The organism is Catellatospora sichuanensis, assembly GCF_007483665.1.
In the GTDB taxonomy this organism is placed as follows: Bacteria; Actinomycetota; Actinomycetes; order Mycobacteriales; family Micromonosporaceae; genus Catellatospora; species Catellatospora sichuanensis.
On record NZ_VIQO01000026.1, the window covers coordinates 113,158 to 168,650 of the forward strand.

Here is a 55,493-nt window from a genome sequence, read left to right on the forward strand (position 1 = left end):
TCCGCCTCCAGCCGCGCGATGTGCTGCGACACCGCCGACGGGGTCAGGTGCAGCACGGATGCGGCGGCGAGCACGCCGCCCGCGTCGGCGACGGCGCGCAGCACGGCGAGGCGGCGCGGGTCGATCTGCATTCAGTCAGGCTACATGCCGCATGAAGAGATCGTCGCTTGTGCTGTATGCCAAGCACGGCGGACCATGGAGGCATGACCGAGTACCGGGCGTCGTTCGACGCGGACGTGACCTTCCTCAACGGCGGCGGGATGCAGGCCCAGGGCTTCCGCCTCGATGTGCCCGGCCCGGACGTCACCGCCGACGACCTGGCCGGACTGTTCGTCGGCCACCTCGGCCTGCTGATGGTGGACCAGGTGCGGCTGTCCGGCGTCGAGGTCTTCGCCGAGGCGCACAAGGGCTCCCGCGGCGGCCCGGCCGCGGACGCCGCCACCGGGCAGGGCACCCGGCTGGTCGACCTGAGCCACGTCATCGAGGCCGGCATGACCACCTACCCCGGGCTGCCCGGGCCGGAGATCCTCCCGCACCTGACCCGCGCCGACTCGCGCAGCGTCTACGCCGAGGGCACCGAGTTCACCATCGACCGCATCACCATGGTCAGCAACACCGGCACCTACGTGGACAGCCCGTTCCACCGGTACGAGGGCGGCGTCGACCTGGCCGGGCTGCCCCTGGAATCGCTGGCCGACCTACCCGTCGTCGTGGTCCGGCTGACCGGCTCGACCGAGCGGGCGATCACCGCGCAGACCCTCGCGCCCTACGACGTGGCCGGGCGGGCGGTGCTGCTGCACACGGGCTGGGACCGGCACTGGCGCACCGCCGGGTACGGGGCTGCCGCGCCGTACCTGGCCGAGGACGGCGCGAAGCACCTGGCCGACGCCGGGGCCAAGCTGGTCGGCATCGACAGCGTCAACATCGACTGCACCGACGGCAAGACCCGGCCCGCGCACTCGATCCTGCTGCACGCGGGCATTCCGGTGCTGGAACACCTGACCGGCCTCGGCGAGCTGCCCGTGCACGGCGCCCGCCTGCACGCGGTGCCCGCCCCGGTGCGCGACTTCGGCACGTTCCCCGTGCGGGCGTACGCGCTGGTGCCGCGATGAGCACCCGCGACTGTGGGACCCGGCCGTGAGCGTCGACGTGCTCGTCGAGGTCTTCGGTTGGCTGGGCGCGGCCGCGCTGCTGCTCGCGTACGGGCTGCTGTCCAGCGGGCGCATCGCCGCCGGGACGACGTACCAGTTGCTGAACCTGGCGGGCGCGGTCGCGCTCGCGGTCAACGGCATCGTGCATCGCGCCCTGCCGTCCGTGGCCGTCAACGTCGTCTGGCTCGTCATCGGCCTCGCCGCGCTGCGCGGCCTCGCCGGCCGCCGACACGCCCACCGCCGCACGGAAGCCCACGACGAGCCTGCTCAACCGGGCCGCTGAGTTTGGAAGGGCACCTTCTATAACGCGGAGCGTTAAGAAGGTGCCCTTCCTTCGTTCAGGGTGGCGCGGGTGGTGAGGTGGCGGCGTTCGGGGAGGTTGGTGGCCAGGGCGGCGGCGGCGCGGTAGGCCGTGGCGGCCGCCTGGTGGTCGCCGGCCTGTTCGAGCAGGTGGGCTCGGGTGGCCAGGAGGCGGTGGTGGTTGGTCATGCGGGAGTCGGTCTCGAGGGTGGCGAGCAGATCCAGGCCGGCTCGGGGGCCGTGGACGTGGCCTACGGCGACGGCGCGGTTGAGGGTGACGGCGGGGCTGGGGGCGACCTGTTCGAGTAGGCCGTACAGGGCGAGGATCTGGGGCCAGTCGGTGTCGGTCATGGTGGGGGCCTCGTCGTGGACGGCGGCGATGGCGGCCTGGAGCTGGTAGGGGCCGACCGCGCCGCGCGGCAGGGCCTCGGTGAGCAGGGCCACGCCCTCGGCGATGCGGGCCTGATCCCAGCGGGTGCGGTCCTGGTCGGCCAGGGGCACCAGGCTGCCGTCGGGCATCGTGCGGGCGGGGCGGCGGGCGTCGGTGAGCAGCATCAGGGCGAGCAGGCCGGCCACCTCGGCGTCGTCGGGCAGCAGCCGGTGCAGCCAGCGGGTCAGCCGGATCGCCTCGTCGGACAGCTGCGGCGCGGTGAGGTCGGGGCCGGCCGTGGTGGCGTACCCCTCGTTGAAGATCAGGTAGAGCACCTGGAGCACGGCGCGCAGCCGGTCGGCGCGGTCGGCGGCGGCGGGCATCGCGAACGACGCACCCGCCGCCTTCACGCTCGCCTTCGCCCGGCTGATCCGCTGCGCCATGGTCGCCGTCGGCACCAGGAACGCCGTGGCGATCTGCTCGGTGCTCAGACCGCCGACCGCGCGCAGGGTCAGCGCGACCTGGCTCGGCGCGGCCAGCGCCGGATGGCAGCACAGGAACAGCAGAGTCAGCGAGTCGTCGCGGTCGGGCACGGCGTCGGCGGGCGCACCGAGCAGCGCCGACTGCGGCGTCGCCAGCGCGATCGCGTCCTCGCGGCGGCGGCGCGCCGACTCGCTGCGCACCTCGTCCAGCAGGCGGTGCGAGCCGACGGTGATCAGCCAGCCGCGCGGGTTGTCCGGCAGTCCGTCGACCGGCCACTTCTGGGCCGCGACCAGCAGCGCCTCCTGCACCGCGTCCTCGCAGGCGTCGAACATGCCGTAGCGGCGCACCAGCGCGCCGAGGACCTGCGGCGCGAGTTCGCGCAGCAGCTCCTCGACGCGCCGGTCGGCGATCACAGGTCGTTGCCCGGTGCCTCGTGCAGCACCGGCCACAGCTCGACCGGGTCCTGGTCAGCCCACGGCATGTCTGCCGCGATCTCCTCCGCGCGCTGCTGGCTGGCGCAGTCGAGCAGGTAGAAGCTCGCGACGTACTCCTTGGTCTCCAGGTAGGGGCCGTCGGTCACCGCGGGCAGCCCGTCGGCGCGGCGCACCAGCTTCGCCGCGGCGGCGTCGGCCAGCCCGTACGCGCCCAGCAGCTCGCCGGTCTCCTTGTACTTGACGTTCCAGGCATCCTGCTTGGCGATCTCCGCCGGGAAGATCTCCGGCGGGATCGAGGCCCACTTCTCCTGGTTGCCGTAGATCATCAGCAGGTACTTCATCGTGGTCTTCCCTCCGGTCCGGCAGGCCCCGTCGGCCTGCCCTCACCTCACGGACGGAGCCGGCGCGCCGGTCTCGACATCCGCCCCGGAATTCTTCCAAGATTTTTTGCCGCGCTCCGGCCGATCAGGGTTTCCGCAGGTCGTAGCGCCAGTCGTTGCTGACCATCGCGCGGCCCGGCGGGAACTCGAAGTCGTACGGCCCGACCAGCTCGAACCCGGCCTTGCGGCAGATCGCGTTCGACGGCAGGTTGTCCACCCCCGGGTACGCGTGCAGCCAGCGATGCCGCCCGTCAGCCCGCGCCGCCTCGATCAGCGCCCGCGCCGCCGCGACGGCCAGGCCCCGGCCCTGGAACTCCGGCAGCACGCTCCAGCCCGTCTCGTACACCTGCTCGCCCTGCCACTCCCGGTCCCAGTGGCCGATGGTGCCGACCGGCTCCCCGGTCGCCGCCAGCGCGACCCGGAACATGCGGCCGTTCGGCAGCGCCAGGTAGCGCTGGTGGCGCGACAGCACCTTCTCCTCGGTCTCCGGGCCGCCGAGGTGCTTCTTCATGTCGGGCGTGTTGATCCGGCGCAGCAGTTCGAGATCGTCGGCGGACCAGGCGACGAGGCGTACCAGTTGATCAGTCACGCCGTCCACCCTGCCTCAACCCTGCGACATCGGCTACATGGCCGCCTTTGCCAGCGCCGCCGCAGAGCTGACCACGAGCGCGCCGAGCACCATGCGCCGGAACGTGCCCGCGTCGAACCGGGCGAACAGCCGGTTGCCCGCCCACCCGCCCAGCGCCGCCGCCGGCAGGCCGACCGCGGCGACCAGCACGGCCCGCGTGCCGAGCAGGCCCGCCAGCAGGAAACCGGCCACCGCGACCGGCGACACCGCGGCGAAGATCAGCGCCAGTGTGGCCCGGAACGCCCGCGGCTCGAGCCGCATCGCCTGCAGGGCTGCCACCAGCGGCGGGCCGTTGGTGGCGGTGGCCGTGGTGAGCACCCCGGACAGCAGGCCCGCGCCGCGCAGGGTCCAGCCGCCCGGCGCGATGTGCCAGCCCCGCCAGACCACCACCGTGCAGCCCAGCGTCACCAGCGCGATCACGGCGACCAGCGCGCCAGAGGGCAGCAGCCGCAGCGCCAGCACGCCCAGCGGCAGCCCCGCCAGGACCCACAGCAGCAGCCGCCGCGACGCACCGACGTCGATGTGGCGGCGGTGCCCGTACGCGTTGACGGCGTTGAGGCAGAAGCTCACCATCGTGGCGGCGACCACGGCCGGCTGCGGATCGACGATCATCGCCAGCAGCGGCACGGCGACCAGGGAGAAGCCGAAGCCCGAGATGGCCTGGGCGAATGCCGCCAGGGTGATCACCGCGAAGGCGAGCAGGTACAGGGTCACGGGCGGCACCGTACCCGCAGCGTCACCCCGCCCACGCACCCCGTGAACAGAATGTGAACCAGTCCCCAGCCCCCGACCTGGCCGGCAGCGGCCGCGGCGGGCCGAAAACTCGGAGGACGTCGACCGTGATCACTGTTACCGTCGCCGCCATGACAACGCTGGTTCAGGTCGACCTGAGATCCGGAGACCGGATGCTGACGTGCTGGGTGGAGCCCAAGGTCAGAGTCGGTGACCGGATCACGCTGAAGAGCTCCGAGGAGCCGCACCGCCACTGGGACGTGCTCCGCGTCGGAGCACCGCACGCCTCCACCGACATCAAGCGCGGCTGGAACGGCGACCTCAAGCGCGGCTGGCGGGCAGCCTCGGCTTGACGAGCACTGTTCTGGTGCCATGACCTGCGGTCGGACCGCAGGTCATGGCACCAGACGACGATCAAGCCGGTCGCTCAGGGCCGCTTGGCGGGCATCGTGTGCGCGGGGTCGGGTGCGGACGAGGGCTGCGGGTCGGCGGGGTTGGCGCGCTGGTTGCGGGCCCGCTTGCGGCGCGACTTGTTCGAGCCGTTGTGGAACATCTCCACCGGCTCCTCGATGACCGGGTACTCGTCCTCCAGCACCTCCGGCACGGCATGCACGGCGGCCCCGGCTTCCTCCCGCTGCACCCCCACCACTACCTGCTCATGATCCACGGCCGCGACCTCCGCCGCGACGGCATCGCCGCAGGCGGCGTCCACCGGCACGGCAGCCCGGCCGTCCGCGGGCACGGGACCGGCGGTTTGGGCATCCGCTGACGCGGGAACGGGCGCTTCGGGCTCGACGTCGCGTTCGGCTTCGAGATCCGGCGTGAAGTCCAGGTCCGAGCCGGCCTCGACCACGGCCGGCACCTGCTCGACGGCGCCCTTGCGGGTCGCCCCGGCCACCGGCCGGCGCTTCGTCGCGGACGCGACCGCGAACAGCTCCCGCATCCCGGCGGTCTCGCGCGGCTCGGGCTCCGGCTCGGCGCCCGCGGCGACCTCGGCCAGGACGGTCGCGACGAGTTCGTCCTTGTCGTGCTTGCGGCGGTGGGCCAGCGCCAGCTCGTAGTCCCGCTTGGCCTGGTACGCCTCGTCCTCGGTCTTCTGCCGGACCTCGCGCGCCTCCTCGTACGCCTTGCGCAGCACCTCGAAGGCGGTCCGGCGCAGCGTCTCGGCCTCCCGCTCGGCCATTCGCAGGATCGCCTGCACGCGGGGGCCGACGCCGGCCAGCGGCCGCGCCTCGGCGAGTTCGGAGGTCAGTTTGGAGATCTCGATCCGGGCGGCACCGAGCTGGTTCTCCGCGACGGACAGCCGTTGGATCTCGGCGGCGAGCCGGCGCATGCGCCTGGCGGTGTCCTCGACGTAGGCGTCCACCTCGTCCATGGAGTATCCCCACAGCGCGGTCGTGAACAAGTCCTCACTGCGCACCTGGTCAGCGGCGGTACGAGCCATGACGTAAGCCTAGGCAACGACCCCTGCTCCGCCGGACCGAATCCGGTGATTCGCGCATTCCGGTCAGGACCAGTTTGAAGATCGTCCGACTTGCCGGGCACACGGGCGAAACCGAGCTCAAGATACGCACACCTGCCAGGCAAATCGGGCGACCTGCGCGTCGCAGGTCAGGCGCGCCAGTGGGCGCGCATCGTCTGCACGGCGGACGTGAACTTCGGCCGGTCCAGCACCGCGCCGCGGTGCGCACCGACAGCCACCGGCTCGTCGAAGAACCTGGCAGGCAGGCTCCCGGCGGGCACGCCGAGCCGGTCGTTGATCTCCTGCTGGGCACGCAGCCGGTCCCGGCCGAGGGCGAACACCTGCTCCGGGGTGATAGGACGGCCGGAGGTGGCCCGCACCAGTTCGCAGACGCGGTCGAGGGTGAGCGGGCGGGTGGGGGTGCTGGCGAACGGGCAGATCAGCAGCGCGTCCAGGCCGCTCCACAGGTCGGCCAGGCGCAGCGTGCGCGCGACGTCCAGGGTGGAGGCAGGCGCGGGCACGGACACCCCGATCCGCTCGGCCTCGTCGAAGCAGTGCGGCAGGCCGTACACCGGGTCGAAGTCGAGGTCGTGCTCGACAGCGTCGTAGCGCGGGCCGATCGGCGCGGCCGCGTACATCAGGCCCAGGCCGGGCTGGCTGCGCGGGTCGAACGGCGGCAGCTCGACGCCGCGGCTGGTCATGGCCAGCTCCGGCGCACCGATCCGGGCGGCCAGCGCGGCCGCGCCCTCCCCCAGCGGGTGCCCCGGACGGGCGGCCAGCTCGACCAGCTCGACCAGCAGTTCCGCGGCCCCGAACCCGGCTCCGGCGGGCAGCTCGGCGGCCGGCCAGGACGGCAAGCCCCGCTGGGCGGCCTCGAACACGCAGGCCAGGGTGCCGCCGAGGGACACCGGATCGAGGCCCAGATCCTGGCAGCGGGCATTGGCGGCGAGGATCGCGCCAAGGTCGCCGATGCCGAGGTTCGGGCCGAGCATCGCCACGGCCTCCTGGTGCAGGCCCGCGCCGGCATACCCCTTGACGCAGTCGTTGGGGCAGCCGGGGCAGCCGCCACCGGACCAGCTCAGGAACTCCGCGTAGCGGTCAGGGTGCAGGCCGGGCCAGGACGCGGGCGCGGTGGCGGTGTCGGCGAAGTTGCGCACCGCGGCCGCGCCGGGTTCGGTCGAGGTGCCCGGCCAGGCCCCGAATCCCGGGGCCGCGAGCTGCCAGCCCGCCAGCGGGTGGTCCGGCATCTCCTTGCGGTACGCGGTGAACAGCGCCTGCGCCGCGAGCACATCGTGCGGCCACGGAGCGCGCCCCTCGGCACGGCCGTCGGACGGCACGCAGACCACGGCCTTGATCCGGCGGGCCCCGAGCACCGCCCCGAACCCGAGCCGGGGCAGCGGGAACGACCGGCAGGTGACCACAGCGGCGTAGCGCACACCGGCCTCCCCCGCCGGCCCGATCACGGCGACGGCGGCACCACGCCCGTGCCGGGCCAGCAGCGTGTCGGTGGCCTGCCCGGTCTCCATCCCCCACAGCTCGCCCGCCGGGAGCACGGTGGCGCGTCCGGTCTCGACGACCACATACGACGGCTGATCCGCGGCCCCGGTCAGGCTGATGCCGGTGATGCCCGCCGCGCGCATGCCCGCCGCGTACGGGCCCTCGGCCCGGGTCTCGGCGACCGCACCGGACAGCGGCGAGACGCCTACGGCTGCGCAACGGGCCGTGCCGACCGCGCCCAACCCGGCGACGGTGCTGGTGACCAGCGCGACGGGCAGCCGAGGATCGGCCGGGTCGGCCGGGCCGTCCAGCGCCTTGCGCAACGTGGACAGTGCCTGCAGCGGCCCGCCCCAGCCGAGTTCGGGCTCGCGGTACTGGCCGCCGCTGCTCAGGTCGACATGCAGGTAAGTCATGCCGGCAGCGGGGCGTCGGGGCGCAGCAGGCCCTCGTCGACCAGTTCGGCCCACAGCCGGGCGGGCGGCGACGGCAGGGCGAACCACTCGGCGCTGCGTTCGACGTGCCCGGGTCTGCCCGCGCCGACCACGATCGACGCGACGGCGGGGTGCGCGGCGGCGAACGCGAGCGCGGCCTGCGGCAGGGTCACGCCGTGGCGGCGGCAGGCGGTGGCGATGCCCTGCGCGCGGGCGAGGATCTCGGCGGGGGCGGTGCCGTACTCGTACGGCCGGGTCTCGTCGGGCCACTCGACCGCCAGCAGGCCGCTGTTGAACACGCCGACGTTGAGCACCGAGATGCCGCGCTTGACGCACGCGGGCAGGATGTCGTCGAGTGCGGGCTGCTCCAGCAGCGTGTACCGCCCGGCGACCATCAGGGCGTCCACATCGGTCTCGGCGGCGAACCGGGCCAGGATCGCGGGATCCTTGGAGCCGACGCCGATCGCGCCGACGACACCCTCGCGGCGCAGCCCGTCCAGCACCGGGTACGCCTCCCGCAGCGCCTGCTCCGGCTCCGGGCTCTCCTCCGGGTCGTGCATCAGCACGATGTCGACGTGGTCGTGGCCGAGCCGGGCCAGGCTCTCCTCGATGCTGCGGCGCACCCCGGCGGCGCTGTAGTCCCACACCCGCCGCCGGGTCGCGGGCACCGCGAAGCCGTTGGCCATGTCGTCGCCCGCGCCGTCGGGGTCGTCGACGAGGATCCGGCCGACCTTCGTCGAGATCGCGTACTCGGCGCGCGGGTACCCGGCCAGGGCCCGGCCCAGCCGCTGCTCCGACAGGCCCAGCCCGTAGTGCGGGGCGGTGTCGAAGTAGCGGATGCCCGCCTGCCAGGCCGCGTCGACGGTGGCCGCGGCCTGCTCGTCCGGGACGGCCCGGTAGAGGTTGCCGATGGAGGCCGCGCCGAAGCCGAGCGCGCTGACCGCGACCATGGAGCTGCCGACCGGGTTGGTCATGGTGGATCGCCCTTCCGATGTTCAGGGATGTACGCAGACGATGTCGAGGCGGCGCGGCCCGTGCACGCCCTCGACCCGGTTGAGCTCGATGTCGCTGGTCGCCGACGGCCCGGAGATCATCGTCAGGGGACGCGTCGGATCGGCCAGCGCGGGGATCATGTCGGGCACGTCGGCGACGATCTGCTCGTCGCGCACCACGCAGACGTGGTGGTCCGGGACCAGCGTCAGCAACCGCCGGCCCTGCCCCGGCCCGGCGTCGAGCACGATCGTGCCGGTCTCCGCGATCGCCACCGCGCACCCGGTGAGCACCGACAGCCCGGCCTCGTCCAGCTCGGCCGGGGTCAGCAGGTGCACCAGGCCCGATCCCAGACCGTCATCGCCGACGGGCGCACCGGCCGCCGAACTCGTTCCGGTCCGGCCGACCGTGCCTGCGGGACCGTCCGCCAGCACCGGCACCGGCAGCGCAGTGGTCCACGCTGCGGGCACACCCGGTGGCAGCACCACCTTGGACGCTCCGGCCAGCAGCCCGGCCAGCACCTCGGGCAGTTCGTCCTCGGTGCAGTGATGCATGCCGGCGCGGTAGTCGCCCGCCCGCTCGGCGAACAGTTCGGCAAGGCTCATGCCCGCTCCTCCGGCGGCACGGCCGGGCTGGTCAGGACTGCTCATGGGTACGCCTCCACCAGTCGCGGAAGGACTCGGCCGCGGGCAGCGGCGCGTCGCGGTGCGCGGTCCACGCCGACAGCGGCCACGGCGCGCGCCGCAGCGTGCCGCCGTGGCGGCGGGCGATCAGGCGCAGCGGGGCGCTGCCCGAGCGGGCTGCCCGCAGCGCGGCGCGCCACCGCCGCCGGTCGCGCATCACCCAGCTCAGCGTCGACATCGCGGCCCGCTCGGCGACCGGCTTCGGGCCGGTCTGGCGCAGGTGCACCAGGATCTCCGGAATATTGATCTTCACCGGGCAGACGTCGTAACACGCACCGCACAGCGTCGAGGCGTACGGCAGGGTCTTGTTGAAGCCCGCGTCCTGCCCGGTGAGCTGCGGCGACAGGATCGCGCCGATCGGTCCGGGGTAGACCGAGCCGTACGCGTGCCCGCCCGCGCGCTCGTACACCGGGCAAACGTTCAGGCAGGCCGAACAGCGGATGCAGCGCAGCGCCGCCCGGCCGACCGGATCCTGCGCGACCTGCGTACGGCCGTTGTCCAGCAGCACGATGTGCAGCCGCTGCGGCCCGTCGCCGGGCGTCACCCCGGTGAAGATCGAGGTGTACGGGTTCATCCGCTCGCCGGTCGACGAGCGCGGCAGCAGCCGCAGGAAGTCGCCGAGGTCGGCGAAGCGCGGCAGCAGCTTCTCCACGCCGACCACCGCGATCAGCGTCTCCGGCAGGGTCAGGCACATCCGCCCGTTGCCCTCCGACTCGACGATGACCAGCGACCCGGTCTCCGCGATCGCGAAGTTGGCCCCGCACACCGCGACCTTCGCCGCCAGGAACGTCCGCCGCAGATACTCCCGCGCCGCACCCGCCAGCACCGCCGGCTCGTCCGACGTCGCGGTGAACCCCGGCATCCGCCGCGCGAACAGCTCACGGATCTGGCTGCGGTTGTAATGGATCGCCGGGACCAGGATGTGCGAGGGGGTGTCGTCGGCGAGCTGCACGATGAGCTCGGCGAGGTCCGTCTCGATCGGCGTGATGCCCGCCGCTTCGAGAGCCTCGTTGAGCCCGATCTCCTGCGTCGCCATCGACTTGATCTTCACAACGCTCTCGGCCCGCTGCCCCTGCACCAGCCCGGTCACGATCGCGTTGGCGTGGGCCGCGTCCTGCGCGTGATGCACCACCGCCCCGGCCGCCACCGCCGCCGCCTCGAACCGCGCCAGCAGCTCGGCCAGATTGTCCAGCACCTCGTCCTTGACCGCAGCGGCCCGATCCCGCATCGGCTCCCAGTCGGCGACCTCGGCCACCACCCGAGCCCGCTTGTCACGAATGGTCCGCGTGGCCCGGCCCAGATTCGCCCGCAACTGCCCGTCGGCGAGCTCCCGCTCCGCCGCCACCGCAAACGGCATGACCGCCACGATCGGCAACTCCCTGCTCACCACAGACCCCCCGCCATGATCGCGACGATCTTGCGCGAACTGTTGCCTATTTGTCCGGTCGGCGCGTGTCGCACCCACGGTTCGCGCAAGATCGTCGGGGTGGTGGGTGGGAGCGTCGTCATGAGAGGGCTCCGGTGGCGGCGAGGATTTCGGCGTAGTGGATCGGTTTGGGGGCGCGGGGGTGGCGGGCGAGGCCGCCGCCGATGTGGGCCAGGCAGGAGTTGTCGGCGGCGGCGAGGTATTCGGCGCCGGTGGACTCCGCGTTGGCGATTTTGTCGGCGAGCATGGCGCCGGAGACGGCGGCGTTCTTGAGGGCGAAGGTGCCGCCGAAGCCGCAGCACTGTTCGGGTTCGGGTAGGTCGATCAGGTCCAGGCCCTTGACTGCGCGCAGCAGGGTCGCGGGGCGGTCGCCCAGGCGCAGTGCTCTCAGGCCGTGGCAGGTGGGGTGGTAGGTGACGCGGTGCGGGAAGGTCGCGCCCACGTCGGTCACGCCGAGCACGTCCACGAGCAGTTCGGACAGCTCGTAGGCGGGTAGGGCGGTGTGCGCGCGCAGGTGTGCGACGCAGGAGCCCGACGGCGAGACGATGACGTCGTGGCCGGCGAACGCGGCCTCGGTGAGGCGTTCGAGCTGCCGGGCGGGCGCGGCGTAGCCGGTGTTGGCGTGCATCTGACCACAGCAGGACTGCGCGGCCGGGAACGCGACCGTGTGGCCGAGCCGTTCCAGCAGCGCCACCGTCGCAATCCCGGCCTGCGGGAACAGCGCGTCGTTAAGGCATGTGACGAACAGTGCGATCCGCACGGGGCGGGTCCTCCTCCCTTGACGGTGTCTTGCTCTTAAGGCTAGATCCTATAGGATCCAGGATGTAGCCGGAAGGAGCCAACCACATGCCGACCCACCACTCCCCACTCCGGGGCGCGGCGCGATGAAGGTCATTGATCTGCGCGTGCGCGACATCCGCTTCCCCACCTCCCGCCACCTCGACGGCTCCGACGCGATGAACCCGGACCCCGACTATTCGGCCGCGTACGTCGAGCTCATCACCGATGGCGACGCCGTCGGACACGGCTTCACCTTCACCATCGGACGGGGCAACGACATCTGCGCCGCGGCGATCGAAGCGCTTCGACCGTACGTGGTGGGCCAGGATCTGGACACCCTCGACCTCGGCGAGTTCGGCCGCCGGCTCACCCACGACTCGCAACTGCGCTGGCTCGGCCCGGAGAAGGGCGTCATGCACCTGGCCGCCGGCGCCGTCGTCAACGCCGCCTGGGACCTGGCCTCCCGCCGGGCCGGGCTGCCACTGTGGCGCTACCTGACCGACCTGTCCCCCGACGCCGTCGTGGACTGCGTGGACTGGCGCTACCTCACCGACGCGCTGACCCCCGAAGCCGCCCGCGACCTGCTCACCGAGCGGGCACCGGGCCGGGCTGCGCGGGCCGAGCAGATCAGCGCCGACGGCTTTCCGGCGTACACCACCTCGGCGGGCTGGCTCGGTTACGACGACGCGAAGGTGACCCGGCGCGCGCTGCGCGCGGTGGCCGACGGGTTCGCCATGGTGAAACTGAAGGTCGGCGCGGACCTGCACGACGACCTGCGCCGGTTCACCGCCGCCCGCGAGGCGCTGGGACCGGACTTCCCGATCGGCATCGACGCCAACCAGCGGTGGGGCGTCGGCGAGGCGATCGGCTGGGTGAGCGCCCTGGGCCACCTGAACCCGTACTGGATCGAGGAGCCGACCAGCCCCGACGAGATCCTCGGCCACGCCGCGATCCGCACCGGGCTGGCCCAGGCCGGCCCCGGCGGCACGCCGATCCGGGTGGCCACCGGCGAGCACGTGCACAACCGCATCATGTTCAAGCAGCTGCTGCAGGCCGACGCGGTGGACGTGGTGCAGATCGACTCCGCCCGGGTCGCCGGCGTCAACGAGAACCTGGCGATCCTGCTGCTGGCGGCGGCGTACGGCAAGCCGGTCTGCCCGCACGCGGGCGGGGTGGGTCTGTGCGAGCTGGTGCAGCACCTGTCCTTCTTCGACTACACCTCGGTCGCGGCGTCCCTCGACGGTCGGATGATCGAATATGTGGACCACCTCCACGAGCACTTCGCCGACCCGGTCCGCATCGTGAACGGCCGGTACGCCGCCCCCGAAGCGCCCGGCTTCTCGGCCAGAATGCACGAGGAGTCCCTGGTCCGCTACAGCTTCCCCGACGGTCCGGAGTGGAAAGAAGATGTCTGAGTTCGCAGGCCTGGTCGCCGCGATCACCGGTGGCGCGTCCGGCATCGGCGCCGCCGTCGCCGACCTGCTCGCCGACCGTGGCGCGGCGGTGGCCGTGCTCGACCGCACGCCCGCCGAGGGCGGCCGGCACCTGGCCGTCACGGCCGATGTGACCGCGCCGATGGACGAGGCGATGGCCCGGGTGGTGGGCGCCCTGGGCAGCCTCGACATCCTCGTCAACTGCGCCGGGATCAGCGCCGTCGGCACGGTCGAGCAGGCCGCTGACGACGACTGGCAGCGCTGCCTGGACGTCAACGTCGTCGGCATCGCCCGCGCCAGCCGCGCCGCGCTGCCGTTCCTGCGCGGCTCGAAGAGCGGCGTGATCGTCAACATCTCCTCGATCGCCGCCACGGCCGGCCTGGTGAACCGGGCCGTCTACTCGGCGACCAAGGGCGCGGTGCACGCGCTGACCCTGGCCATGGCCGCCGACCTGGTCGGCGAGGGCATCCGCGTGGTCAGCGTCGCCCCCGGCACGGTGGACACCCCGTGGGTGGCCCGGCTGCTGGCCGGTGCCGACGATCCGGCCGAGGAGAAGCGAAAGCTCGCCGCCCGCCAGCCCACCGGCCGCCTGGTCACCGCCGACCAGGTCGCCGAGGCCGTCGCCTACCTCGCTTCCCCGCGCTCCGGCGCGACCACCGGCACCTCGCTCGCCGTAGACGGCGGCATGAGCGGCCTCCGCCTGATCCGCTGACCCCGCCACCCGCCCAGCCCCACCCCACCCGACCCCACCCACCCAGCCCCACCCGCCCGACCCCACCCGACCCGACCCGACCCGAATAGACGCTGGCCTATCTCATCGAGAAATTCGAGATCATTCTCGATGAGATAGGCCAGCGTCGTTGAAAAGTGGGCCGCGGAGGCAGGTGGCCGGAGGCGGTGCACCGTGTCGGCGGTGGCACCGCTTCCGGGGCCGGTGACCGGTCGGCCTCAGGCCTGGCCCATGATCGAGCGCTGGCGACCGAGCCCGTCGATCTCCACTTCGACCACGTCCCCGGCGGCCAGGTACGGGAACCGGCCGGACAGTGCCACGCCCTGCGGGGTGCCCGTGTTCACGACGTCGCCCGGGTCCAGCACGGTGTACTGCGACAGGTGCCAGATCAGGTACGCCACATCGAAGATCATGTCCTTGGTGTTCGAGTCCTGCCGGACCTCGCCGTTGACCCACGAGCGCAGCCCGAGCCCCTGCACGTCGGCGATCTCGTCGGGCGTGACCAGCCACGGGCCGAGCGGCTGGAAGGTCTCGCAGGACTTGCCCTTGGACCACTGCCCACCGGACTGCTGCAGCTGGAAGTCGCGCTCGGACACGTCGTCGGACAGCACGTACCCGGCGATGTGGTCGAGTGCCTGCGCGGGCGACTCCAGGTAGCGGGCCCGCCGCCCGATGACGACGGCCAGCTCCACCTCCCAGTCCGTGGTGGTCGAGCCGCGCGGGATCAGCACCTCGTCGTACGGGCCGACCACGCTGTTCGGGGCCTTGTAGAAGACGATCGGCGTGGTCGGCGGCGTCGCGCCGGACTCGGCGGCGTGCGCCGCGTAGTTCTGGCCCACGCACAGCACCACACCCGGCCGGGCCACCGGCGCGCCCACGCGCAGGCCGGTGACGTCGATCTCGGGCAGGTCCCCGGCGGCCGCCCGGACCCGGCGGACGCCGTCCGAGGCAAGGAACGCGCCGTCGATGTCGGGCGTGATCCCGGACAGGTCGTAGTGCCGGCCGCCGGACAGCAGCACCGGCTTCTCCGCGCCCGGGGCGCCGACGCGCATGAACTTCATAGGTTGATCTCCAGACCGTAGGTGCGAATCGCGGTGCCGCCGGCCACGGCGGCCCGCTCCGAGGGCGACAGCCCCGACAGGCAGGAACCGACCGCGGCCAGCGCGTCGGCGTACGAGGCGACCAGCTCGCAGACGGGCCAGTCCGAGCCGATCAGCAGCCGGTCGGGGCCGAACAGCTCCAGCGCGGTCTCCACAAACGGCGCGATCGCCTCGACCGTCCAGTCCGGACCGGCCTCGGTGAGCAGCCCGGACAGTTTGGCGGCGGCGTTGTCGCAGGCTGCCAGCGGGCCGACCGCGTCCCGCCATTCGCGCAGCCCGTCCGGCGTGATCCGGGGCTTGCCCAGGTGGTCCAGCACGAACATGGTGTTCGGCACCGCCGCTACGGCCGCGGCACAGGCCGGCAGCTGGTCGGCGCGCACCACGAGGTCGAAGGTGAGCCCGGCGGAGCCGATCGCGCGCAGCGCGCCGCGTACGTCGGGGCGGGCCAGGTAGCCGGGGTCGGTCACCCCCTGGACCTGGTCGCGCAGGCCGACGAGCAGGTCGCCGCCGCGCCCGGACAGCAACGCGGCGATGGTGCCGGGCAGGTCGGGATCGGTCAGCGAGGCCCAGCCCACCACCCCGGCGATCTCGGGCGTGTCCGCGGCGAGCGCCAGGAAGCGTACGGTCTCGTCGGTGTGGCACATCCCGGCCTCCACCAGCACGGTCGCGTCCACCTTGCCGGTCGGCAGCTCGCGGCGCAGATCGTCGACGGTGTAGTCGCGGCGCAGCGGCTCGAGGCCGGGTTCGGCCAGCCAGGCGTAGTCGGCGGTCCACAGGTGGTGGTGCGCGTCGATCCGCACGTGTCGGCCCCCTGTCAGGTCCAGTTGAATCATAGATCCTATATCATCGTCGTATCGGTAAGGTGTACTCGCTCACGACGGTGACAGTCAAGGGGTGTCCGATGGCCACAACGCCCATCCACGGCCGGGTCCGGCCCGCGCAGCGGCTCACGCTGACCGACGACGTCTACGAGTCGTTGAAGACACTCATCATGGAACATGCCATCGCGCCCGGCGAGCGGGTGAGCATCGACGGCCTGGCCCGTACCCTCGAAGTCTCCCCCACCCCCGTCCGGGAGGCGCTCGCCCGCCTGGAGTCCGACGGCCTGGTGCGCAAGCGGGCCATGTCCGGCTACACCACCACGCCGCTGCTCACCCGCACCGAGTTCGACGAGCTGTTCGAGATGCGACTGCTGTTGGAGACCGCCGCCGCCCGCCGCGCCGCCGCGCACGCCGACGCCGAGCAGCGCCGCCGGGTACGCGAGGAGGCCGCCGCGACCGTCGCCGTCGAGGCCGGCGACGGCTACCGCCGCCACGCCGCGTTCACCGCGCTCGACGCCCGCTTCCACGACCTCGTCGCCGAGGTGTCCGGCAGCGGCCTGCTGCGCGAGTCCATCATCCGGCTGCACTCCCACCTGCACCTGCACCGGCTCTACTTCCCCTCGGCGGGCACCGGCGACACCGTCGGCGAGCACAAGCGCATCGCCACCGCCATCGCCAAGGGCGACGCCGACGCCGCCGCCGACGCCATGCACCAGCACCTCACCTCCGCCCGCGACCGCCACCTCCCCGCCTTCCCCGCCTGATCGCCCCGCCCTTCTGGCGCAACTCCTAAAGAGTCGCGCTCTCTGGTCCGGCCTGATGCCGCGACTCTTTAAAAGAGCTGCGGCATACGGCGGGCGGGCAGGTCAGGGGGTGATGAGGTGGAGGGTGTTCAGGTGGGTTGGGCCGCGGTCGGCGAGGAGGTCGGCGAGGTCGATGCCGAAGTCGCCGTTGGCCAGCAGGTCCGGGCGGTCGAGGGCGGGGATCGCGGCGACGGCGACCCGGTCGGGCAGGAACTCGCGCAGCCGGTGCCGCATATCCCCCGGCCAGTCCATGACCGCGCAGTACGCATGCTCCGGGCCGAGCCCCCAGTCCTCGGCGACGTCCGCCTCGTCCACCCCGAAGATCACCATGTGGTCGCGTTCGACGGGACTGCCGAGCTGTGGCACCCCGCCGGTGTGGCAGTCCACGGCGGGCACCACGATCCGGTCCGGATCGCTCGGCTCGTACCAGAGCAGCAGCGGTTTCGCCCGGCGCGCGTCGCGGTTGTCGAAGCAGCACAGCACGATCGCGTGGGCCGGGAAGGCGGTCGCGTAGAACTCGAACAGCTCCGGGCTGACCTGCGGCCGCCGGTGCGGCGGCACCCGTTCGAGTGCCGCGTACACCGCCATCGGGTCCTCGGCCAGCACCACCGTGTAGACGTCGTGGTCGAACACGTGCGCCTGCGGCGCCGGGAACTCCATCCAGTCCATGCCGTCGGCCGCGGCGGCGCCGCCCCCGACCGCGTCCACCATCCTGGTCAGCACGTCGGAGTGCCGGCCGACGTCGATGAAGTTGTCCGGGGTGACCCCGGTCGCGGGCAGGTGCAGCAGCATCGCGTTCGGGCCGGACGCCAGGTTGACCGCCGTGTTCTGGTAGCCGAACACCTCGATCCGCCCGTGCACCGGATGGTGACGGCGGCCCGCGTAGACGGTCGTGCCGCGGAAGTCCGCGTGGTCAGCCGAGACGCACATCGGGCGAGGATACGCCGGACGCGAGCTGCTCGCGTGCCTCCATCAGGGCGAACCCGAGCAGGTTCAGGCCGCGCCAGCGCTGCGGATACCACGCGTCGCCGTCACGGGCCGACAGACCGATCCCCCAGATCGCGTCGACCGGGCTCGCCTCCACCAGCACCCGCTCACCGGTCGACAGCAGGTATGCCCGCAGCGCCTCGTCCTGGCCGAACTTCGCGACGCTGCCCGCCAGCACGATGGCGTACCGTTCCCGCTCCCAGACGGCCTGGCTGAAGCCGCGGACCTCGCGCCCCAGGCCCTTGGCCTGCTGCGGGTGGTCCACCGCCAGGATCCGCCGGGCGACCTCGGCATCGCCGAACAGCGTCGCCTTGCGCCACATCATGTAGTGCTCGGCGGTCGTGAAGGTCAGCCCGTCCACCGTGAACGGGGCCTCCCACCACTGGCTCAGGCAGCTCGGGCCGATGCTCCCGTCCGCGGACGGCTGGTGCCCCCAGAACATCAGGTACTTCACCCGCCGCCCGTGCTCGGCGAGGGTGACGAGTTCGGCGACGCTGCGAGGTGACATGCCCGCCAGTGTCGCGCAGCACGGCCCCGCCGCGCGTCACGATTTCGGTCGACCGGCGTCACACCGTGGCGGCACGATGCCCACCGTGACCACGCTGACGATCATCAAGGGCGACGCGACCAGCCCGCAGGCCAAAGGCCCGAAGGTGATCGCGCACGTCTGCAACGACGTCGGCGGCTGGGGCAAGGGTTTCGTGCTGGCGATCTCCCGGCGGTGGCCGGAGCCGGAACGCGACTTCCGGCGCCGGCATCGCGAGCGGGCCCGCAACGACTTCGCGCTCGGCGCGGTGCGCCTGGTGCAGGACACGCTGCTCGCCGCGGGTGTGCCCACCACGGTGTACGACGTCTAGAGACCGCTGCCGCCTGCGGCGTCGCCGTAGGCGGAGTTCTCCATGATCGCGTTGCTGTAACGGTCGTCAGGCCGGTCCCCGTCTTGGAAGTGGCCCCGGTCCGGGCGGCGCGCCGACGACTCCCGGCGCAGGCCGCGCGTGGCCTGCCGGGCCGCGGCGAGCCGCTGCGCCGCGGTCGCCGGCCCCGCCCGCCGCCCGCGCCGCCACAGCAGCAGCGCGGCGACCGCCACGGCCACGTTCACCAGCACCGCCAGCACCCCGAGATATGGCGACATGAGCTCACGGTACGACAGCGGATCAAGGCACGCCGAGGCGTCAGGACTCCGGCCCGAGGGCGTACGGCCGCTCGTCGGGCAGCAGGCGCCGAGCTCCGTCCAGGGCACGGGCGGTGACCAGCGCGTGGACCTCGTGGGCGAGCGCGGTCACGTCGGCGATGCCGACGGTCCACTCGTCGACGTAGCCGTCGACGGCCGTGCCGGACAGCCCGATCTGGATCGCGCGGTGCGCCAACGGCCGCAGGTTCAGGTCGCGTTCGGGGTCCCACTGCACGCGCACCGGGGAACGTTTCAGGGCCAGCTGCCATTGCGCCTGGTCGGCGTACACGTCGCGGTCGTGGTGGCTCGGCACGGCCTGGCGCACCGCGGCGTCGAACCCGGCGCGGCGCAGGCGCACGGCGAGCACCCGCTCCTGGCCCTCCTTGGTGGCCCAGCCACAGCGGTACATCATCCACAGGAAGGACGGCTTGATCCAGGTCATCCGATCGCGGCGATACCAGTCCGGAAACCGTCCCAGCGCGGCCGCGGCCTCGCCGATCTCCGGCCGGTACGCCTGGTAGACGGTGATCGTCTCGTCGTCGTGCAGCGCCCGGATCTGTCGTGTCGGCACTGTCATGCCCTGGATGATCCATCGTCGGCCCGCGCCGGTCGACCGGGTTTACGCCTACCCGCGTCAGGCGGGTCGGGCAGGTGGCATCCGGCCGGAGACGTGGTGCGGGCAACCGCACGGTAATCCGCTTGTCCGGCCGCGGCGGCAAGGGAACCCTGGCAGCCATGCACGATGATCCCGTGGCCGCCGCGCGGCGCCTCGTCGAGGACCGGTTCCCTGACGCGCGGTGGGCGATGCTCACCGGCAGTGTGCTGACGTCGGCGCGTACGCCCGGATCCGATCTCGACATCCTGGTCTTCTTCGACGAGGGTGGCGGGCTGCCGTTCCGCGAGTGGCAGCGGTGGGACGGGTTCAACGTGGACCTGTTCGCCTACGACCAGGCCGGACTGGACCATTACCTGGAAATGGACCTGCGCGGCGGGCGGCCCGCGCTGCACCGCATGCTCGGCGGCGGACGACTGCTCACCGGCCCGGACGAGCACGCGACCCACCTGCAGGCGCACTGTGCGGGCATGCTCGCGGCCGGGCCCCGGCCGCTCACCGCCGACCAGCTGAACATGGTGCGCTACGGCCTCGCGGACCTGACCGACGACCTGGTGCACGCGGCCGACCCGATCGAGGCGGCGGCCACCGCGGCGCTGCTGTGGCAAGCGGTGGCCGACGCTGCCTGCGCGACGGCACGACCGCCGCACTGGCGCGGCACCGGCAAGTGGCGGGCGCGGGAACTGCTCGACCTGGACGCGGCCTTCGCGTCGCGGTGGCTGGCCGCGCGGCACGACCCGCAGGCGCTGCTGGCGATGGCGGCGGAGCGGATCGCGGCGACCGGTGGCCCGCTCGTCGACCGCTTCCGCGTCGCCGGCGAGCGCGGATGAGGCTGCGTACGCTCGTCGACGAGGTGCGGCTGGGGCCGGCGGTCTACCGGGTGCTGCGGCCCTACCGGCCGTTGCCCCGGGCGGCCCTGTTCCCGGCGGGTGGCGAGCCCCGGCCGCACTGCCTGCTGATGTACGCCGACCGGACGGCCGCCGCGGTGCTGCACGCGGCATGGGCGCTGGCCACGATCTCGCCGCGTTCGCTGGTGTGCCTGCCGATGCGCGCCGCCCGGCCGCCCGCGCACACGCCGTTCGCGGGAAGCGAGGCGATGTCGTACGACCTGGTGTTGCTGCACCATCGGCTGCAGTTCCCGCTGTCGCGGTGGAAGCAGGTGCGGGCGCGGCTGCGGGGCGGCACGCCGCACACGGCGGTGCTCCCGCCGGGGGTCCTGCCCGGCTACGAGGAGATCGACCACGACGCACGCGGGTACGCCGGGCAGCGCGACCACCTGCGCATCGAGCTGTCCGGGCGGACGGCGTTCGTCGTCGGCAGCACGGTCGCGTTCCGCCAATGGGGACACTGCCTGCGGCGGCTGGCCACGGGGCCGGGTCCCGACGAGGCAAGCAGCTGCGGCGCGCCGCACCACTGCGTATCGGTCGACGACTGGCGGCCTCGCCAGGATCGCGACTGGACCGACCTGCACATCGAGGTCGTCGCCGACTGGCGGCCTGGCGCGGTGCTACCGGCGGCGAACGCGGTCAGGCGGTGACCTTCGAGGTCAGGGCGGCGGCGAAGGCGGCGACGACCCCGTCGAGCAGGGTGCGGGCGGGCTCGGCGATGACGATGTCGCCGTCGGCGCCGTCGCTGATCAGCTGGTCGTGCACGAAGTATCCGGGCAGCACATGGGTCGCGCCCATGGTGGTGAGCACGGGCCGCAGCGCGTAGTCGATGGCCAGCACGTGCGCCACGGTGCCGCCGGTGGCCAGGGGCAGCACCGTCTTTCCCTGGAGGGCGTACTGCGGCAGCAGGTCGAGCAGCGCCTTGAGGATGCCGCTGTAGGCGGCCTTGTAGACCGGCGTCGCGACGATCACGCCGTCGGCGGCCCTGAGGCGTTCGGCGATGTCGAGGATCACCGGATGCGACGGGTCACACCCGAGGAGCACGTCGGCGGGCAGGTCGCGCACGGCGATGGTGTCGATCTCGGCGTCCAGCGCACCGGCCACGTTGGCCAGCACCCGGGCGGTCCGCGAGGTCGGTGACGGCGAGCCGCTGATCGCGACCACAACAGCCACATCGACCTCCCCTGTTTTCACACTGCCGCAGCCACCGTATCGCGCCGTTTCCCGCCGCGCACGGACGCAACCGGCGCATCCCGGTCATGATCGTCCGCTTTGTCCGGCACACGGGACTACGTGTTTCAAGATACGCACACATGCCAGGCAAAACGGGCGACCGTCGAAGTGAATGCAGAACTTTCTTTGCAAAGAGAATTCTGCATGCGTATTGTGCAAGGCATGAGCCAAAGTGACGGCGTGCGCCGAGTCGGCGAGATCGAAGAATTCAAGGCGCTCGCGCATCCCCTGCGGGCGCGCCTGCTGGGGGCACTGCGTGAGCACGGGCCCGCAACGGCCACCGAGCTCGCCCACCGGTTCGCTACCGACACCGGATCAACCAGTTACCACCTGCGCAAACTCGAGCAGTACGGGTTCATCGCGGAGGCCGGCGACCCGGGCCACCCGCGCGCCCGGCGCTGGCAGGCCGTGCACCACGTCAACGACTGGAGCGCCGTCGACATGGCCGCCACCGCGGAGGGCCGCGAGGCGTCCGCGGTGATGCGCCGCCAGCAGGTCGACATCCTGATCAGGGACGTAGTGGCCTACGAGGCCGCCCTGAGCACGCTGCCGTCGGAGTGGGTCGACGCGTCCGGCGTCGGCGACCTGCTGGCCCGGCTCACGCCCGCCTCGGTGAACACGCTGTGGGAGAGGTTCTACGCACACGTGGACGAGTTGGTCGCCCAGGACGCCGGTGACCCGGCCGCCCGCCCGGTCAGCATCGTCGTGGCGGGCCTGCCCCGGCTCGGGGACAAGCCGTGATCACCGCGGTCTCGGCGCGCCGACGGTATGTGCTGATCACCTTCCTGACCTGGCTGCCCGCCGGGCTCTACACCGCTCCCCTGGTGCTGCTGCTGCTCGACCGCGGGTTCAGCCTGGGCGAGATCGCGGCGATCGGCGCCGTGTACGGGATCTCCATCATGGTGCTGGAGCTGCCGACCGGCGGGCTGTCCGATGTGCTCGGACGCCGTCCCGTGCTCGTCGCCTCCGCCGCGGCGGGGCTGGCCGGGCTGGCCCTGCTCGGACTGACCGGGGCGGTGTGGCTGCTGGTCGCCTCTGCGGTGCTGCGCGGGGTGGCCCGCGCGCTGTCCTCCGGCCCGGCCGAGGCCTGGTACGTGGACGCGGTGCACGCGGCCGAGGGCCGCGACGCCGACCTCGGACCGGGCCTGGCCCGCGGAGCGATGGCCGCCTCGGCCGCGCTCGGCCTCGGGGTCCTCACCGGTGGCCTGATCCCGTTCCTGTGGCCCGGTGCGGGATCGGACGGCTCCGGACCCGCCACGGAGCCTGCTTCGGCCGGGCTGGACAGCGCGCTGCCCGGTCTTGCCGTGCCGGTGCTGCTGGCTGCGGCATTCGAGCTGGTGCTGCTGCTGGTCGTGGTGTTCGCCATGCCGGAGACGCGAGGGGCGCGGCCGGGGTTCGCCACGGTGCTGCGCGGAGTCCCCGCGACGGTGGCGACCGGGCTGCGGCTGGCCGGGCGCGACCACGTGCTGGTGCGGGTGCTGCTGGTGGCCGCCGCGACGGGGACCGGCCTCGCGGTGATCGAGTTGCTGACCCCGGCCTGGATGGCGGTGCTGTCGGGCGGGGCCGACCGCGGGGTGCTGGCGTACGCGCTGGTCGCGGCGGTCGGTTTCACGGCGGACGCGGCAGGCAGCGCACTCGGGGTGCCGCTGACGCGCCTGCTCGGCTCGCCGGGGCGGGCCGCCTGCGCGGGCACGGTGCTGGCGGCGCTGGGGCTGGCCGGGCTCGCCGGCACGGCCGCGCTGGCCGGGTGGCTCGGCGTGGTCGCGGCCGGGGCGGCGTACCTGCTGATGTTCCTGGGGTTGGGTGCGGCGGTGGCGCCGATGGGGCGGCTGCTGCACGACCGGGTCGAGGCGGGCGAGCGGGCCACCGTGCTGTCGGTGCAGTCGCTGCTGCTGCAGGTCGGTGCGGCCGCGGGTTCGGTCACGCTGGGGGCGCTGGCCGCGGCGTACGGCCCCGGACCGGCGTTCGCGGCGTCCGGGCTGCTGCTCGCGACGGCGGCGGCGACGGTGTGGGGGCTGCCGCGCCGTCAGGGTGTCCAGCCGCGGGCTCTACTGTTACGCCATGTCGGACCGCGTATACCCGCCCGTGATCGCCCTCGCGAAGACCGCGTTTCGCGTTCTTGACCTGCGCATCGACGTGCAGGGAGCCGAGCACGTGCCCACCACCGGGGGCGCGGTCATCGCCTGCAACCACATCAGCTACCTGGACTTCATCCTGTGCGGGTTCGCGGCGCAACCGGCCAAGCGACTCGTCCGGTTCATGGCGAAACAGGAGATTTTTGCCAACCGGATCGCGGGTCCGCTGATGCGTGGGATGCATCACATCCCGGTGGACCGGGAGGCGGGGCTGTCGTCGTACAAGGCCGCGCTGGAGGCGCTGAAGCGGGGCGAGGTCATCGGCGTCTTCCCTGAGGCGACCATCAGCAGGTCGTTCACGGTCAAGGAGCTGAAGGGCGGCTCGGGGCGCATGGCGGCGGCGGCCGGGGTGCCGCTGATCCCGATGGCGCTGTGGGGCCCGCAGCGGCTGTGGTCCAAGGGGCGCCCGCGCAGGCTGACGCAGCGGCATGTGGCCGTGACGATCCTGGTCGGCGAGCCGATGTATCCTAGCAAGCGGGACAAGTCCGACATCGTCACAGCGGAATTGCACCGCCGGATGACGGAGCTACTGGATCAGGCACAGCGGGAGTATCCGGACAAACCGCAGGGTCCGGAGGACTCCTGGTGGTTGCCCGCCCACCTCGGCGGTACCGCTCCCGCCCCGGACCAGGTCAAAGACTCCGAGGACGAGGACTAGTTACGGTGCCGTAGGTTACGGTACCGTAGTTACCAGCCCATCTCAGGAGGACTGCGTTGACGACCGAAACCACCGACACCCTGGTGCTGCTGCGCGAACTCGAGCCGGTGGTGGAGACCAACCTCAACCGCCACCTCGCCACCGCGAAGGAGTGGTTCCCGCACGAGTACGTGCCGTGGAGCCAGGGCAGCGACTTCGACGGCCCGCTCGGCGGCCAGGCATGGGAGCCCAGCCAGTCGAAGCTGTCGGAGGTCGCCCGCACCTCGCTGATCGTCAACCTGCTCACCGAGGACAACCTGCCCAGCTACCACCACGAGATCGCGACGCTGTACGGCCGCGACGGCGCGTGGGGCACCTGGGTGCACCGCTGGACCGCCGAGGAGGGCCGGCACGGGGTCGCGATCCGCGACTACCTGCTGACCACGCGCGCCGTCGACCCGATCGCGCTGGAGCGGGCCCGCATGGTGCACATGGAGACCGGCTTCACCGCCGACCACCCCGACGTGCTCGGCTCCCTGTCGTACGTCTCCATGCAGGAGCTCGCCACCCGCGTGGCGCACCGCAACACCGGGCGCATCAGCGGCGACCCGATCTGCGACGCGCTGCTGGCCAAGGTCGCCGCGGACGAGAACCTGCACATGCTCTTCTACCGCAACCTGCTCATGGCCTCGTTCGAGCTGGTCCCGAACGCCACCATGGCAGCGATCCTGCGCGTGGTGAAGTCGTTCCAGATGCCCGGCCACACCATCGAGAACTTCGGCCGCAAGTCCGTGCAGATCGCCATGGCCGGCATCTACGACCTGCGCATCCACCACGACGAGGTGGTCATGCCCGTGCTGCGCCAGCTCAAGGTCCTGGAGCGCACCGGCCTGTCCGCCGAGGGCGAGCGCACCCGCGAGGAGCTGGTCGAGGTCCTCGGCAAGCTGGACGCGGCCGCCTCCCGCTTCGAGGACAAGCGCGCCGCCCACCAGGCCCGCGCCGCCGCCCGCGCCGCCTGACCTGGCGGCGGCCCAGCCCGGCCCGCCCTCACGCGTTGATCATGAACTTATGGCACGGTTCGACGGCGTTTCCTGGGCACAACTTCATGATCGATCAGGCCCCCCACCCAGCACGGGTGGGGGGCCTGATCGATCATGAAGTTAGGGGTGCGACACGCCGGTCAACCGTGCCATAGGTTCATGATCAACGCGTGAGGGCGGGGAGGCGCTGGGCGGTGGGGGCGGGTTCGGGTGCGGTGCCGGCTGGTTCGGTGGTGGTGGGCTGGGCCTTGGGGGTCGGTTTGCGGGTGGCGAGCCAGGAGCCGAGCAGGATCAGGACGAAGCCGAGGACAGTGGCCGGGGTGAGCGGTTCGGCTAGCAGGAGTACGCCGAGGCCGACCGCGACCGCGGGGCTCGTGTAGGAGACCAGGGCGGCGGAGCCGGCTCCGGCCAGGGCGATGAGTTTGTAGTAGACGAGGAACGCCAGGGCGGTGCTGAGCAGGCCGAGCGCGAGCACCGCGGCGGAGGCGTCCAGGCCGGGCAGGGTCTCGGGGGCGGCGAGCAGGCCCGCGGGCAGCAGCAGCACGCTGGCGATGCCGGTGGTGCCGACGACCACACCCAGCGGTGGTACGTCCGACAACTGCTTCTTCACCAGCGTGGTGGCCCCGGCGTACGACGCGCCGGCCAGCAGGACCAGGCCCGCGCCGACCAGTTCCAGGCGGTCGCCGCCACCGAGGTCGAAGCCGACCACCGCGGCCACGCCGACCAGGCCGACGAACAGTCCCGACAGCTTGCGGGCGCCCGCCCGCTCGGAGGCGTCGAAGCGCAGCGCCAGCACCGCGATCAGCAGCGGCTGCGAGGCCAGCAGCAGCGCGGTCAGCGACGAGCTGATGTGGATCTCGCCGTACGTGATGAGCAGCTGCGGGGCGACGACGTGCAGCAGCGACAGCGCCCCGATGGCGGCCCACTTCCCGTGCAGCGCGGCCAGCGCACCCCGCCGGTAGGCCAGCGGCAGCAGCACCGCCACGGCGATCAGGGTGCGGCCGAGCACGACGACCGGCGGCGACAGCTCCGTCAGCGCGATCTTGATGAACAGGTACGGGATGCCCCAGAGCACCGACATCGCGGCCAGCAGGACCCAGGCTTGACGCTTCATGTGCTCAGCCTGGCGCGCTAGAGTTGTTAGCGGTAGTGATGACTTACTTACGTGGCTTGCAGAGGTTCTAATGATCGACGTCCAGCGGCTGCGCATCCTGCGCGAGGTGGCCGAGCACGGCAGCTTCAGCGGCGCGGCGGCTGCGCTGCTGCTCACCCCGTCGGCGGTGTCCCAGCAGATTGCCGCGCTGGAGCGCAGCCTCGGCACGCCGGTGGTGGAACGGACCACCCGCGGCACCACCCTCACCGATCCGGGCCGGGTGCTGGTCGAGTCGGCCGGCGTGGTGCTGGCCGAGCTGGTGCACGCGCAGGAGCGCATCAGCCGGCTGGCGCAGGGCCGGGCCGAGCGGCTGGCCGTCGCGACCTTCATCAGCGGCGGGCAGCTGCTGCTCCCGCCCGCGCTGACCGGGTTCGCCGCGGCGCACCCGCGGGCCGAGCTGACCGTGCTGGAGAGCGAGACCGACGAGAGCCTGGCCCTGGTCCGCGAGGGCCGCGCGGAGCTGGCGCTGGTCTACCACTTCGACGGCCCGCCGCCGGTGCGACCGGGCGACCGCTCCGGCCTGGCCTGGACGCCGCTGCTCGAAGATCCGATGCGGATCGTGGTGCCCGCCGCGCACCCGCTGGCCGGGCGCGGCGGGGTCGACCTCGCCGAGCTGTCCGGGCAGCGGTGGGTGCAGGGCTGCGTCAGCGTCGGCGAGCTGCTCGACGGATACGCGGCGATCGCCGGGTTCGATGTCAACGTCTCCTGCAGCACCACCGACTACGGGTTCGCGGTGTCGCTGATCGCGGCCGGGGTCGGCATCGGCCTGATCCCGTCGGTGGCGCTGGCCGGGTCGCCGCCCGGGGTGTCGGTGCTGACCCTGCGTGCCCCGGCGCCGACCCGCTACATCGGCCTGGTCACCCGCCGCGGCAAGCAGTCCCCCCTGGTCGAAGAACTGACCCGCAACCTCCTGGCCGCCCCGGCAACCCTCGGCCTGCCCCGCCCCACCCCCACCCCGCCAGCGCCAGCGCCAGCGCCAGCGCCAGCGCGCAACTCTTGAAGACTTGTGGCCTCCGCAGGTGCAGGAGGCCACAAGTCTTCAAAAAGTTGCTGCAGGAGAGGACGGGGCGAGGCAGGGCGGGTTACTTGGCGATCGCCACCAGGGAGATGTCGTCGTTGAGGTCGGCGCCGACGTATTTGTGGTCGCCCGCGACGTACAGGCGGCACGGGTTGATGTCGGCCAAGCCCTTGGCGCTGTCGTGGCGGCACACCACGGCCTCGTGGTCGGCCGCCACCTTCAGCGAGCTGATCTTGTCGTTGCCGACCGGGCCGATCTCCGCCGACTCGTAGATGCCGATGCCGTACTTGTTGGAGACACCCTTGAAGTCGCGGTCCCGGTAGACCGTCATCCGCGCGCCGTTGCTCGGCCCGGCCAGCACCGCCATCAGGGAGATCTTGTTGTCGAGCAGGCTGCCCTGCAGCGAGTGCTCGCCCGCGCCGAAGGTGCGGCAGGGGCCGAGGTCGCCCTTGTTCGAGAAGTTCTTGCCGTCGTTGCTGCACGCCACGAAGCGGTAGCCGGGCTCCACCCGGAACGACGTGATCGCGTCGTTGCCGACGACGCCGAGCTGCCCCTGCCAGGCCTGGTGGATACCGGGCGTGTACTGCTGGGCCTTGCCGGTCAGACCGGCCTCGCTGTACACGGTCACCGCCGGGCCGCCCACCGCGATGAGGTGGATGTTGTCCTCGAAGTTCGCGCCCAGCGCCGGGTGGTCGCCCGCGGTGAAGAACCGGCACGGGCCGACCTGGCCGCTGTTCACGCCCGCGTCGCGGTCGTGCTGGCAGACGATCGCCTCGTGCCCGGCGGCCACCTTCATCGACGTGGTCTCGGTGTCGACCTGGTTCAGCTCGCCCGCACTGGCCTCGAAGCCGCCGACGCCGAGCGGCTGCGAGTCACCGGAGAAGTTCGTCCCGGTGTACGCCGTGACGCCCTTGCCCTTGGCGGGGCCGGACAGGACGGCGATCATCGACGCCTGGTCGTTGAGATCCGCGCCGACGAACTCGTGCTGGCCGGGGCCGTAGTAGCGGCACATGCCCAGGTTCAGCGCGTTGGTGCGGCCCTGGGAGCTGTCGTCCTGGCACACCACGACGCGGTAGCCGGGACCGATCTTCATCGAGCTCATCTTGTCGTTGCCGACCGAGCCGAGCTCGCCCTTGGCGTTGTCGTGCACGCCCGCGCCGAGCGCCTGGAAGGAGCCCTTGAAGTCGCGGTCACCATAGATCATGACCGGTGAAGCGGCCTGCGACGGCGCGTACCGCACCCGGTAGATCTTCGCGCCGGCCTTGGTGGGATCGGCACCGGTGTCCGGGTACAGGCCGGTGAAGTAGAGGCCGTCCTGGCCGACGGCAAGCCCGGCGACCGTCGTCTTGCCGCTGCCGTTGTACTCGACCAGCGTCTTCGGGCCGGTGACGGAGCCGTCGCCGTTGAACCCGAACTCGACGATGCGCTTGCCCTTCTCCTGCGGCCCGCTGGCGTAGGTCGGGCCGCTCTCGGAGACGAACGCGTGGCCCCATTTGTCCTCGGGGAAACCGCCCGCGTGGTGGTCGCTCTGCTCGGTGAAGGTGATGTTCACCGGCGCGTGCGTGCGCTCCCAGTAGTAGAGCGCGTTCTTCTTCATGTCGTTGACGCTGCCGCCCCAGCCGTAGTCCGTGCCCTTGGTGATGCGGGCGAGGCGGTCGTTGGCGCCGGGGCCGTTCTCCACGGAGTAGTGCTGGCCGTCGGCCGCGCGCCAGGCGCCGCCGAACGGGTTGCGCAGGCCGTACGCGAAGATCATGTCGCGGGCGCTGATGCCGTCGTCGTCGTTGTAGAACGGGTTGTCGCTGGGCACCGACCCGTCCAGGTTCAGCCGCAGCACCTTGCCCCGCGCCGAGTCCTTGTCCTGCGCCGTGTCGGGCTCCATGGCGTCGCCCATGTGCACGTAGAGCTTGCCGTCGGGCCCGAGGCTCAGGTTCGAGATCTGGTGCGAGGCGCTCTGCGGCTCGTCGTCGAGGTCCAGGATGGTCTTCTGCGAACTCGCCGTCCTGCCGCCGTCGGTGCTGTGGAAGCGGACGACCTTCGGGTAGTAGTTGTCGCCGTCCTTGTAGACCATGGACGCGAAGATGTCGCCGGTCTCCGGCTCGATGACCAGGCCGGCCACGCCCATCTCACCGCTGCCCGGGAAGGCCTTGGTCGGGTCGTAGTCGAGCAGGTCGTCGGCGTACGTGGCGACCGAGTAGTCGCCCTTGACGACCTTGATCTTGCCGTAAAGCTCGGTCACGTAGAACATCGGCTTCGACGGGTCGGCCACGTGGCCGGGCACCATGGCGATGTTGACCGGCAACTGGAACCCGCCGGCCACCTCCTCGACCTTGTAGCCGTCCTGCTTGACGACCCACTGCGGCGCGTCGGGCAGCGGCTTCTGCTCCTTGGCCGTGCGGAACGGACGCTCGGACCAGTTGCTCCACTCGGTGCCCGGATCGCCGCTGCTGTCCTTGAAACGGACCCGCAGCTCGTAGTCCTTGTCCGGGATCAGGTCGGTGCGGCCGGCGTGCGAGTTCTCGAAGACGCCGTCGCCCATGTGGATGTGGTTGCGCAGCACGCCGCCGGTGCAGCCGCTGGCCCAGACGCGCTCGCCGCCGCCGGTGACGATCTCCCATTCGCTGCACAGGTGCGCGTCGCCGTCGGGGTCGCTGAAGGGGGCGGCCTCCATATGCACGTCAGCGGCGCTGACCAGCATGTTGTCGGCACCGGGCTCGGTGATGGTGGGCGCGACCGGCGGCGCCGCGGCGTGCGCGGCCGGGCCGGGCATGGCGATCGAAAGAAGTCCTGACATCAGCGCCGCACCGACGGGCAGCGATCTCCGATGACCCATAGCGTGAAAGCCCTCCATCTCGTGTGGTGTCGCTGACAGTGCGCCAGGCTAACGAGCGGAATGCATAAAACAGGCTCTTACACGCTGATGACTCCAAATAAGCCCTAATTTCCCCAATACGCGTGGAGATGGGAATTGTCGGGAACTAAACAGCTGCGCCCGCCCCACGGAAACGGGGCGGGCGCAGCTTTTCGCAACGCGGGTGTCAGCTACGCGTGCAGGTCAACGCGGGTACCGCGTTGGCGGAGTTGTTCCAGGTCCCGGTGAATCCGAACGACGTCGTCGCATTCGGGCCGAGGTTGCCGTTGTAGCCCATGTTGCGCACGCTGTGGCTCGCGCCGCTGGCGGTGTCCTGGGCGTTCCAGATCTGCGTGATGGTCTGACCGTTGGCGAACGTCCAGGTCACGGTCCAGCTGGTGCTGGCGGTGGCGCCGTTGGTCACGGTCACTCCGGCCTGGAAGCCGCCGGGCCACTGGTTGGTGATCGCGTACGTCGCCGTGCAGCCGCCCGTGCCGCCGCCGGTCTGCGTGGTCACGCTCACCGTGGACGAGCGCGTCGAGCGGTTGCCCGCGGCGTCCTTGGCGTACACGGCCAGGGTGTACTGCGTGGCGGCGGTCAGGCCGGTCAGCGACGCGGAGTTGCCGCTCGGCGAAGCCAGCACCGTCTCCGTCGAACCCGACACCCGCACCACGTCATACCCGGTCACCGCGACGTTGTCCGTCGACGCCGTCCAGGACAGGCTCAGCGAGGACGAGGTCACGCTCGACGCGGACGGCGTGCCCGGCGTCGTCGGGGCCTGCGTGTCGCCGCCGGTGCCCGACGTGGTCACGTTCACCGTGGACGAACGCGTCGAACGGTTGCCCGCCGCGTCCTTGGCGTACACGGCCAGGGTGTATTGCGTGCCCGCGGACAGGCCGGTCAGCGACGCCGAATTGCCGCTCGGCGAAGCCAGCACCGTCTCCGTCGAACCAGACACCCGCACCACGTCATACCCGGTCACGCCCACGTTGTCGGTCGACGCGGTCCAGGCCAGCGACAGCGACGACGAGGTCACGTTCGACGCCGTCGGGGTGCCCGGCGTCGTCGGGGCCTGCGTGTCGCCGCCGGTGTTGTAGATGGTCGCCTGCGTCGAGGTGGTGGACAGGCCGTTCGCGCCGGTGATGTAGCGGTTGCCCCAGGTGCTGCGCTGGGCCGGGTTGAAGCTCGTCACCATGTCGAGGTATTCGACGCCGCCGCCGTTGCCGCTCCACGACCAGCCCATGTTGCCGATACCGGCGGTCTGGGTCTTGGCCATGATGGTGGCCTCGTCGGGGTTGCCGTCCGAGTGGTTGTCCCCGAACTCGCACACGCACAGCGCCAGGTTGCGGCTGGTGAACGAGTCGATGTACGCGTTCACCTCGGCGGCGGTGTCGAACACGCCGTACATGTGCACGCTGAAGATGGTGTTGCCGGTGGTGTCGGCGGCCAGCACGCTCGGCGCGTTGTCGCGCATCGTGAACGACCAGTCCTGGCCCCAGTTCGGCGCATCCACCATGATCGTGTGCTGGAACCCGGCGCTGCGCAGCCGCTGGATGGCGCTCTTGGTGGCGTCGGTCCAGTTCGGGGTGACCGCGTTGTTGCCGATCGGCTCGTTGCCGATGTTGAGGATGACGTAGTTCTCCTGGCCGGTCAGCGCGCTCTGGATGCTGATCCAGTAGTTCACCGCCGCGTCCAGGCTGACCGAGCCGCTCTGCTCACCGAAACCGGTGGTGTCGTGGTTCTCCAGTACGCAGATCAGCTTGTTGGTCTTGCACAGCGAGATGACGTTGGCCACGTCGCTGGCGGTGTTGGTGGTCCAGCGCCCACCGGACAGCACCACCCGCACGGAGTTGGCCCCGGCCGCCTTGATGTTGGCGAAGGAGCTGGTCTGGGTGGCGTACCAGGCGTGCGGGTGGTTGATGCCGCGCAGCTTGAGGGCGGTGCCGTTGGCCTCGACGAGCCTGCCGTTGGATACCCGGATGCCGGTGGCGGCCTGCGCCGGCTGGCTGAAGGCCACCACGGCGGCGGCCAGCGTCAGTATGGACGCAGCCGCGAGCGCGATCTTTCGTTTCATGTTCACCTCGGAGGGAGCAGCCCCGCCGGCGTTGCCGACACGGGGGACGGACACGAGGACTCGGGATGACGCAGCCCGACGGCTCCCTACAAGCGTCGGCATCAGCATAGGCGGATGCAACGATGCAAGCAACCGGTTAAGGTGCCCTCTCCGGCTGCCACACGTCCCGTGGTCGAGTCCGGACTGAACCGGTTCACCCCAGAACTCCCTACCCGGCGGACCGGCGAACATGTCCGACAGGCCAGGTCCCGCCGCCGACCGGCCACAGCCTGACCGGCGGGCCGGTAGCCGTAAATCGTCCTACGTATCATGCGACGGCACGATCATCACCCACGGGAGGATGCAACACCCCATGAGACTGCCCATCCCTCGCCGCCTGCTGGCGGTGGTCGCCGTCGCCGCAGCCGCCCTCGCGCTGAGCCCGGCCCCCGTCCACGCCGCCGGCCACACCACGGCCAGCCTCCCAGACATCACCATCGGCACCACCGGTGCGCCCGGCAAGGCGTTCCAGCTTTCCGCGTTCACCGAGGGGGGCACCGTCGGCGGAAAGGTCACGCTCGACTTCAGCAAGCTCGACGGCATCGCCACCCCGTCGTTCCCGGCCAAGGACATTCCCTGCGCCGTCACCGGGCTTACCGGTGTCTGCAACCTGCCCGACGGCGGCGTCGGCGTCCTGATCCCGGTGCTGCTGGTCCCCGGTCCCGGGGCGACGGAGGGGGTCAAGGCCGAGATCACGGTGACCGCTCACGCCGGCGGCGTGCAGACCTCCACGGACACCGGCGAGGTGACCGTCCGCAGCGGCGTGGACCTCGTGGTGCTGGACCAGGGCTCGACTCAGCACCCGAAGATCGGCGACGAGGTCGCCGTGCCGGTGAAGCTGACCAACGTCGGGGACAAGGCGGCGCCGTCGCTTGAGTTCTTCTTCCGGTTCACCCACGGCATCGAGCCGGCGCGGTACACCAACTGCCTGTACGCCCCGTGGGAGGAGCGCGGCGGCACCCACGTGCTGTGCACCATCGCGCAGTCCGTCGCGCCGGGCACGAGCTACCTCGTGCCGGGCGGCTTCAAGGCCACCGTCAAGGCCGACACCTCCATGACGGAACGCGGCGACATGATCGTGGCCGTCGGCGCGGAGATCTCGGCCGAGGTGCGTGCCCGGCTCGACTTCGAAAAGGCGACGTCGGGCCACGAGCTCACCCTCGTCGCGGAGGCCGCCCCGAAGAGCCGGGCGCTGGTCACCGAGATCGACGGCCAGGACAACTGGACGGACATGTCCTGGCGCGTGGAGACCGTTCTCGACCTGGCGGCGAAGGGCGCGGCCCTGACCGGTGCGGTCGGTGATGTGGTCACCGCGAACCTGGGTGTCACGAACAACGGCCCCGCGTCGGACAGCGACGAGGGCAGCGGGGACGGCGCCGTGGTGTACGGCGTCACCGTCCCGGGGTGGGCCAAGGCCGTGCAGGTCCCGGCCCGGTGCGTGGCGCTCGCGAAGGCCGCCGACGGCACGATCGACCCCCTCGGTTGGGGGCAGGCCGGTCACCGGCACTACCGCTGCCAGCCCGACGACCTCTTCGTCGGCGTCGGCGAGACGGTCACGGTGCCGTTCAGGTTCGAGATCGTCGCCGAGTCCGGCACGGACGGCGCGGTCGACCTGACCTCGATCGACATGGGCGAGCCGCACACCGACCCGAACAACGCGAACAACATTGCCAAGATCACGCTCGGCGGCGGTGACACCGATGGCAACGGCGGCACCGGCGGCGGCCTTCCGGTCACCGGCGTGCAAACCGGCGTCATCGCCGGCGTCGGCGGCGCGCTCGTGCTGCTCGGCGGCGTCGTGTTCCTGACGGCCCGCCGCCGGCGCATGCCGGTCGAACCGAGCTGACCCGGGGCTCAGGCTCAACGTGGCCGCCGGGCTGACGCCCGGCGGCCACCGTCGTTTTCGGTGCCGGCACGCCGAGGACGACCCGCACGAGAGTCGGCCCTGGCTCGACCGGGAAGGTCAGGCCTGCTCGACCGCTATCCGCAGACCTGCCGCGACCAGTCGGGCCGTCAGCGCGTCACCCATCGCCACCGCCGTGGTGACCTGCCCGCGGGTCGGCGGCAGCTCGTCGAACGCCAGGCACAGCGCCGACTCGGCCAGCATCTTCGCAGTCTCGCCGTAACCGGGATCGCCGCCCGACACCTCGGTGACCACCCGCCGCCCACCGCCTTCGCCGACGAACCGGGCGCTGAACCAGTTCTGCTCCCGCCGTGCCGCGCTCGGCCCCTGCCCACCCGGCAGCCGCCGCATCAGCAACCGCCGCACCGGGCCGAGCTGGGCCAGCACGAACAGCACCGCCGCCCCGGCAAGCGCGGCCAGCACGACCGGCAACCGCCGCACCACCGCGCTGTGGGTGTAGGCGAAGTCCGGGCCGTAGCGCGCCAGCGCCGCCGCGGACCGGCCCACGATCTGCGGATCGACCGTCGGCAGCGGCACCGCCCAGCCCTTGAGCCCGCTCTCCGGCCGCACCCGGCGCAGGCCGCCGAGCGGGGTCCGGATGCGCCGGTCCGCCGGGCGGGGATCGAGCGCGCGGCGCTCGCGGGCCGCGCGGGCGGTCCGGCGCCGCCGGGAGAACGCCAGCAGCGCCGAGGCCAGCGTGCCGCCGGAGACCGAGCCGTGCGCCCGCACGTGGCCGTCGACCCGGATCGGCCCGTCGGCGGGCAACCGCCCGACCGTCAGGTACACGCCGAGGTCGTGTGGCACCGAGTCGAACCCGCACGCGTGCACCAGCCGGGCCCCGTTCGCCACGGCCGCGGCGTGGTGGCGCACGTACATGTCGTCGACGAACTCGGGCTCGCCGGTCAGGTCCACGTAGTCGGTGCCCGCCCGCGCGCACGCGGCCACCAGCGGCTCTCCGTGCAGCACGTACGGGCCCACGGTGCTGATCACCACGCGGGCCGCGGCGGCCAGCGCGGCCAGCGACTCCGGGTCGGCGCTGTCGGCGTGCAGCAGCGGCAACTCCGCACAGCCGGGCACGGACGCGGCCAGCCGGTCCCGCACGGCCGCCAGCCGGTCCGGGTCACGCCCGGCGAGCGCCCACCGGCACCCGGCCGGCACTTGCCGCGCCAGATAGTCGGCGGTCAGCCCGCCGGTGAACCCGGTCGCGCCGAACAGCACGATGTCGTACGGTCGGCCTGCACCACGCCCGGCCTGCGGCGCGGCGTCGCCCGCCGTCCCGGCACGGGCCGCCGTCAGCGCTCCGCCCGCCGCACCGCTCGATGCCGTCCGGCCGCCCGCCGTCACCGTTCCGCCCGGTCCGGCCGAGTCGCCGGGCCGCGCCGAGTCGGCCGGTCGTGCCGCGCCGCTCGGGAGATAACCGGTGGACAGCACCGTGGCGCCGTCGAGTTCCAGCGGCCGCCACGAGGGTGCACCGCTGCGCCCGTGCTTGGGGTCGATGCCGACGAGCACCCGGCCGCCCGCGCGCACCCGCACGTGCCGGGCCTCCCAGTCGACGGTCGCCCGCTGCCGGATCCGGCCGGTGCAGCGCCAACTGCGGTCGCGGAAGCCCACGATCTGCGAGTGCCCGTGGATCTGCCCGAACGGGATGAAGCCGCCGGTGGCGTGGAAGCTGAGCCACTCGCCGTACAGCTCGGCTCCGGCCTCGGCCCACAGCGGCCCGGCCTTGCCGTCGGCGTCGGTGTAGAAGCCGCGCCACAGCAGCGGCTCGGGGCGCTCGTCGAGCAGCCGGGCCGCGGCCGCGGCGGTGGCCGGCTCACCCAGCTCCTGCCAGCACGCGACCGTCAGCCCGGCATGGCTGAGCAGGTAGTCGTCATCGTCCGCGGTGCGCACCGCCGCCGCCACGCGCAGCCTGCCGTCGTCCCACCAGGTACGCAGCAGGCTCGCGTCGGCTTCGGACAGCCGTTCCGGGAAGAAGCGGTCACCACCGGGCAGATACTGCGACTCGTGGTTGCCCAGCAGCTGGATCCACTGCTCCGGCTGGTCGTCGAGACGCTCGCCGACGATGCGCAGCACGCCCGAGCTGTCCGGGCCGCGGTCGACCAGGTCACCGACCTGGACCACGGTCAGATCGGCGGGCAGCCGCAGGTCCTTCTTACGCGCCCCGGCCGCGATCAGCGCCGCACGGAGCTGATCCGGGAAGCCGCCGACGTCCCCGATGACGATGACCCGGCTCATCCGCCCTCCTCCGTCTCGCGCCGCAACATTACCCACGGCCGGTCCGGCGCGGTTCGGCCGACCGGGCGTGGGCCGCGCGCACGACGCCCCGGTGCCGGGTGGGTTCCGTTCACGGCACGGGACGACTTGGCGTCGATGCCCGACAACGGCGAAGATACGGGCGTGCAGACAGACCGCGCGTTCGTCGGGCGCAACGAGACTCTGCAACGATTCCTGCGCGCTGTGGCGGAGCCACCCGCGGTGCTGTTCGTCGCGGGCGAGGCGGGCAGCGGCAAGACCAGGCTGATCAACGAGTGGCGCCGGCAGGCCGCCGTGACGGTGCTCGCCGCTGCCTGCCCGCCCATCCGGCCACCGCTGCCCCTGGCCGCGGCGACCGGGCTGCTGCTCTGCGCCGAACCGCACCTGGCCCCGGCGTCCACGTTGAACCCCCTGCTGGGCGCGCTGCGGCCGCTGCTGCCCGAACTCGCCGACCGGATGCCGCCGGACCTGCCGAGCCTGGCCGACCCCGCCGAGGACCGCCACCGGATGCTGCGGGCGATCCGCGCGCTGCTGGGTTCCCTGGGGCGGGTCACGCTGGTCGTCGAGGATCTGCAATGGATCGACCCCGATTCGCGTGACCTGCTGTCGCTGCTGCTGTCCGCGCCGCTGCCCGAGGTCTGCCTGGTGCTGTCGTACCGGCCCGAGGAGCTGGCGGTGTCCGGGCTGCCGCTCGGCGTCGCCGCGGCGTACGCGCCGCAGATGCGCTCGGACACCGTGCGCGTGCACCCCCTGCAGGCCGACGACGTACGCCGTCTGGTGCGCCAGGTCCGGCGGCAGGACCCCCCGGCCGACTTCACCGCCCGGCTCACCGCGGTCACCGGCGGCGTGCCGCGCGTCATCGAGGACGTGCTCGAACAGCTGCGCGTACCGGGCGAGGATCCCGACGGCTTCGGCGGCGGCCGCTTCGCCCCACCGGCACGGCTGCGCGAGCTGACCAACGCCCGCGTCGCCGCGCTGTCCACCGCCGGGCGGCGTATCGCCGAGGCGGCGGCCGTGCTCGACGAACCCGTCGCCGAGGAGCTGCTCGCCGAGGTGTCCGGGATGGACGCGGGCGAAGGCCGCGACGCCCTCGTCGAGGTGCTGACCGGGGCGGTGCTCGCCGAGGCCGAGGACGGCCGCTACGGCTACCGGATCCCGCTGGCCGCCCGCGCCGTGTACGAGGTGATGCCCGGCCCTTGGCGCCGTGAACTGCACAGCCGGGCCGCGGTCGCGCTGGCGCACGGCAACGCGGCCCCGCAACTGGCCCGGCTGGCCCACCACCACCGCCGCTCGGGCCAGCACAAGGCCTGGATGCGCCACGCCGAGGCGGCCGCCGAGCGCTACATCGCCGACGGCGACAACGAGTCCGCGATCGCCACCCTGGAGGAGGTGCTGGCCGACCAGACCGTGCCGCGCAACGTGCGCACCCGGCTGACGATCCGGCTGGCGCAGACCGCCGAGGTCGGCCGCCGCTCGGACCAGACCGTCGCCCTGCTGCGGCGCATCATCGCCGACGACCGGCTGCCCGTCGCCGCCCGCGGCGAGCTGCGGCTCAAGCTGGGCCTGGTGCTGATGAACCAGGCCGGTGAGTACGTCGAGGGCGCGGCCGAGGTGGAACAGGCTGTCGACGAGCTGCACGAGCGCCCCGCGCTGGCGGCCCGCGCCATGGCCGTGCTCTCGTGGCCGGTGCTGCACTTCTCCTCGTTCAGCAACGACCTCGGCTGGCTGGAGCGCGCCGAGGAGGCCGCCGCCGCCTGCGACGACGACGCCATCAAGATGGCCGTGCTCGCCAACCGGGCCACCCTGCTGATGAACTGCGGCGATCCGGCGGCCTGGACGGTGGCGCAGCGGCTGGCCACCGAGGGCGGCTCGAACCTGGCCGTACGCCAGCAGGTCGCCCGCGGCCTGCAGAACCTGGCCGACGCGACCATCCTGCTGGGCCGCCACCGTGCCGCCGAGGACTTCCTGCGCCAGGCCACCGAGCTCGCCGACCAGGTCGGCGCATCGGTCACCAGCACCACCGCCCGGTGCACCATGCTGCGCCTGGACTGGGCGATGGGCCGGTGGCCGGGACTGGCCGACCGGGCCGTCGAGTTCACCGGGCCGGACGGGCCCACCACCGAGGTCGAAGGGCACCTGGTGACCGGGCAGTTGGCGATGGCGCGCGGCGACTGGGACACCGCCGAGTCCTCGTTGGCCGCCGCGGGCGTGGCCGCGCCGCACACCAGCACCGTGCCGGTGGTCGCCGCGGCGTCCGGCGCCCACATCCGGGTGCTGGCTGCTCGCGGGCAGCTCGACGAGGCCGTCGCGGAGACCCGGCGGGCCGTGGCCCGGGTGCGCGCGAAGGCCATCTGGAACTGGGCCGCCGAGCTGGCCCCGTACGCGGTGCACGTGCTGGGCCAGGCCGGGCTGACCGGGGAGGCGCGCAGCCTGGCCGAGGAGTTCGCGTCAGGCATGCGAGGGCTGGAGTCGCCGCTCGCCGAGGCCTCCCTGGAGCTGTGCCGGGGGCACCTGCTCGCCGCCGAGGACCGCCACGCCGAGGCGGTGGCCCACTTCGCCGGAGCGGCGAAGGGCTTCGCGGCGCAACCGCGGCCGTACGAGGCGGCGCAGGCCGAGGAGGGGCGGGCCCGCAGCGAGCTGGCCCTGCGACCCGGCGACACCGACGCGCTGGCGGCGCTGGCCGCGGCCGGCGCCGCCTTCACGGGTCTGGGTGCGGGCTGGGACGCCGCCCGCTGCCAGCACACGCTGCGCGAGCACGGAGTCGTCGCGCGGGGCGGACGGCCGGGCTACGGCGGCGGCCTCACCCCCCGGGAACGGGAGGTGGCCCGGCTGGCCGCGCAGGGGCGCACCAACCGCGAGATCGCCCAGATGCTGTTCCTGTCACCGCGCACCGTCGAGCAGCACGTGGCCCGCTCGCTGCACAAGCTGGGTGTCCACTCCCGAGCCGAACTGGCGGGGGTGGAGCTGGACCTGCCTGGTTGAGTGGGCGAATCATGAGGACGTGCCCGGGCCGGGGCCGAGCACAGCGAGCGGCCCCCGGAACCGTTGCCGGAACCGGAGGCCACCTCCTCCCCAGGCCCCGTCGGCGGCCCTGGCACTGGCCGGACGACGGTGGATCGAGCCTGTCGTTCGTGCTGGTGGTGAGGGAGCGACGATCGGCCGCTCCCCCACCTCAGGGTCGTACGCCGTCAGCTCTGGATGACGACGCATCTCCCTGCCACACCGCTCAGCGAGAGCACTGGTTCCGACCGGCGGTGACCGGCCGTTACCGCAAACCGTTCGGGAACCCCCGACGGGGGTGCGAATCCACCCAGCGACACGGAGACGAAGTCACGTGTCGCTGGGGAGTCGCTCGGCGGTTCCCAGGTGGTCCACCCATGTCCTCAACGATCGCCGACCGGCTCTGTCGCGACAATCCGTAGAGCGCTGCGTAGCCATACGCAAGTAACCGTGGATACCTACGGATGGCCGCAAAACATGCAAATTGCAGCTCAGCCCCAGGGTGCGGTGATCGCGAAGGCGCACTCGCGGTCGAAGCCGGCGTCCCGGTCACGCCACCGGTCGATCCACAGCTCGTCACCGCGCAGGTGGACGTAGTAACCGCGGTAGTTGTGCGACTCCAGGTACACCGCACCGGGCACCGCGCCCGGCCGGACGCAGAACGTGGCGTCGGCCCGGAACAGTTGCGAGCCGTTGCTCTGCTCGTGGCGGATCCGCCAGTCGCGGTGGCGCAGGTAGCCGCCGTCGACGCCGACGAACGAGAAGCAGTTCCTGTCGGCCAGCCCCGCCACCACGGTGAACGTGGCCGCCTGCCGCACCCCGCCCGAACTGGCCGCGGTGACGCTGACGAGCGAGGCCAGGCCGCCGCCCTGCCGGACGAAACGGTCCGGGCGGTCGGCCGCGCGCAGCGAGCGCTGGCTGCCCGTGACCAGCGCCGACGAAGCCAGCGGCTGGCCGGGCGGCACGGGCGCGCCCGAGGACGCGCCGTTCGGCGACGGGTGCGCCGACGGCCGTGCCGCCGGGCTGCGCGGCAGCGACCGCGACGGCGCCTCCGCCGACGCGCTGACCTCACCGAACCCTTCGACGAAACCCCGCGAGCCCCCGGTGGCCAGCGCGACCGGCGGCGATACCGGCTGGTTCGCGGGTTGGGCCAGCGCCCAGCCGGTCGCCGCGGTGGTGAGCACGGCCGTGACCGCCGCGACGATCACGACCGGCCGCCGGGACCGCTTCGCCGCCGGCTCCCGCTCCTGCGCCGCGAGCTCCTCGACGGTCGCCGGCAGGCTCACCCGGGGCATGATCGTGGTCGCGTCGTCCTCGTTCAGCCGATGCTTGGTCACGCCAGGACGCTACCGACGGTCCCCGGTGATCGCGATCGGCTGTCCGACCGACGTCAGGCCGCCGCCCCGCCCGCCGCCGGCCGCGACGCCGCGGCACGCGCCGGGTAGCCGCGCCGCAGCAGCGCGTTCTCGGCGACCGTCCAGGCCGTCGAGGTGGCCAGGTAAAGCACCGCTGCCAGCGGCAACACCACGGCACTGACCAGAATGGCGTACGGCAGCACCCGGGGCAGCGTCGCCAGCAGGCCCGTCGGCGGCACGTCCTGCAACGCCGCCAGCCGTACGGCCCGCTGTGACGATGCCCACGCCAGCGCCGTCAGCACCGCCACCACACCACCGAACACGGCCAGATGCGGCAGCCAGGCGTCCGCCGGGGCGAGCAGGTGGGCGCTCAACGGCACCCCGAACAGCGTGCTGTCCAACAGCACGTTGGCCTGCCCGGCGACGGTGGCGCTGGCGAACAGCTGGTAGAGCACGATGAAGACGGGCATCTGGAGCAGCATCGGCAGCAATCCGGCCAGCGGCGATACGCCCGCCTCGCGGTGCAGCTCGGTCATGGCTTGGGCGAGGGCCGTCGTGTCCTTGCCGTACTTCTTGCGCAGGGCGGCCAGCTGTGGAGCGAGCGCGGCGCGCGCCCGCTCCCCGCGCACGGCGGCCCGGGTCAGCGGGTGCAGCAGCAGCCGGACCAGCATGGTGACCGCGACGACGGCCGCGGCCGCACCGCCGACGGGAGCGAGCACGGTGGACAGTTGGATCACGGCGGTGTGCGCAGCATGGAACAGCGAATCGAACATGGAGGAAGAACCCCTCTGCGGGTACGGCTGCCCGGCCGGGACGTGTCGACCGGCGGGCGAGGACGAGGACCGTGTGACCCGCGACCGGCGTATGCCGGGTCAGCAGGCCAGAGGGGTGAGTCCGGGTGCTCGGGGACGGGGGCGGCCCGCCGCGTCGGGGTCACGCTGGCGCAGCACGCCGGTGCGCCGGGACAGCTCGCGCAGCGCGAGGTCGATCGCGGCCCGGCCGGAAGGGCGACGGCCCATGCCGTACGCCGCGGCTACGGCAAGAGCGGTGACGAGCAGCAGGGCTGCCGCACCGGCGAGCATGCCGCCGAGGCTCGGCTGATCCGCCGTCGCGCCGGTGCACAGCACGGCCACCCACAGGGTCAAGGCCCAGCTGGAGGCGGCGGCGATCGGCACGCGGCAACGGTACCCGCACCGCGCAAGGTGCCGGCCGATCAGCCCCGTCGGCCGACGACCACGACCGCACCACGAGCGTCGCAGTGAACCAGGCGCGGAGTCAGGCCCGCGGCGGTGAACAGGGCGCAGGCCGTGTCCGACTGCTCGTCGCTGGTCTCCAGTAGCAGGTGACTCTGCGGGGCAAGCCAGTCCTCCGCACCGGACAGGATCAGGCGGGCGATGTCCAAGCCGTCGGGGCCACCGTCGAGGGCGACCACGGGCTCATGCAGCCGCGCCTCAGGCGGCATCAGCGCGATCGCGTCCGTCGGCACGTATGGCACGTTCACCACCAGCACGTCCACCCGGCCGCGCAGCGAGTCCGGCAGGGGCTCGTAGAGGTCTCCCTCATAGACGTGGCCGCCGAGCGGTTCCAGGTTGCGCCGGGCGCAGGCCACTGCGGCGGGCTCGATGTCGGCGGCGTGCACCTCGACGCCTCCGTACGCGGCCAGCACGGTCGCCGCCGCGCCCGACCCGCAGCACATGTCCAGCACCACGGCCCCCGGCCGCAGCAGCCGCGCGGCCTCCTCGACCAGCAGCTCGGTACGCCGACGAGGCACGAACACGCCCGGGTCCACGGCGATGCGCCGCCCGCAGAACTCAGCGAACCCGACGATGTGCTCCAGCGGCAGCCCGGCGACCCGGCGCGCGACCATCTCGTCCAACTCGTCCGGCCCGGCCGCGGCCGAGATCAGCAGGTCGGCCTCGTCCTCGGCGAACACGCAGCCCGCCGACCGCAGCGTGGTGATCACATCTGCCCGCACAGGCAACCCTCCCCCGACTGGGCCAGGCTACGCCAGGTGCTGCAGCAGTAGCTCGGACAGGTGGCCCGGGGTCCGCAGAGGTAGGTAGTGGTCGCCGTCCGGCACCGGTTCGCCGGTCGCGCCCGGCATCTCCGCGAGCAGCCGACGCGCGATGACCCCGATCTCCGGGTGATCGTGCACGCCCCACAACACCAGTGTCGGCACGGCGATCGTGGCGAGCCGCGGCAGCGCGTCCTCGTCCGGGAACAGGGCGTACGCCTCCGCGCCGACGCGCCGCCGGGCGTTGTCGGTGACCATGCGTTCGATCAGCGCGCCGCCCGGCGACCCGCTCCCGAGGCCCGCCCAGATGTCCAGCTCCAAGGTCGCCAGCAGGTCCGCGTCGCCGTCGCGCCGTGCCTGGTCGTACGCTGCCAGCTCGGGTGTTCGCGGCCAGTCCCATCCCGACACCGACGTGCCGACGAGGGCGAGCGAGGTGACCCGGTCGGGTTCCGCCAGCGCGAAGTCCAGCGTGGCCTCCCCGCCCATGCTCAGGCCCACCAGCGCCGCCCGGTCCACGCCCACGTAATCCAGCACCGCCCGCAGGTCGTCTACGTCGCGGTACGGCCGCGTCGGGTCATCGGAGCGGCCGAGCCCGCGGCCGTCGTACCGGATGACGGTGTGCCGTCGGGCCAGCGCCGGCACCACGCCGTCCCATAACCGGGAGTCCGTCCCGGCCCCGTGTAGCAGCACCACCGGCTCTCCCGAGCCGGTGACCTCCAGCCAGAGCCCGCCGACCCGCTCCCCATGTCCCGTCACGCGCCGCAGCATGCCAGCTCTTCGGCGAGCCCTCCAGCAACTCGCCCGCGGTGATCACCATAAGCCGGTCCTGGATAGGATCCGCGGTCATGCGGAAATTCGTGGCCGGCGTGCTGCTGGTCGGCCCCGGTGGGGCGCTGCTGCTGCAGGAGCGCGACGAGCACGCGCCGACCTTCCCGAACCAGTGGGCCTTCCCGGCCGGGGTGGCCGAGCCGGGTGAGCAGCCGCTGGAGGTCGCGCACCGCGAGCTGTTCGAGGAGACCGGCCTGCGCGTCGCCGAGCTGACCCTGTTCTGGGAGGGTCCGATGCCGCAGAGCCCGCTGTACGGATACCTCTTCCACGGCCGGACCACCGCGCGGCAGGAGGACGTCGTGCTCGGCGAGGGACGGGCCATGGTCTTCGTGCCCCCGGCCCGGATCGTGGACCTCGACCTGGCCGGGTACGCCCGCCCGGCCGTCACCGACTTCCTCGCTTCAGCCGACTACCAGCGGCACCTGCGGCCGCCAACCTGAGCAATGATCATGAAGTTAGGGGAGGGACACGCCGTCGAACACGTCCATAAGTTCATGATCAACGCGGAGGGTGGGGTCAGCCCAGGGCGGTGAGCGCGTCGCGTGCCTCGTCGCGGACCGCCGGGGATGCCGAGACGGCCAGCACGTGCTCCAGCGCCAGCCGGTAGGCCACCGCGTGCGCCTGCTCCGCCGGGACGGCGACGTCCGGCACGACCCCGGTGCCCTCCCAGTTGGCACCGGTCACCGGGTTGATCGACCGGGCCACCGGAACGGTGATCTCCAGGGTCGGCGTGATCGGGAAACGTTCGGTGGGGTGCGCGCCGCCGCGGGTCGTCTCGCCGATCAGCGTCGCCCGGCCCTGGGCCTGCAGGTTGTAGCAGAACTCCTCACCCGCCGAGAACGTATTACCGCTGATCAGCGCGTACACCGGCCGGTCGAGGTAGCGCTCGCCGGGCAGGTAGGCCAGGCTCCAGTACTGCCGGACGGACCCGCCCGCGCCGGACTCGATGCTGTTCAGGTGGGTCTCCCCGTCAGGGAAGAAGTAGCTGGTCCAGAAGATGGCGCCGTCCGGCGAGCCGCCCCGGTTGCGGCGCAGGTCGACGATCAGCGCGTCGGTTTGCGAGACCAGTTCCATCGCCGCGGCGATCGCCTTGCCGCCCAGTGCCGCGGCGGTCACCCCGCGCAGGTCCAGGCAGCCCACGTTGCCGTCGAGCCGCTCCACCCGGGCGACGCCGTGGTTGGTCACCCGCAGGTGCTCCCGGTACACCGCGTCGGCCTCGGCGGGGTCGACGGTGGTGTGCAGGCGCGCATCGCGGACGCGTACCCGCAGATGCTTGTCGGCGCAGTGCTCGGTGAGCCGGTGGGTGAGCGCGTCGGCGAGCGCCGCCTCGCCCAGGCCGTCGTACTCGCCCGCGTGGAGGCGGCGGCGGATGTCCGCCGCCGCCGGGACCGCGCGCTCGGGAAACACGTAGTGGGTGCACATGAGTTCCACGGCACGCTCGACCAGAATCTTCGGCATGGCCGACACCGTAGCCAGCCGGCCGCGGCTCGAACCGGCGGGTCAGGGCCCCGGGTTGTCGACGACCTCTCGTCACCGCAGCCGATGGCGCGGCCCGCTCGTCGACTGCACCGGCACCCGGGTCACCTGGGCCAGCCCGGCCACGTGCGCGGTCAGCCGGGCGCTGGTCAGCTCGCAGGCGGTGATGTCGGTGACCGCCAGCCAGGACATGTGTACGCCGCCGTCGGAGGAGATGCTCGCCGACCAGCGGGTGCCGGTGGGATGCGTGGCGATCACGGCGACGCCGACCCGGCCCAGGTCGGCCAGCAGCGCGTCCAGGTCCCGCAGTTGCTCGGTGTGCTCGCCCCACGGGTCGGCGACGAACAGCAGCTGGATGCCCCATGCGTCGCCGGAGACGTTGTTGATGCGGGCCGTCGGCATGTCCGCGGTCTGCGAGTCGTGCAGGACGGCGGCGTTGGCCGCGGCCCGGCGGCCGATCCGCGCCAGGGCGTCGCTGACCGACGAACTGGTGCGCACCCGGTCGCTGAGCGCACCGAGCGCCCGCATGTCCGCGCTGCTCAGCCCGGCGACGGTGACCGCAGCCCCGTCCGCCCAGCTGGCCGTGGCCGCCTCCGCGACCAGGTAGCGCAGCAGGTCGTCGCAGCGCTGCGGGTCGCCGAGCAGCGTCAGCAGGCCGGTGCGCTCGCCGTCGACGAACAGCTCGCCGCCCTGCGGCCAGGTGCCGATCTTCAGCAGGCCGGGCAGCAGCGACGGGGTTTCGACGCGGTCGGGCAGCCAGGACGACGCCGACAGCGACCACGTGTTGGGCCACTGCACGTCGAACGGCTCCGGCGCGTCCGCGCACGGCGCGGCGAGGATGATCGCGAGGTCGCCGCCGTGCTCCCAGGCGGCGGCGATGTCCGGCATCTCCCACGGCGCGCGGCCGCGCAGGCCTGCGGTGAGCTGGCGCAGCCCGGCGTCGAGCCGGTCGGTGGCGCGGTGCCGCGGCGGCATTTCCCGCGACCGGTAGCCCAGCGGGGTGCGCACGCCGCCGACGCCGCGTCGGCGGCCGACGCGCATCCGGTGCATGCGGCGGATCCGGCGGCGGACCACCACGTGCCCGGCGAGCACACCGGCCAGCGCCAGCCCGGCGCCGGCCGCGAGCACCCTGGTCCGGCCGGTGCCGGGGTCGGTCTCGTCCAGCGGTACGACGTGCGGCCGGGTGGCCGGGGAGGGCACCGCCGAAGCGGACGGCGCCGCAGCCGACGGCGTCGCCGCAGGTGTCGTCGCGGTCGACGGCGCGGGTGACACCGGGGGCGGGCTCGCCGGAGTGGACGGCGTGACCGGTGCCGGGGTGGCAGGCGGTGGCGGGGTGGCGGGCTGCTGCGGGGCGGGCGTCTCGACGGCGGGCAGCAGCAGCCGGCCGGTCGCGTGGCGGATCGCACCGCGGTCGTGCGCGTCGGCCGGCAGCACGATCCGCCAGCCCGGCTCGATGTGGTTCGGGTTGCGGATCAGCTGCGGGTTGAGCGCCGCGAGTTGCTGGTAGCGGTCGAAGTCTCCGGTGAAGCGCTGCGCGATACAGCCGAGGTAGTCGCCCTTCTTGACGACGTACACGGGGCGCTCGATGCGCTGGCGGGGCGGCGGGGCCTGATGCTGCACCGCCAGCGCGGCCGCGGGCGCGGCGGCAGCCAGTACGGCCTGGGGCAGTGCCGGTGCGGTGTACGCCAGGGCGGGCGCGGCACGGGGCAGCGCCTGCGCGGCCATCGGCGTCCCGGCGTACGGGGCCGCCGGGACGGTGGCCACCATGCGGGCGGCGCTGGGCGCGGGCAGGCTGGGCAGCGCCGCGGTCGCCACGCTCGCCCCGGCGAAGACGGCGACGAGTGCGCCCACCAGCACGGCCGCGACCCGCTGCTGCAGGCCGAGGCCGGGCAGCCGGGCGGCGCGGCGGCCGCTGATCCGCGCCCCGATCTCCACCAGGATGCCGAGTGTGAAGGTGGCCCAGGCGGCCCAGCCGGCCAGCGTGAGCACGCGCAGGAACAGGTCGCCGTTGTCGGGCGAGGTCAGCACGGCGGTGATCTCGTCGAGCGAGGGCACATGCCGGGGCAGCGGGTTGCCCGCGAGCTCCACCAGCAGCACGGGCACGCCCGCGACGATCGCCACGATCCCGGACAGCGCTGCCAGGCCGGCGAGCAGGCGCAGCGTCCAGTGGGGCCGGTTACGCCGGACTGGTGCCATGGTCTCGCCCTTTCGTGTGGCTGCTCGACCGGCGAGCAGGTTTATTCGATGAGGAGTGTCGCGGTGGCTTCGCCGGTGGCGGTCCAGGTCGCCCCGCCGAGGAAGGCCAGTCCGGAGGGGTTCTGGTAGGTGATCGTGGCGCTTACGGTGACCGATTCGCCGTCGGGCGAGACCTCGACGGTGCCGGTCGCGCCGACGCTGTCCAGGTAGGTCTGCGCGGCGGCTCTTGCCAGCGTCGGGTCGATGACCCTGGCCTCGCCCAGGATCGCCCGGGCCGGGTCGATGGCCTGTCCGGCGCTGCGCGCGGCCTCGGTGGCGACGTTGTCGGCGCGCTGGTAGGCACGTAGCCGCCCGCCGCCGACGACGACCATGCCGAACATGACGACCCAGGCCTGCGCCATGATCACCACGAACACGGTCGCCTTGCCCGCATCACCGCGCCACCTGGTCATCTGCGGCTCCGGTAGGTGTCGAGCGGGCTGGTGAACGACGACTCGATGCGGAAGCTGCCCGGCACGCCCGGCATCGCGATGTCCGCGAATTGGACCTCGCAGACGACCCGCACGGTGACTGTCGCGGCCACGCCCACGGGCTCCTGGAAACCGGTGGGCTCGACGAGATCCGCCTCCAGCGGGTCGCAGGTCAGGCCCGCGGCCAGGTAGGCGTTGAGCGCGGCGGTCCGCGCCTCGGCACGGGCGGCGCCCTCGGTGCGGGCCAGGCTGGCCGTGCGCGCGGCGTCGTACGCGGCGGCCTCCCCGGCCTGCCGGGCCAGGCTATACCGGCCGGCGACGAAGACGGCAGCGAAGAACAGCAGCACCGAGGGCACCAGGATGGCCAGCTCGATGGCGGCCGAACCGCGGTCCCGGCGGCGCACAGCCTCGCTCACGGCACCCACCTCTCCACCGGCCCGTGCGCCTGCTGCGTGATCTCGAACGGGTTCAGGAACGGGAGCAGGCTGACCGCCCGCCCGGTGACGACCACGGTGACCTCGGTGTCGGCCAGGTCGCGATCCACGGTGACCACAGGGTTCTGCAGACCCGGCCCGATCACGCGCAGGAAGTCGTTCGCGTTGGCCCTCGCCGTGTCGTTGGTGCTGCCCTGCTGGCGGCCCGCGTTGGCACCCTGCGTCGCCGCGGCCAGCGCGATCGAGCGGGCGTAGAAGACCAGCGCCGTCTGCACCACCATCAGGGACACCAGCAGCAGCGGCGCGGCGATGATGGCGAACTCGACGGCACCGCCGCCGCGGTCAGGGCAAGCCCGTGACCGGCGCCGTCGCCAGAGCCGGTCACGGATCGGGTGCCAGATCACTAGCTGCCACCGCCGCCGCCGGCCGGCGGGGCGCCGCCGCCCGGGCCGGGCGGAGCTTGCACCGGGACCTGCTGCATCCAGCCGTCGGCGATCTCCCACACCGCGGCGGCGATGGCGGCCGCGGCGAGCGCCATGATGGCGACCAGCACGATGTGCGGCACCGGACCCTCGCCCCGGTCGCGGACGGCCGGGGACAACAGGGTGCGCAAGCGAACCTCGATCGCCGCGTATAACGTCGTGAACATGTCGCTCCTACTCCTCATCGTTGGTTGAACAGACTCACCATCAGCGGATACCCGACCAGGATCAGCAAGATCATGATCATCATCGTGGATGGGATGTCCAGCTTGGAGGTGCGTGTCTTGGCCGTTTCCAGTGCGCGCACCCGGATCTGGTCGCGCAGCGACGCAGCCTGGGCGCGCAGCGTCTGGTACACCTGAGCGCCGTCGTTGCCGGCGCTGCGCATGATGTCGGCGAAACTGGTCAGCTCGACCACGCCGATGGTCGAGGCGAGCCCCTTCAGCTCGTCCCAGGGCGCGCGCATCTGCAGCTGCGCGCTGAGCAGGGCGGTCCGCAGCCGAACGTACGGCCAGCCGTCGCAGATGCGCGCCGAGCGCTCCATCGCCTCGACCGCACCGTGCCCGGAGCGCACCTGGTGCGCGGTCAGCGTCGCGTACGTGCACAGGGCCCGGACGAACTCGGCCCGCGCGGACTTCGCCTTGGCCAACATGTCGTAGTGCGCGAGCGCACCCATGCCCAGCGCCAGCACCAGCGTCAACGCCACCGGCACCACCACCGGCAGCGAGCGGCCCGTCGCGACCAGCACCACCGTCACCACCACCGGCAGCGCCAGGCCCAGCAGGCCCGACACCACCACGCTGGTCACGTGCCGCTCCGGCGTCTTGTCGAGGATCGCCAGGTCGGCCATGGGCAGCCGCAGCTTCGACAGCCAGTCGCCGTCGACGACGGGCAGGTCGGCCAGGGCGGCGTAATGCGGGTCCACGCCCGGGTGCAGCCGCCGCAGGGCCGGTCCGAGCGCGGGCGTGGCCGGCACGAACAGCATGACCAGCAGGTACACCCCGAGCCCGGCGATCGCGCCGCCGGTGATGCCCAGCGCCAGCCACAGATTGCCGCCGATCATGCCTTCTCCTCGCTGCGCTCGTCGGCAGCATGAGAACCGACCCACCCGATTCGCCCGCTACGCGCGCTCATGCCTTCTCCTCGCTGCGCTCGTCGGCAGCATGAGAACCGACCCACCCGATTCGCCCGCTACGCGCGCTCATGCCTTCTCCTCGCTGCGCTCGTCGGCAGCATGAGAACCGACCCGCCCGATTCGCCCGCTCATGGCGTCACCTCCGCCGGAGCCGTGGCACCGGTCTCCGAGCGCAGCAGCCGCGGCAGCCGCTCCGGCAGCGACAGCCCGCGAATCCACATCATCAGCCCCACGTACAGGGCTGCGAGCAGGGCGAGGATCAGCTGGCCCAGGCCGGTGCGATAAGGCGCGGCGTAGCCGGGGTTCAGCGCGCCGAACAGCACCATCGCCACGGTCACTCCGGTCAGGAAGCGCACCGTGAACCGGGCCGAAGAGCGTTCGCTGTCCACCGTGGCCCGCGACACGATCTCCTCGCCCAGGCCGTTCGCGATGTCCAGCAGGGCCAGGTGCAGGCCCTCGCCGCCGTCCGCGGACTGCAGGATGAGCGGTGCCACCACCTCGTCGCTGCTGGGGTCGTCGAGCTCGTCGGCGAACGCGCGCAGCGCGCCGGGCAGGTCGGTGCCTGCCTGCAACCGCGCGGCCAGCGTGCGCACCTCGGTCGCGAGCAGCGGCGGCGCGGTGCGGGCCGTGGCGACGATGGCGGCCTGCAAGCCGATGCCGTTGCGTACGTAGTCGCTGACCCGCCGGGTCCACGCCTCCAGTGCCGACAGCCGCGCCAGCGCCTTCTTCTCGGCGGTCGCCGCGGAGAACAGCCACGGCACCCCCGGCACCGCCAGCGCGACGATGATCCCGCCCACCGGCCATCCGGTGAGCAGCCAGGCCGCCGCCCCCGCGCACACCGCGAAGATCAGCACACCCTGGTGCGTACGGCGCTGGGCGGCGGTGCGCCCCGGCCCGCGCCAGAACCCGCGCAGCCACAGCCGGGTCGGCGAGGCCGGACCGGGCGGGCGGCGGGTGCCGACGATGAACAGCACTGCCAGCGCGATGCCGGCGCCGGCCGTGAGCACGGACAGCGCCGCGAGAATCTGGATCATTGGCGCACCCGCTTGACGTGCAGCTCCCGGGTCCAGGAGCCCCGGTTGTGCGGCCCGGCCTCGATGTAGGGCACCAGCTCGCGCGGGTCGTAGCCGACGTCCATCAGGTCGTCGCGGATGCGCTCCGGCAGGTGCCGCGGCACCGCCCGGCCGTCCGGGCCCGGCCCGAACACGGTCGTGGTGACCACGCGGTCCTCGCGCATGCCGCCGACCTCGATGACGTGCGACACGAAGCGGTGCTCGCCGCCGCCGATGGCGCGCTCGTCGACCACCGCGGTGTAGACGATCAGGTCGATGCCCTGCGCCGCCATGCGCAGCGCCTGCTCCGCGCCGATGTCGTTGCCGTACGAGCAGGCCAGCTGGACGATCGAGTCCATCACCTCGCGGGCCTGCCGGGCGTGGATGGTGCACATCGCGCCCCGGCTGACCGTCATCGCCCGCAGCATCGGCACGATCTCGCGGCCGCGGGTCTCACCGACGATCACCCGCCGCACCCCGAGCCGCTGGGTGATCGGCATCATGTCGTGCAGGGTCTTCTCGCCGCGGCGCTTGCCGTTGTTGTCGTACTCGCCATGGCCCTGCAGCGATTCGAGGCTGATCACCCAGTTCTCGTCCGTCGGGTACAGGGACTCGTGCAGGCCCAGCTCCCGCGACTCCTCCAGGGTGATGTACGGCTCGCCGGACGGGATGGTGCGGCCGAGCGCACGGAGCAGGGTGGTCTTCCCGGACGCGGCCAGTCCCGCGATCATGATGTTCGCGCCGGACTCCAGCGCCTTGATCAGGAACCGGTACAGCAGTAGGTCGATCATGCCCCAGCGGTCGCGCAGCTCCTCCAGTGTCGCCGTGAACAGGCTGTGTTTGCGGATGTAGACGATCGGCCGCGGCGACACCTTGTACAGCACCGTCATCCGGGAGCCGTCGGGCAGCTGCATGTCCAGTTCGGGATTGGACTCCGACAGCTGGCGCTCGGTGGCCGCCACCCGCATCGCCAGCACCTGCAGCATGCCGATGAGTTCGTCGTCGGTGTCGGCGACCGGCTCGCCCCGGCTGCGGCTGCCGTCGGCGTGGTGTAACAGCACCTGGTCGCAGCCGATGATGTGCACGTTGGTGATCTTCGGATCGTCCAGCAGCCGCTGCAGCCGCCCGGCCCCGAACATGCCGGCCACCACGGCGTCCATCAGCGCCTGCTCGTACGCCGGGCTCACCGGCTGGCCGGCGTGCGCCATCGCCACCACGTAGTCGGCGATCACCTCGCGGCCGATCCGGGAGGCCGTCTCCCGCCGGTATGCCGCGGTGACGTTGGCCGAGTCGGCGAGCAGCCGGGTGAGCGTCTCGGTGACCCGGCCCTGCAACTGGCGCACCACCGCGTAGTCCACCGGCGTCGTCGGCGCCGCATGCGCGCCGGGAGGCTGCGCGGAGGGGACGCGGGCATGCCCGTTGACCCGGGGCGCGGCCGCCGCCTCCGGCGGGATCGGGATGAAACGTGGGGCCGTCACGGCAGCACCGGCGACAACCGCTCGGTGTCGCGCCGCGACAGGGCGCTGTCCATGCGGCGGGACGCGATCAGCGCGGTGACGCTCTCGTACGCGGCGGCGGACTTGCGCATCAGCGCGGCCCGGCGGCGGCCACGGCCGTCACCGCACAGCGCGGCCGCGGTCGACACGTCCCAGGGCAGCGACGCCGCCACGGGCACGCCCAGGTGCCGGGAGACCTCCCGCCCCGCGATCCCGCCCCCGATGAGCAGCAGGCCGAGACTGTTCTCCACGAAACCGGCCGGCAGCTCGCGGCGCATCGCGGTGACCGCCGACATGGCCGGCGACACCGTACGCAGCGAATGCGGCCGCAGCGCCAGCAGCACCAGGTCGGCCTTCGCCAGCAGCGCCCACGGGGGATGCGCCGCGGACAGCCGACCGCAGTCGGCGATCACCACCTGCGCCGTCATCCGCGAGAAGAACTCGCCGAGGCTGGTCCAGGCCAGGTTGAGGGTGGCGCTCTGGGCGGGCTCGGTCAGGCCCGGTAGCGCCATCCGCTGCTGGCGCGGCGCATCCAGGTCGATGAGGTTGCCCGCGAGCTCCTGCTCGGCCGCGCCGCGCAGTGCCGCCGACGCCAGCGGCAGCACCCCGCGGTTGGCGGGCAGCTCGTAGCGGGCCAGGTAGCCGGCCAGCAGGTCGCCGCCGGCCGGGTCGCACTCGGCCAGCAGCACCGGCGACGGCCAGGTCAGCGTGAACGCCAGCGCGGCGGTGGAGGCCCCCGGGGAGCCCTTGGCGGAGACGATCGCGATCAGAGGCATCGGCGGCCGCTCACGATCCGTCGAGGGCTAGCACGATGCGGTCGCCGGCGGCGAGCGCGGCCACCGTGGGCGCGTCCACCGTGGCCACCTCCACGTTGATCACCGTCTGGCCGGACCGGCTGCCCGCGGCCAACTGGACGATCGTGGCGGTGATGGTGCGCGGCGGGACCAGGTCGGGACCGTCGCCGTTGCTGCGTACGGGCACCACCACGAGCAGCACCTGTGCCCCGACGGACAGCCGGGACGCCGAGGGCATCCGGTCCTCGCCGAGGGCGATGCCGATCAGTTGGTGGCCGGGTGCGGGCACGGGCGTCTCGGTGACCTGGTCCAGGGTCAGCAGCGTGCCCGGGACCAGCGCCATGACGGCGCGCTTGCCGATCACCTGCCCGGCGTTCGCGGCGGGGATCGGGCGCAGGCCCACCGCCTGGTTGACCCGCACGACCACGAGGTCGTCGCGGCTGATCTGCGCGCCCTTGCCGACGGGCCGGGACATCGCCAGGTAGTCGTGCGTGCCGCCGATGCGCTGCGCGACGTACGCCGCGGTCAGCGCGCCGACGATGATCAGGAGCACGGCGAGCGCGCCCTGGGCCACCGACCGCCGCCGGGGAGCGGTGCGGGGCACCGGGATCGGCGCCGCGGGCAGCGCCCGCGCCGGTGCACTGGTGTTGACGCTCATACCGCCTTGCCTCGTTTCTCGACACTCCGGCCGGTCAGCTGACGGCCGGTGAGTTCACTACCTGCATCTCGTCGATCCGGACGTCGGCGGTGGAGAACCGTTCGATGTCGATCGCGCCGGTCTCGCCGCCGCCGACGACGTGCCAATCCACGTGCCAGATGGTGGTGGCCACGATGTGGTATTCGCCGCCGTCCTCGGTGCGGGAGGGTTCGGTGTACCGGTGGCCGCAGTCCGGTGACGACGTGTTGCCCGCCGCGGCCGTGTACGGCGTGCCGACCGAGGGGCAGCGGACGACGGTGCCGTCGCCCATGTCCCAGCGGATCTCCATGGCCGTCGCGGTGGCGCTGACCGTCAGTCCCGGCACCGAGGCCTCCCGGGTGATCGAGCCCCAGGTGCTTGCGGTCGCCGGGGTCCACATCCAGACCGGCAGGCCGACCAGGCCCGCGTCGTCGGGGTCGGGGGCCATGTTGATGACCGGCCCGGCGATGGGCATCAGCCTGATCGCCCGCACGGCCAACGCCATCGGCGAGGGCATGGCTCCGTATCCCGGCGGCGGGTCGGTCAGGTACTCGTCGCTGCCCTGCTGCCAGCCGGCCGACTGGCCGCCCCAGCACCAGACGGCGTACATGAAGCCCCCGGCCGGGTCGTTGCCGCCCCACAGCACGTCGTCGGCGGCCAGCTCCATGCGGGTGTAGTAGCAGCTGTCGGTGTGGTTGAAGTAACCCATGCTCGCGTCGTGGCAGGGGATGACGCCGAGGTCCTCGTGCTCGCAGTCGACGCCCGGGATGTTGCCGCCGTCGCCGCCGTCGCCGTTGTCGCCGCCCGAGCCGCCGCCCTCGACGATCAGGACGCAGGGGCCGTTGTTGGGCGGGCAGTGGATGTAGTCGGCATAGGCCGGGCTCTGCGTCACGACCAGAGTCAGCGCCACCGTGATCGTGGTCGTGGCGAGCGCCGCCAGCACCCGGGCCCGGGTCAGCACGACGCCGCCCGGTCGGTGTGCGAGTCCACCCAGCGCCAGGCGCTGTCCGGGTAGAGCCCGGCGCGCAGGGTCACCGGGTAGCGCTTGTTCTGCCCGGGTGCCGCGACGGATTTGCGGGTCTTCTTGTTGACGGTGTCCGTGCCGGCGTCGTCCACGCAGGCCTCCACGACTATCGAGGTGGCGCTGACCGAGACGACCCGGCGCAGCGTGACTTTGGGTTTTCCGATGCGCACCAGCCCCTGCTCGGACAGCAGCCCGAGGTCGCGCTCCAGCTGGGCCATGTAGCGGCCGCCCGCGTACCGGTAGAGCGGGCGCCGGGTGACGTCCTTGTTCCAGTCGTACTTGCCGGTCTGGCCGGCGGTGAGGTAGATGCCGTTCAGCTTCTGGAATGCCGCCCAGGCCGTGTCGACCGTGCGCTGCTGGTCGCCGCTGAGCGCGGGGCCGGGAGACGGCCGCACCGCGGCGTGCGTCGGCAGCGCCGCGGGCTCCGGCACCTCGG

Annotated in this window: 57 protein-coding genes and 1 pseudogene (2 of these 58 only partly in view); 17 read left to right on the forward strand and 41 right to left on the reverse strand. The window is 72.6% G+C overall.

The genetic code is table 11. The features are described 5' to 3' along the window. Positions 1-131, reverse strand: partial view of a LysR family transcriptional regulator gene (locus FLL47_RS32295; protein WP_144126292.1) — the beginning only. 787 nt of this gene lie to the left of the window's left edge; the window shows 131 of its 918 coding nt (coding positions 1-131); its start codon is at positions 129-131; its stop codon lies off the left edge, out of view. Between the two features lie 72 nt (positions 132-203). Here FLL47_RS32295 and FLL47_RS32300 point away from each other — a divergent pair, with 72 nt between their 5' ends. Together FLL47_RS32300 and FLL47_RS32305 are read left to right on the forward strand one after the other, a co-directional pair. Beyond that, entirely contained in the window at positions 204-1,112 is a 909-nt protein-coding gene (locus tag FLL47_RS32300) for a cyclase family protein (protein WP_144126295.1), read from the forward strand. Positions 1,113-1,137: 25 nt separating this feature from the next. Further along, a complete protein-coding gene (locus FLL47_RS32305) occupies positions 1,138-1,434 on the forward strand; it encodes a CBU_0592 family membrane protein (protein ID WP_186316033.1) in 297 nt (98 codons plus the stop codon). A gap of 32 nt (positions 1,435-1,466) precedes the next feature. Here FLL47_RS32305 and FLL47_RS32310 read toward each other — a convergent pair whose 3' ends face one another. The 4 genes from FLL47_RS32310 to FLL47_RS32325 all read right to left on the reverse strand — a co-directional run bounded on the left by FLL47_RS32310 (position 1,467) and on the right by FLL47_RS32325 (position 4,460). Beyond that, positions 1,467-2,717 carry an RNA polymerase sigma factor gene (locus tag FLL47_RS32310; RefSeq protein WP_222106297.1) on the reverse strand — a complete coding sequence of 417 codons (1,251 nt, stop codon included), beginning with the start codon at positions 2,715-2,717 and terminating at the stop codon, positions 1,467-1,469. Then, positions 2,714-3,079, reverse strand: a complete 366-nt coding sequence (locus FLL47_RS32315; protein WP_144126298.1) for a YciI family protein — start codon at positions 3,077-3,079, stop codon at positions 2,714-2,716. Before FLL47_RS32315 ends, FLL47_RS32310 begins: the two co-directional genes overlap by 4 nt. Positions 3,080-3,203: 124 nt before the next feature. Next, a complete protein-coding gene (locus tag FLL47_RS32320; RefSeq protein ID WP_246158936.1) occupies positions 3,204-3,707 on the reverse strand; it encodes a GNAT family N-acetyltransferase in 504 nt (167 codons plus the stop codon). Between the two features lie 33 nt (positions 3,708-3,740). After that, the gene (locus FLL47_RS32325) at positions 3,741-4,460 is read right to left on the reverse strand and encodes a sulfite exporter TauE/SafE family protein (RefSeq protein WP_186316034.1); all 720 of its coding nucleotides are present in this window, start codon (positions 4,458-4,460) and stop codon (positions 3,741-3,743) included. A 149-nt stretch (positions 4,461-4,609) separates the two neighbouring features. Between FLL47_RS32325 and FLL47_RS32330 the strand changes: the two genes are divergently transcribed. Continuing rightward, positions 4,610-4,831 carry a hypothetical protein gene (locus FLL47_RS32330; protein WP_144126307.1) on the forward strand — a complete coding sequence of 74 codons (222 nt, stop codon included), beginning with the start codon at positions 4,610-4,612 and terminating at the stop codon, positions 4,829-4,831. A 74-nt stretch (positions 4,832-4,905) separates the two neighbouring features. Here the strand turns inward: FLL47_RS32330 and FLL47_RS32335 are convergent, their stop codons facing one another. From FLL47_RS32335 to FLL47_RS32360, 6 genes are all read right to left on the reverse strand, one after another. After that, complete coding sequence (locus tag FLL47_RS32335) at positions 4,906-5,922, reverse strand: DivIVA domain-containing protein (RefSeq protein ID WP_144126310.1); 1,017 nt, start codon at positions 5,920-5,922, stop codon at positions 4,906-4,908. Positions 5,923-6,089: 167 nt separating this feature from the next. Then, the gene (locus tag FLL47_RS32340; RefSeq protein WP_144126313.1) at positions 6,090-7,850 is read right to left on the reverse strand and encodes an aldehyde ferredoxin oxidoreductase C-terminal domain-containing protein; all 1,761 of its coding nucleotides are present in this window, start codon (positions 7,848-7,850) and stop codon (positions 6,090-6,092) included. Next, on the reverse strand, positions 7,847-8,842 hold the full coding sequence (locus FLL47_RS32345; protein ID WP_222106298.1) for an aldo/keto reductase: 996 nt from the start codon (positions 8,840-8,842) through the stop codon (positions 7,847-7,849). Before FLL47_RS32345 ends, FLL47_RS32340 begins: the two co-directional genes overlap by 4 nt. A gap of 21 nt (positions 8,843-8,863) precedes the next feature. Continuing rightward, positions 8,864-9,463, reverse strand: a complete 600-nt coding sequence (locus tag FLL47_RS44340) for a LutC/YkgG family protein (protein ID WP_246158937.1) — start codon at positions 9,461-9,463, stop codon at positions 8,864-8,866. A 31-nt stretch (positions 9,464-9,494) separates the two neighbouring features. Further along, positions 9,495-10,898, reverse strand: a complete 1,404-nt coding sequence (locus FLL47_RS32355) for a lactate utilization protein B (protein ID WP_144126316.1) — start codon at positions 10,896-10,898, stop codon at positions 9,495-9,497. A 148-nt stretch (positions 10,899-11,046) separates the two neighbouring features. Further along, positions 11,047-11,727, reverse strand: coding sequence for a (Fe-S)-binding protein (locus tag FLL47_RS32360; protein WP_144126318.1), 681 nt, complete (start codon positions 11,725-11,727; stop codon positions 11,047-11,049). A 124-nt stretch (positions 11,728-11,851) separates the two neighbouring features. Here FLL47_RS32360 and FLL47_RS32365 point away from each other — a divergent pair, with 124 nt between their 5' ends. Continuing rightward, positions 11,852-13,162, forward strand: coding sequence for an enolase C-terminal domain-like protein (locus FLL47_RS32365; RefSeq protein ID WP_186316035.1), 1,311 nt, complete (start codon positions 11,852-11,854; stop codon positions 13,160-13,162). After that, positions 13,155-13,892 carry an SDR family NAD(P)-dependent oxidoreductase gene (locus FLL47_RS32370; protein WP_144126321.1) on the forward strand — a complete coding sequence of 246 codons (738 nt, stop codon included), beginning with the start codon at positions 13,155-13,157 and terminating at the stop codon, positions 13,890-13,892. Before FLL47_RS32365 ends, FLL47_RS32370 begins: the two co-directional genes overlap by 8 nt. Before the next feature lie 236 nt (positions 13,893-14,128). Here FLL47_RS32370 and FLL47_RS32375 read toward each other — a convergent pair whose 3' ends face one another. Both FLL47_RS32375 and FLL47_RS32380 read right to left on the reverse strand, forming a co-directional pair. Then, positions 14,129-14,971 carry a fumarylacetoacetate hydrolase family protein gene (locus FLL47_RS32375; RefSeq protein ID WP_144126324.1) on the reverse strand — a complete coding sequence of 281 codons (843 nt, stop codon included), beginning with the start codon at positions 14,969-14,971 and terminating at the stop codon, positions 14,129-14,131. Further along, positions 14,968-15,810, reverse strand: a complete 843-nt coding sequence (locus FLL47_RS32380; RefSeq protein WP_246158939.1) for an amidohydrolase family protein — start codon at positions 15,808-15,810, stop codon at positions 14,968-14,970. The genes FLL47_RS32375 and FLL47_RS32380 overlap by 4 nt, the downstream gene beginning before the upstream one ends. A 101-nt stretch (positions 15,811-15,911) precedes the next feature. On the opposite strand from FLL47_RS32380, the gene FLL47_RS32385 reads away from it, so the two are divergent. After that, on the forward strand, positions 15,912-16,595 hold the full coding sequence (locus FLL47_RS32385; RefSeq protein ID WP_144126330.1) for a GntR family transcriptional regulator: 684 nt from the start codon (positions 15,912-15,914) through the stop codon (positions 16,593-16,595). A 102-nt stretch (positions 16,596-16,697) separates the two neighbouring features. On the opposite strand, the gene FLL47_RS32390 is transcribed toward FLL47_RS32385, so the two are convergent. Further along, a complete protein-coding gene (locus FLL47_RS32390; RefSeq protein WP_144126333.1) occupies positions 16,698-17,564 on the reverse strand; it encodes a hypothetical protein in 867 nt (288 codons plus the stop codon). Then, a complete protein-coding gene (locus FLL47_RS32395; protein ID WP_144126336.1) occupies positions 17,548-18,129 on the reverse strand; it encodes a riboflavin biosynthesis intermediates N-glycosidase in 582 nt (193 codons plus the stop codon). The genes FLL47_RS32390 and FLL47_RS32395 overlap by 17 nt, the downstream gene beginning before the upstream one ends. 85 nt (positions 18,130-18,214) lie before the next feature. Here FLL47_RS32395 and FLL47_RS32400 point away from each other — a divergent pair, with 85 nt between their 5' ends. Beyond that, positions 18,215-18,478: a macro domain-containing protein gene (locus FLL47_RS32400; protein ID WP_246158941.1), complete on the forward strand. Its 264-nt coding sequence runs from the start codon at positions 18,215-18,217 to the stop codon at positions 18,476-18,478. Here FLL47_RS32400 and FLL47_RS32405 read toward each other — a convergent pair. Together FLL47_RS32405 and FLL47_RS32410 are read right to left on the reverse strand one after the other, a co-directional pair. After that, complete coding sequence (locus tag FLL47_RS32405; RefSeq protein WP_144126338.1) at positions 18,475-18,753, reverse strand: hypothetical protein; 279 nt, start codon at positions 18,751-18,753, stop codon at positions 18,475-18,477. The two genes, FLL47_RS32400 and FLL47_RS32405, sit on opposite strands and share 4 nt — an antisense overlap. Before the next feature lie 40 nt (positions 18,754-18,793). Beyond that, a complete protein-coding gene (locus FLL47_RS32410; RefSeq protein WP_144126341.1) occupies positions 18,794-19,369 on the reverse strand; it encodes a DUF4291 domain-containing protein in 576 nt (191 codons plus the stop codon). A 158-nt stretch (positions 19,370-19,527) separates the two neighbouring features. Here FLL47_RS32410 and FLL47_RS32415 point away from each other — a divergent pair, with 158 nt between their 5' ends. Continuing rightward, positions 19,528-20,235, forward strand: a complete 708-nt coding sequence (locus tag FLL47_RS32415; protein WP_144126344.1) for a nucleotidyltransferase domain-containing protein — start codon at positions 19,528-19,530, stop codon at positions 20,233-20,235. Further along, entirely contained in the window at positions 20,232-20,942 is a 711-nt protein-coding gene (locus tag FLL47_RS32420; RefSeq protein ID WP_144126347.1) for a hypothetical protein, read from the forward strand. The genes FLL47_RS32415 and FLL47_RS32420 overlap by 4 nt, the downstream gene beginning before the upstream one ends. Here the strand turns inward: FLL47_RS32420 and ssuE are convergent. Then, the gene (ssuE, locus tag FLL47_RS32425) at positions 20,932-21,465 is read right to left on the reverse strand and encodes an NADPH-dependent FMN reductase (protein WP_144126350.1); all 534 of its coding nucleotides are present in this window, start codon (positions 21,463-21,465) and stop codon (positions 20,932-20,934) included. The genes FLL47_RS32420 and ssuE overlap by 11 nt on opposite strands. A 222-nt stretch (positions 21,466-21,687) precedes the next feature. Between ssuE and FLL47_RS32430 the strand changes: the two genes are divergently transcribed. From FLL47_RS32430 to FLL47_RS32445, 4 genes are read left to right on the forward strand one after another with little or no spacing between them, the layout of a single operon-like run. Then, positions 21,688-22,266, forward strand: coding sequence for a winged helix-turn-helix domain-containing protein (locus FLL47_RS32430; protein ID WP_144126353.1), 579 nt, complete (start codon positions 21,688-21,690; stop codon positions 22,264-22,266). Beyond that, the gene (locus tag FLL47_RS32435) at positions 22,263-23,648 is read left to right on the forward strand and encodes an MFS transporter (protein ID WP_144126356.1); all 1,386 of its coding nucleotides are present in this window, start codon (positions 22,263-22,265) and stop codon (positions 23,646-23,648) included. The genes FLL47_RS32430 and FLL47_RS32435 overlap by 4 nt, the downstream gene beginning before the upstream one ends. Beyond that, positions 23,587-24,318: a lysophospholipid acyltransferase family protein gene (locus FLL47_RS32440; RefSeq protein WP_144126359.1), complete on the forward strand. Its 732-nt coding sequence runs from the start codon at positions 23,587-23,589 to the stop codon at positions 24,316-24,318. Before FLL47_RS32435 ends, FLL47_RS32440 begins: the two co-directional genes overlap by 62 nt. A 56-nt stretch (positions 24,319-24,374) precedes the next feature. Beyond that, positions 24,375-25,316: an acyl-ACP desaturase gene (locus tag FLL47_RS32445; RefSeq protein WP_246158943.1), complete on the forward strand. Its 942-nt coding sequence runs from the start codon at positions 24,375-24,377 to the stop codon at positions 25,314-25,316. Between the two features lie 184 nt (positions 25,317-25,500). Here FLL47_RS32445 and FLL47_RS32450 read toward each other — a convergent pair whose 3' ends face one another. Further along, positions 25,501-26,451: a DMT family transporter gene (locus tag FLL47_RS32450; protein ID WP_144126362.1), complete on the reverse strand. Its 951-nt coding sequence runs from the start codon at positions 26,449-26,451 to the stop codon at positions 25,501-25,503. A 70-nt stretch (positions 26,452-26,521) separates the two neighbouring features. On the opposite strand from FLL47_RS32450, the gene FLL47_RS32455 reads away from it, so the two are divergent. After that, on the forward strand, positions 26,522-27,490 hold the full coding sequence (locus FLL47_RS32455; protein WP_144126365.1) for a LysR family transcriptional regulator: 969 nt from the start codon (positions 26,522-26,524) through the stop codon (positions 27,488-27,490). A gap of 82 nt (positions 27,491-27,572) precedes the next feature. Here the strand turns inward: FLL47_RS32455 and FLL47_RS32460 are convergent, their stop codons facing one another. Together FLL47_RS32460 and FLL47_RS32465 are read right to left on the reverse strand one after the other, a co-directional pair. Next, positions 27,573-30,299, reverse strand: coding sequence for a PQQ-dependent sugar dehydrogenase (locus FLL47_RS32460; protein WP_186316036.1), 2,727 nt, complete (start codon positions 30,297-30,299; stop codon positions 27,573-27,575). A gap of 244 nt (positions 30,300-30,543) precedes the next feature. After that, complete coding sequence (locus tag FLL47_RS32465) at positions 30,544-32,430, reverse strand: cellulase family glycosylhydrolase (protein WP_144126370.1); 1,887 nt, start codon at positions 32,428-32,430, stop codon at positions 30,544-30,546. Positions 32,431-32,782: 352 nt separating this feature from the next. On the opposite strand from FLL47_RS32465, the gene FLL47_RS32470 reads away from it, so the two are divergent. Further along, entirely contained in the window at positions 32,783-34,315 is a 1,533-nt protein-coding gene (locus FLL47_RS32470) for an LPXTG cell wall anchor domain-containing protein (protein WP_144126374.1), read from the forward strand. Positions 34,316-34,432: 117 nt separating this feature from the next. Here FLL47_RS32470 and FLL47_RS43720 read toward each other — a convergent pair whose 3' ends face one another. Both FLL47_RS43720 and FLL47_RS44350 read right to left on the reverse strand, forming a co-directional pair. Then, a complete protein-coding gene (locus tag FLL47_RS43720) occupies positions 34,433-35,593 on the reverse strand; it encodes a saccharopine dehydrogenase family protein (protein WP_246158959.1) in 1,161 nt (386 codons plus the stop codon). Positions 35,594-36,223: 630 nt separating this feature from the next. Beyond that, positions 36,224-36,607: pseudogene (locus FLL47_RS44350) on the reverse strand (metallophosphoesterase); the annotation flags it as partial. Positions 36,608-36,769: 162 nt separating this feature from the next. Here FLL47_RS44350 and FLL47_RS32480 point away from each other — a divergent pair. Next, positions 36,770-39,607, forward strand: a complete 2,838-nt coding sequence (locus tag FLL47_RS32480; protein ID WP_186316037.1) for an AAA family ATPase — start codon at positions 36,770-36,772, stop codon at positions 39,605-39,607. A 509-nt stretch (positions 39,608-40,116) separates the two neighbouring features. On the opposite strand, the gene FLL47_RS32485 is transcribed toward FLL47_RS32480, so the two are convergent. From FLL47_RS32485 to FLL47_RS32505, 5 genes are all read right to left on the reverse strand, one after another. After that, entirely contained in the window at positions 40,117-40,962 is an 846-nt protein-coding gene (locus FLL47_RS32485) for an AbfB domain-containing protein (protein ID WP_144126382.1), read from the reverse strand. 53 nt (positions 40,963-41,015) lie between these two features. Further along, a complete protein-coding gene (locus tag FLL47_RS32490; protein WP_144126385.1) occupies positions 41,016-41,753 on the reverse strand; it encodes a YidC/Oxa1 family membrane protein insertase in 738 nt (245 codons plus the stop codon). Positions 41,754-41,852: 99 nt separating this feature from the next. Continuing rightward, entirely contained in the window at positions 41,853-42,155 is a 303-nt protein-coding gene (locus FLL47_RS32495) for a DUF6412 domain-containing protein (protein WP_246158945.1), read from the reverse strand. 38 nt (positions 42,156-42,193) lie between these two features. After that, complete coding sequence (locus FLL47_RS32500; RefSeq protein WP_144126388.1) at positions 42,194-42,955, reverse strand: putative protein N(5)-glutamine methyltransferase; 762 nt, start codon at positions 42,953-42,955, stop codon at positions 42,194-42,196. A gap of 27 nt (positions 42,956-42,982) precedes the next feature. Continuing rightward, positions 42,983-43,750 carry an alpha/beta fold hydrolase gene (locus FLL47_RS32505; protein ID WP_186316038.1) on the reverse strand — a complete coding sequence of 256 codons (768 nt, stop codon included), beginning with the start codon at positions 43,748-43,750 and terminating at the stop codon, positions 42,983-42,985. A gap of 89 nt (positions 43,751-43,839) precedes the next feature. Here FLL47_RS32505 and FLL47_RS32510 point away from each other — a divergent pair, with 89 nt between their 5' ends. Continuing rightward, the gene (locus tag FLL47_RS32510; protein WP_144126394.1) at positions 43,840-44,262 is read left to right on the forward strand and encodes an NUDIX domain-containing protein; all 423 of its coding nucleotides are present in this window, start codon (positions 43,840-43,842) and stop codon (positions 44,260-44,262) included. Between the two features lie 76 nt (positions 44,263-44,338). On the opposite strand, the gene FLL47_RS32515 is transcribed toward FLL47_RS32510, so the two are convergent. The 13 genes from FLL47_RS32515 to FLL47_RS32570 all read right to left on the reverse strand — a co-directional run. Continuing rightward, entirely contained in the window at positions 44,339-45,280 is a 942-nt protein-coding gene (locus FLL47_RS32515) for a S41 family peptidase (RefSeq protein ID WP_144126397.1), read from the reverse strand. A 72-nt stretch (positions 45,281-45,352) separates the two neighbouring features. Next, a complete protein-coding gene (locus FLL47_RS32520) occupies positions 45,353-47,494 on the reverse strand; it encodes a LysM peptidoglycan-binding domain-containing protein (RefSeq protein ID WP_144126400.1) in 2,142 nt (713 codons plus the stop codon). Positions 47,495-47,535: 41 nt separating this feature from the next. After that, complete coding sequence (locus FLL47_RS32525; protein ID WP_144126403.1) at positions 47,536-47,946, reverse strand: hypothetical protein; 411 nt, start codon at positions 47,944-47,946, stop codon at positions 47,536-47,538. Beyond that, positions 47,943-48,380 carry a TadE family protein gene (locus FLL47_RS32530; protein WP_246158947.1) on the reverse strand — a complete coding sequence of 146 codons (438 nt, stop codon included), beginning with the start codon at positions 48,378-48,380 and terminating at the stop codon, positions 47,943-47,945. Before FLL47_RS32530 ends, FLL47_RS32525 begins: the two co-directional genes overlap by 4 nt. Further along, on the reverse strand, positions 48,377-48,802 hold the full coding sequence (locus FLL47_RS43225; protein ID WP_186316039.1) for a TadE/TadG family type IV pilus assembly protein: 426 nt from the start codon (positions 48,800-48,802) through the stop codon (positions 48,377-48,379). Before FLL47_RS43225 ends, FLL47_RS32530 begins: the two co-directional genes overlap by 4 nt. Continuing rightward, positions 48,802-49,047: a hypothetical protein gene (locus tag FLL47_RS43230; RefSeq protein WP_186316040.1), complete on the reverse strand. Its 246-nt coding sequence runs from the start codon at positions 49,045-49,047 to the stop codon at positions 48,802-48,804. The genes FLL47_RS43225 and FLL47_RS43230 overlap by 1 nt, the downstream gene beginning before the upstream one ends. A gap of 14 nt (positions 49,048-49,061) precedes the next feature. After that, a complete protein-coding gene (locus FLL47_RS32540) occupies positions 49,062-49,943 on the reverse strand; it encodes a type II secretion system F family protein (RefSeq protein ID WP_144126409.1) in 882 nt (293 codons plus the stop codon). A gap of 200 nt (positions 49,944-50,143) precedes the next feature. Next, positions 50,144-51,049, reverse strand: a complete 906-nt coding sequence (locus FLL47_RS32545) for a type II secretion system F family protein (RefSeq protein WP_144126412.1) — start codon at positions 51,047-51,049, stop codon at positions 50,144-50,146. Continuing rightward, entirely contained in the window at positions 51,046-52,545 is a 1,500-nt protein-coding gene (locus FLL47_RS32550) for a TadA family conjugal transfer-associated ATPase (RefSeq protein WP_144126415.1), read from the reverse strand. Before FLL47_RS32550 ends, FLL47_RS32545 begins: the two co-directional genes overlap by 4 nt. Continuing rightward, positions 52,542-53,339, reverse strand: a complete 798-nt coding sequence (locus FLL47_RS32555; protein WP_144126418.1) for a ParA family protein — start codon at positions 53,337-53,339, stop codon at positions 52,542-52,544. Before FLL47_RS32555 ends, FLL47_RS32550 begins: the two co-directional genes overlap by 4 nt. 10 nt (positions 53,340-53,349) lie before the next feature. After that, positions 53,350-54,015, reverse strand: a complete 666-nt coding sequence (locus FLL47_RS32560; protein WP_144126421.1) for an SAF domain-containing protein — start codon at positions 54,013-54,015, stop codon at positions 53,350-53,352. 34 nt (positions 54,016-54,049) lie between these two features. Then, the gene (locus FLL47_RS32565) at positions 54,050-54,994 is read right to left on the reverse strand and encodes a hypothetical protein (protein ID WP_144126424.1); all 945 of its coding nucleotides are present in this window, start codon (positions 54,992-54,994) and stop codon (positions 54,050-54,052) included. Then, positions 54,988-55,493 carry the 3' portion of a hypothetical protein gene (locus FLL47_RS32570; RefSeq protein WP_144126427.1) on the reverse strand. It continues 88 nt past the right edge of the window, so 506 of the gene's 594 nt are visible here — the last part of the coding sequence; its start codon lies beyond the right edge, outside the window; it ends in the stop codon at positions 54,988-54,990. The genes FLL47_RS32565 and FLL47_RS32570 overlap by 7 nt, the downstream gene beginning before the upstream one ends.

Coding starts and splice junctions, on each gene's coding strand:
- FLL47_RS32300 (WP_144126295.1), top strand. CDS start 204: ATGACCGAGTACCGGGCGTCGTTCGACGCGGACGTGACCTTCCTCAAC.
- FLL47_RS32315 (WP_144126298.1), bottom strand. CDS start 3,079: ATGAAGTACCTGCTGATGATCTACGGCAACCAGGAGAAGTGGGCCTCG.
- FLL47_RS32330 (WP_144126307.1), top strand. CDS start 4,610: ATGACAACGCTGGTTCAGGTCGACCTGAGATCCGGAGACCGGATGCTG.
- FLL47_RS32335 (WP_144126310.1), bottom strand. CDS start 5,922: ATGGCTCGTACCGCCGCTGACCAGGTGCGCAGTGAGGACTTGTTCACG.
- FLL47_RS32340 (WP_144126313.1), bottom strand. CDS start 7,850: ATGACTTACCTGCATGTCGACCTGAGCAGCGGCGGCCAGTACCGCGAG.
- FLL47_RS32345 (WP_222106298.1), bottom strand. CDS start 8,842: ATGACCAACCCGGTCGGCAGCTCCATGGTCGCGGTCAGCGCGCTCGGC.
- FLL47_RS44340 (WP_246158937.1), bottom strand. CDS start 9,463: ATGAGCCTTGCCGAACTGTTCGCCGAGCGGGCGGGCGACTACCGCGCC.
- FLL47_RS32355 (WP_144126316.1), bottom strand. CDS start 10,898: ATGCCGTTTGCGGTGGCGGCGGAGCGGGAGCTCGCCGACGGGCAGTTG.
- FLL47_RS32365 (WP_186316035.1), top strand. CDS start 11,852: ATGAAGGTCATTGATCTGCGCGTGCGCGACATCCGCTTCCCCACCTCC.
- FLL47_RS32370 (WP_144126321.1), top strand. CDS start 13,155: ATGTCTGAGTTCGCAGGCCTGGTCGCCGCGATCACCGGTGGCGCGTCC.
- FLL47_RS32375 (WP_144126324.1), bottom strand. CDS start 14,971: ATGAAGTTCATGCGCGTCGGCGCCCCGGGCGCGGAGAAGCCGGTGCTG.
- FLL47_RS32385 (WP_144126330.1), top strand. CDS start 15,912: ATGGCCACAACGCCCATCCACGGCCGGGTCCGGCCCGCGCAGCGGCTC.
- FLL47_RS32390 (WP_144126333.1), bottom strand. CDS start 17,564: ATGTGCGTCTCGGCTGACCACGCGGACTTCCGCGGCACGACCGTCTAC.
- FLL47_RS32395 (WP_144126336.1), bottom strand. CDS start 18,129: ATGTCACCTCGCAGCGTCGCCGAACTCGTCACCCTCGCCGAGCACGGG.
- FLL47_RS32405 (WP_144126338.1), bottom strand. CDS start 18,753: ATGTCGCCATATCTCGGGGTGCTGGCGGTGCTGGTGAACGTGGCCGTG.
- FLL47_RS32410 (WP_144126341.1), bottom strand. CDS start 19,369: ATGACAGTGCCGACACGACAGATCCGGGCGCTGCACGACGACGAGACG.
- FLL47_RS32415 (WP_144126344.1), top strand. CDS start 19,528: ATGCACGATGATCCCGTGGCCGCCGCGCGGCGCCTCGTCGAGGACCGG.
- FLL47_RS32420 (WP_144126347.1), top strand. CDS start 20,232: ATGAGGCTGCGTACGCTCGTCGACGAGGTGCGGCTGGGGCCGGCGGTC.
- FLL47_RS32430 (WP_144126353.1), top strand. CDS start 21,688: ATGAGCCAAAGTGACGGCGTGCGCCGAGTCGGCGAGATCGAAGAATTC.
- FLL47_RS32440 (WP_144126359.1), top strand. CDS start 23,587: ATGTCGGACCGCGTATACCCGCCCGTGATCGCCCTCGCGAAGACCGCG.
- FLL47_RS32450 (WP_144126362.1), bottom strand. CDS start 26,451: ATGAAGCGTCAAGCCTGGGTCCTGCTGGCCGCGATGTCGGTGCTCTGG.
- FLL47_RS32455 (WP_144126365.1), top strand. CDS start 26,522: ATGATCGACGTCCAGCGGCTGCGCATCCTGCGCGAGGTGGCCGAGCAC.
- FLL47_RS32460 (WP_186316036.1), bottom strand. CDS start 30,299: ATGTCAGGACTTCTTTCGATCGCCATGCCCGGCCCGGCCGCGCACGCC.
- FLL47_RS32465 (WP_144126370.1), bottom strand. CDS start 32,430: ATGAAACGAAAGATCGCGCTCGCGGCTGCGTCCATACTGACGCTGGCC.
- FLL47_RS32470 (WP_144126374.1), top strand. CDS start 32,783: ATGAGACTGCCCATCCCTCGCCGCCTGCTGGCGGTGGTCGCCGTCGCC.
- FLL47_RS32490 (WP_144126385.1), bottom strand. CDS start 41,753: ATGTTCGATTCGCTGTTCCATGCTGCGCACACCGCCGTGATCCAACTG.
- FLL47_RS32510 (WP_144126394.1), top strand. CDS start 43,840: ATGCGGAAATTCGTGGCCGGCGTGCTGCTGGTCGGCCCCGGTGGGGCG.
- FLL47_RS32515 (WP_144126397.1), bottom strand. CDS start 45,280: ATGCCGAAGATTCTGGTCGAGCGTGCCGTGGAACTCATGTGCACCCAC.
- FLL47_RS32520 (WP_144126400.1), bottom strand. CDS start 47,494: ATGGCACCAGTCCGGCGTAACCGGCCCCACTGGACGCTGCGCCTGCTC.
- FLL47_RS32525 (WP_144126403.1), bottom strand. CDS start 47,946: ATGACCAGGTGGCGCGGTGATGCGGGCAAGGCGACCGTGTTCGTGGTG.
- FLL47_RS43230 (WP_186316040.1), bottom strand. CDS start 49,047: ATGTTCACGACGTTATACGCGGCGATCGAGGTTCGCTTGCGCACCCTG.
- FLL47_RS32540 (WP_144126409.1), bottom strand. CDS start 49,943: ATGATCGGCGGCAATCTGTGGCTGGCGCTGGGCATCACCGGCGGCGCG.
- FLL47_RS32545 (WP_144126412.1), bottom strand. CDS start 51,049: ATGATCCAGATTCTCGCGGCGCTGTCCGTGCTCACGGCCGGCGCCGGC.
- FLL47_RS32555 (WP_144126418.1), bottom strand. CDS start 53,339: ATGCCTCTGATCGCGATCGTCTCCGCCAAGGGCTCCCCGGGGGCCTCC.
- FLL47_RS32560 (WP_144126421.1), bottom strand. CDS start 54,015: ATGAGCGTCAACACCAGTGCACCGGCGCGGGCGCTGCCCGCGGCGCCG.